The sequence below is a fragment of the Azorhizobium sp. AG788 genome, from assembly GCF_004364705.1.
GTDB lineage: Bacteria > Pseudomonadota > Alphaproteobacteria > Rhizobiales > Xanthobacteraceae > Azorhizobium > Azorhizobium caulinodans.
Map to the genome: position 1 here is coordinate 1 of NZ_SOBM01000001.1, position 54305 is coordinate 54305.

Genomic DNA, 54305 nt, shown 5'->3' on the forward strand with positions numbered 1-54305 from the left:
GCCGTTAAACTCCTCTGCGCCAATGGTACTTCGTCTCAAGACGCGGGAGAGTAGGTCGCTGCCAGGCCTGCAAAGCACAAATTACGCCCAGATCCAACAAAACACACAAAGCCCCCGCATCCCAAAAAGTGCGGGGGCTTCGTGCGTTCTAAGAACAGAAGCAAAGGGCCGAGCTCCTCGCAGAACCAGCAAAGCGCACCGCGCAAGCAACACGCGCCCTCACAATGCGCCCCGCCGGAGGCCGTCAGATCCGATCGCGCTCGCCTGTCACCGCGCCGGGACACACGATGTCAGCCTGGAGGTAGCCAGCGCCTTGCGCTGGCGGCCGATCCTGCCATGCTTCCTCCAACTGACGTTGAGGGATGGGTGGCATGGGCACGTCGTGGCTTGCGAAACATTGGGTGGCCGGCGCTGCCTTCATGGCTGGCGCGCTGCTCCTGGTCCTGCCGGGCATCGTCCCTGATCCCGCCCTGCGGCTCGTCTATCTCGCTTCGCCGCTCTATATGCTCCACCAGATCGAGGAGCATGCCGGCGATCGTTTCCGCACCTATGTCAACGACGTTGTGTTCGGCGGCGTTCAGGCGCTGAGCGTTGCCGACGTGCTCGTCATCAACCTGCCGGGCGTATGGGGCATCAATCTTCTCGCCTTTTATGCCGCGCTGGCCTTCGGGCCGGGCTGGGGCCTCGCGGCGGCCTATCTCATCCTCGTCAACGGCATTGCCCATGTGGGCATGGCGGTTCGGTTCCGAGGGTATAATCCCGGCCTCGTCACGGGCGCGCTCGCCTTCATTCCCTTCGGCGTCCTGAGCCTGCTGCTCATTCCCGCGCGGCCGGTGGAGCATGTGGTGGGGCTCGTGATCTCGCTGGTGATCCACGCGGCGATCATCGTCCGGGTCAAAGCCAATACGCAGCAGGCGGTGCCGCGCTGATTCCAGCGGCGCCGTCTTTCCTCCCTCCCGAGCCGCGCTCTAGACTGTCCCGAAGACAACATCGGGAGGATCACCGTGAGCCGGGCCATTGTCATCACGGGCGGCAGCCGGGGGATTGGGCGCGCTGCGGCGCTTCAGGCGGGGGCGCGCGGCTGGTCCGTGGCGGTGAATTATGTGCGCGATGCCGCCGCCGCCGAGGAGGTGGTTACCGGGATCGCGAAGGCCGGCGGCAAGGCGATCGCCGTTCAGGGCGATGTGGCGGAAGAGGCAGACGTGCTGCGCCTGTTCGATGCCGCCGAGACGGCCTTCGGCCCGCTCTCCGGCGTGGTGGTCAATTCCGGCGTCGTCGCGCCGCCGTCCCGGCTGGCGGACATGGATCTCGCCCGTCTGCGGCGCATGTTCGACATCAATCTGCTCGGCGCCATGCTCACGGCCCGCGAGGGTGCCCGCCGGCTGACGCAAGGCGGGTCGATCGTGCTCGTTTCCTCGGCCGCGGCGCGGCTGGGCGGCCCGAACGAATATGTCGACTACGCCGCCTCCAAGGGCGCGCTCGATACGTTGGCCATTGGCCTGTCGAAGGAGCTGGGGCCGCAGGGCATCCGGGTAAATTCCATCCGCCCCGGCCTGATCGAGACCGACATCCACGCATCGGGCGGCCAGCCGGATCGGGCGCAGCGTCTCGGCACGTCGGCGCCGCTCGGTCGCCCCGGGCGCGCGGATGAAGTGGGCGAAGCCATCGTCTGGCTTCTGAGCGATGCTGCGTCCTATGTCACCGGCAGCATCATGGATGTCACGGGCGGGCGATAGGTCCGCGTGAGACCTCGCCGGACGGTCGTATCGTTGAGGCGATTGGTGCGGGTGGTCGGACTCGAACCGACACTCTGTCACCAGAAACGGATTTTGAGTCCGTCGCGTCTACCAGTTCCGCCACACCCGCATGGAGCCGGCGCAACGCCAGCTCTCCTGTCCTATAAGGCAGACCCGCTGCAAGTTCCAGAGCCCCTCCGGTCGGCGGGAGGCACGCGGGGCGGCTGCCCACATCTTCCCGAAGCTGAGGGCCCTGAAGCACGCGCCGATCAGATGGCATCGCAATCTGATCCGAGCACGCGTTCTCTTTCTTGAGGTCAGAGGGCGATTTGCCGCCCAGATCGATTCAATCCGCTCGGGTTGCGCCCTAAGGTGCAAACATGCTCGGCTTGTCCAGCACCGGCACCTTGGGCGTCTGCGCCTCGCACGCGGCCAGCGTCTTGCCGATCTGAACCGCGGTGTAGATCTTGCCCGCAGCCGGCACGCAGATCCATTCGGCGACGCCGTCCGGCAGGCAGTGGATCAGGCGCTCGCGCCCGTCCGGAAACCGCGTGAAGAGGGCGGCGCGGTTGCGGCGCCAGTCGGGCACGACCTGCTCATAAGTCTTGTGGCAGTCGGCCGCGGAGGCGATCGATTTTTCATAGAAGGTCAGGTCGCCGGCCTGCGCTCCGAGCGGCACAAGACACAGCAGGGCGACGAAGCGGCGCATGGGTCGGTCTCTCCCGATATGGCGCTGACATCCGAGCATAAGCCGGCTCGCGGAGGGAAAATGACACCCAAATGTTCCGGAGCGGGTCTCATGCGTGTGCGCGGCCGTTTATAAGAAGGCATGTCCGCGCCCCTCATCGCCCACATCATACCCTGGACGAATCTGGCTGGCACCGAGCTCGCCACCCTGCGCCTTGCGGAGGCGGCCCGGCGCCTCGGCTATGGGAACGTGCTGTATCTGCCGGAAGGCGACGCGGCCGCACAGCTTGAGGCTCTCTGCCGGGATCACCGGTTTGAAACCGCCCGTTTCGCCCAGCCCGAGGTGAGCCTGCGCCGGCCGTGGCCCTATCTTGCAGCCAGCCTTGCCGTGCGGGCGGATTTCCGGCGGCGGGGGGTGCGCATCGTCCATGCGGGCGAACTCCTGGGGGCATATTTCACCGCTTTCGCCGGTCGCCTTGCCGGTGCGCGGGTGATCAGCCATGTCCGCGCCGACCATCCGCAGATGAACGATCTGGATCGCCTGCTGCTGCGGCCGGTGCAGCATTTCCTCTATGTGTCGAAGAGCGCCATGGGGCGGCAGGATTTTCCGTTGCCGCCGGGGCGCGGTACGGTGCTCTATGATGCGGCGCCGCCCGCGCCGCCGCGGGTGGACCGGGGCGCCGCGCGCGCGCATTACGGCCTGCCGGCGGAGGCGGTCGTCTTCGGCATGCCGGCCCGCGTCAGTCCGCAGAAGGATCATGCGACGCTCATCCGGGCCATGGCGCAGGTGCGCGCCGCCGGGGGCAATGTGCACGTGCTCATCGTGGGGGACACGGACACCGATGCCGGCCATCGGGCGCAGTTCGCCGTGCTGTCCGAGCTGATGCAGGAAACGGGAACCGGGGGCGTCGTCCACTTCGCCGGCTTCGAGGGCGAGATGGCCCGCTTCTACGGTGCCATCGACGGCCTCGTGCTCTCCACCCATACGGAGGGCTTCCCGCTGGTGCTGCTGGAGGCCATGAGCGCCGCTTTGCCGGTGATCGCGACGAACGTGGGCGGCATTCCGGAGGCGGTCGCCGACCGAGAGACCGGGCTCCTCGTGCCACATGAGGATGCGCCGGCACTCGCCGGGGCGCTGCTGCGGCTTGCCGGCGATGCGCCCCTGCGCTCGGCCTTGGGCGAAGCGGGGCGGCAGCGGGCGGAGAGCCGCTTCGGAGCCTCCCGCTTCGAGCGCGAGCTCGCCTCCATCTATGCGAGGCTTCTGGAGCCTGCCCGGCCGTAAGGCTTCGGCCGTCGCGGGCCGGAGATGGAATCGGGTGCCTTCAGCGTCCGTCGCCCGGCCGCAGCGCGCCGTCAGGGGTGAGATAGTCCAGCAGCTTCAGCGTCCGGTCGCCGGTCGCGACCAGTTGCGAGACGATGGTGCGGAAGCGGTGGAAGTCTTCCGCCGAAAGACACTCGAACAGCGTGTCGTTCACCGGCCGCTGCACGGTGGTGAGGTCATCCAGCAGTTGGCCGGCCTTGGGCGTGATGGTGAGCAGCACGCGCCGCCGGTCCTCCGGATTGACCTCCTTCACCACCAGTTCGGCCGCCACCAGCTTGTTCACCTCGATCGTGACGAACGCGCCCGAGAGATGCAGGTGCTCCGCGAGCAGGTTCACGCCTACGCCCCCCTCCCGCCCCTGTAGATGGGCGATAGCGACGAGGATGGTGTATTGCGCGCCCGAGAGCCCGATGAGCGCGCCGAGGCGGCTGCGCACCTCCTGGATGCGCGCGGCGAAGGCCAGCGTGTCATGCACGAGCTGGCGGAAGGCGCGGTCCGAGCCGTCCATCAGCAGCTCCGGCCGCGAGACCGTGAGCTGGCCCCGCTCGCCGCGCTGCTCGGGGGGCGGGGCGTCGCCTCGCGTCTGGTCGGCCATGGCCGGTGCACCGGCTGCCATGGCGCGACGACGCCGGCCCGGCGCCTTTGAGCCCGGGGCCTCACCCGCCTGTTTCCCCTGCCCCCTGCCTGTCTTGCCCGATCCGTCCACGAAAACCGCCTTGACGTCAGTTTCATAAAAATATTAGCTTTGATTCAAAGGTAAATGGTCGCGATACCGATGGCGGTCACCGTCTGAACCATCTGCCGAAGGCCTTCCGGAATGGACGAAAAGTCTCCTGCATTCGATGCGCGCGCGTTCCGCCGGGCTCTCGGCCATTTCGCCACGGGCGTTGCGGTCGTCACCGCCCGCGCCGGTGAAACGGACGAGGTCGTGGGCATGACCATGAGTTCGTTCAACTCCGTATCGCTCGATCCTCCGCTGGTGCTCTTCAGCGTGGCGCGCTCCGCGCACAGCCTTCCCGCCATGCTGGCGGCGCGCGGCTATGGCGTCAACGTGCTGGCGCGCGATCAGGAGCATCTGTCCAACCGCTTCGCGCGGGCGCTCGAGGACAAGTGGGCAGGCGTCGCCCATACGGCCGGTGTCGAGGACGCACCACTGCTGTCCGGCGCCATCGCCCACTTTGAATGCGTGCCCTACGCCCATCATGATGGCGGGGACCATGTGATCTTTCTCGCCCGCGTCGTGCGCTTTGCCCACAGCGAGGAGGCCGAGCCGCTCGTCTTCTTCCGCGGCGCCTATCACGGCGTCGTCGCCAGCTGATTTGCCCAAGAGGACCTTCCATGATCAAGACCGGCCAACAGCATATCGAGAGCCTGCGGGACGGGCGCCAGATCTTCCTGGATGGCGCTCTGGTGGGCGATGCCACCAGCCATCCGGCCTATCGGGGGGCCGTTGCCTCCGTGGGCCGGATGTTCGACTTCCAGAGCGCGCCCGAGAACCGCGAACTCATGACGTTCGAGACGGATACGGGCACGCGGGCCAACAAGATCTGGCAATTGCCGAAATCTTATGAGGAACTGAAGGCCCGCCGTGCCGGTCTCGTGGCCTGGACCGAGCTGCATGCCGGCTTCCTCGGCCGCGCGCCGGACCACGTGGCCTCCTGCATCGCCGGCATGGCCATGGGCCTTGAGGTGTTCGAGGCCTATGACCCTGCCCGTGCCAAGGCGCTGGTGGATTATTATCGCTACGCCCGCGACAACGACCTCTATCTCACCTACGTGATCATCAATCCGCAGGCGGACCGCTCCAAGAGCGCGGCGCAGCAGCAGGATCCCTTCCTCTCCGCCGGCATCGTGGACCGGGACGCGGAAGGCATCACGGTGCGCGGGGCCAAGATGCTGGCGACCGGCGGCATCATGGCCAACGAGGTGTTCGTCACCTGCATCCAGCCGCTCCAGCCGGGCGACGAGAAGTATGCCCTCTCGTTTGCCATCCCGATGAACACGAAGGGTCTCAAGATCCTCTCGCGCAAGTCGTACGAGGCCGCGAACCCCAGCGTCTTCGACAATCCTTTGTCGAGCCGCTTCGACGAGAACGACGCGGTGCTCTATTTCGACGATGTGAAGGTGCCGTGGGACCGGGTCTTCATCGTCGACAGCATCGAGATGGTGGCCAAGCAGTTCCACGCGACGCCGGCCCACGTCTATCAGAACTACCAGGCGCAGATCCGTCTGGCGGTGAAGCTCAAGTTCCTGCTCGGGGTCGCCCGCCGCATCACCGAGGTGAACGGCACGACCAACTTTCCGCAGGTGCGCGAGACGCTCGGCCAGCTCTCCGCCGAGGCGGCGATGATCGACGCCTTCGTCACCGCCATGGAGGCCAAGGGTGTGCAGCGCGGGCCCTATTTCGTGCCCGACCGCCACACCCTCTATGCGGCGCAGACGCTGAGCCAGCAGCTCTATGGCAAGGTGCTGAACACCCTGCGCGAGCTGGCCGGCGGCGGCATGATCATGCTGCCGTCCTCCGTGCAGGACTTCGCCAATCCCGAACTCGCCAACCTCATCGGCAAGACCCAGCAGTCGCCGGCCGCCGACGCCGAGGAGAAGGTGAAGTTCTACAAGCTCGCGTGGGACGCCGTGGGCTCCGAGTTCGCCTCGCGCCATGCCCAGTACGAGATGTTCTATGCCGGCGCCGGCTTCGTGGTGAAGGGCCACGCCTTCCGCACCTATGACTGGGACGGGGCCAAGGCGCTGCTCGACCGCATGCTCGGTTCCTATGCCCTCGCCGACGAGGTCCCTCCGCCCGCGGCGCGCGCCGCCGAATGAGCTCCTGCAACAATCCGTTCTGACCGCCCGAAGGAAGAGCCCACCCCATGGCCATCAACAAAGCCCATGACGAGTTCTATACGCTGGACCTGACCAGCGGCTGGGAAGTGCCGCCAGGTTATCCGGCCGGCATCCAGCAGAAGATCATTTCCGGTGCGCTGGACGAGACAAACAAGCGCGGCTCGCGTACGCGCCTGCTGCGCTTCGATCCCGGCGTCTTCACCACCGCGCCCTTCGTGCACGACTATTGGGAAGAGGTTTTCCTCGTCACCGGCGACCTCACCGTCGGCAATGACGAGAAGGGCGAAGGCGGCGAGTCGTTCCCGCCCTTCACCTATGCCTGCCGCCCGCCGGGCGCCTTCCACGGCCCCTTCAAGTCCGAGAAGGGCTGCATCCTCATGGAGATCCATTACTTCGATCCCGCATGAGCATGTCGGCCTGACGCTTTCGACATATCGCCCTCGCCCGTTCGACGGGGGAGGGCGTTTGGCATTTTGGGCCCGGTCTCCCCGCAGGCCCCGTTTCGCGATACACACCCGCCCGACGCACCCCGCCTTCCATCCCGGAAATCTCCCATGACCGCTCCGACCCTTGCCAGCCTTGCCGCCGATCTTGCCGCCGGCCGCACCACCTCCCGCGCGCTCGTGGAGGCCTGCCTTGCGCGCATCTCGGACCCGGCGGGCGAGGGGACGCGCGCCTTCATCTCGGTTGCGGGCGAGCAGGCGCTGGCGGCGGCTGACGGGCAGGATGCCTTGCGCCGCGCGGGCGCTGCGCCCTCGCCCTTCGCGGGCATTCCGGTCGCCATCAAGGATCTGTTCGACGTGGCCGGTGAGGTCACCACCTCCGGCTCGAAGGTGCTCGCCTCCAATACACCGGCCACTGCGGATGCGACGGCTGTTGCGCGTTTGCGCAACGCTGGTTTCGTGGTGATCGGCCGCTCGAACATGGTGGAGTTCGCCTATTCGGGGCTCGGCCTCAACCCGCATTACGGCACGCCGAAGAGCCCCTGGAAGCGGGAGGAGGGCCGGGTGCCCGGCGGCTCCACCTCCGGCGGCGCGGTCGCGGTCGCCGACGGCTTCGCGCATCTGGCGCTCGGCACGGACACGGGCGGCTCCTGCCGCATTCCGGCGGCCTTCTGCGGCATCACCGGCTACAAGCCCACCGCCAGCCGCGTGCCGCAGGAGGGCTGCCTGCCCCTCTCCCAGAGCCTCGATTCCATCGGACCGCTCGGCCGCTCGGTGGCCTGCTGCGCGGCGGCCGACGCCATCCTGGCCGGCGCGCCGGTCACCGCTCTGGAACCTGCGGACCTGTCTGGCCTGCGTTTCCTCGTGCCCGCCACCGTGGCGCTCGATGCCCTCGATCCGGAAGTTGCGAGCGCCTTCGAGGCGGCGGTGGCCCGCATCTCCAAGGCCGGTGCCCGCGTGGTGACGGCGCCGGTGCCGGAGTTCGCCGAGATCGCCGGCATCAATGCCAAGGGCGGCTTCACCGCGGCGGAGAGCTATGCCTGGCACCGCGCTTTGCTGGCAGAGAAGGAGGCGGAGTATGATCCGCGCGTGTCCGTGCGCATCAAGCGCGGCAGCGAGCAGGAGGCGGCGGACTATATCGACATCCTCGCCGCCCGCCGCTCCCTCATCGCCCGCGCCAATGCGCGGGTCGCGCCGTTCGACGCGCTGCTGATGCCGACCGTCGCCATTCTGCCGCCGAAGATCGCCGATCTGGCGAGCGACGATGCCGCCTATGCCAAGGCCAATATCCTCTCGCTGCGCAACTGCACGCTGGTGAACATGATCGACGGCTGCGCCATTTCCCTGCCCATCCCGGCGCCGGGGGGTGCTCCCGTTGGTTTGATGGTGGCGTCGGCACGCGGCATGGATGCTCGCCTGTTCGCCATCGCGGCTGGAATTGAGGCCCAGTTTGGAGGCTGATCCTCCTAACGGACGCTTCCATTTCCGCACGCGCGGCCTATAGAGAGCGCCGTAAACCCGTTGGACATTTCGGGGAAGGATTCATCATGACGAAGCCCGCCGTCCGCGTTGCCGTCACCGGCGCCGCCGGTCAAATCTGCTACTCGCTGCTGTTCCGCATCGCCAATGGCGACGTGTACGGCAAGGATCAGCCGGTTATCCTCCAGTTGCTCGACCTGCCCCAGGCGCAGAACGCCGTGAAGGGCGTCGTCATGGAGCTCGAGGATTGCGCCTTCCCGCTGCTCGCGGGCGTGGTCATCACCGACGATCCGAAGGTGGCCTTCAAGGACGTGGACGCGGCCTTCCTCGTGGGCGCCCGCCCGCGCTCGAAGGGCATGGAGCGCGCCGACCTGCTGCTCGCCAATGCCGAGATCTTCAAGGTCCAGGGCGCGGCGCTGAACGAAGTCGCCAAGCGCGACGTGAAGGTGCTGGTGGTCGGCAACCCGGCCAACACCAATGCCTACATCACCGCCAAGTCCGCTCCGGACCTGCCGGCCGGCAACATCACCGCCATGCTGCGCCTCGACCACAACCGCGCGCTCTCGCAGTTCGCGGCCAAGATCGGCGCCAACAGCGCCGACATCGAGAAGCTGGTGGTGTGGGGCAATCACTCCCCGACCATGTTCGCCGACTACCGCTTCGCCACCGTGAAGGGCCAGCCCCTGCCGAAGCTCGTCAATGACGAGGACTGGTATCGCGGCACGCTGATCCCCACCGTCGGCAAGCGCGGCGCGGCCATCATCGAGGCCCGCGGCCTGTCGTCGGCGGCCTCTGCCGCCAACGCCGCCGTCGACCACATGCGCGACTGGATCCACGGCACCAACGGCGGCTGGGTCTCCATGGGCATCGCCTCGGACGGCTCCTACGGCATTCCGGAAGGCATCGTGTTCGGCTTCCCGGCGGTGTGCGCCAACGGCGCCTATGAAGTGGTGAAGGGTCTCGAGATCGACGCCTACGCGCAGTCGATGCTCGACATCACCCTCAAGGAACTGCTCGAGGAGCGCGCCGGCGTCGCCGCCATCGTCGGCTGAGCCGACGCCATCAGGCGCCGGCGTCGGTCGGCGTACATTTCGAGCCCCGCCAGTGATCTGGCGGGGTTTTTCTTTGCGCGGTCGGCGGAGGGGCTCAGGCTGCCGGGCGAGGAGCCTCCGGTGCCGCGTCGTTGGACGGGGCCGGCAAAGGATCGGTGGCGGCTGCGGCTTCAGCCTCCGCAGGCTCGGTATCGGCGCTGTGGCAGGCCGCGCGCACGTCCACCTCCAGGCCGAGGAACGCGCCCTCCGTGCCGCTGAAGCTGCCGCTGATCGGAATGGCCTGGCGCGGATCGCGCACCACGGCGACCCGCACCAGATGGTCCGTGCCGACCAGCGCATTGGTAGGATCGAAGTCGATCCAGCCGGCGCCCGGCAGATAGACCTCCGCCCAGGCGTGGGTCGCGCCCGCCCCCTGGAAGGCATCGCCTGCCAGCGGGTCCAGTTGCGGCGTATAGAGATAGCCGGTGACGAAGCGCGCGGCGAAGCCCAGCTCTCGCACCGTCTCCATGAATAGCAGCGCGAAGTCGCGGCACGTGCCGCTGCCGAGCCGCAGGGTGTCGGCGGGCGCCTGCGTGCCTTCTTCATAGCGGGCCTGATAGGCAAAGCGCTCCTTGATGGCGCCGTTGATGGCCATCAGGAGGTCCAGCGTGTCGCGGGTGCCGCTCTCGGGCAGGAAGGATCGGGCGAACGCTTCCACCGCGCCGTCGTCGGGATAATGACGCGCCGCCGGCAAGGCGATATCGAGCCGGTCGTCGCTGGAATAGACGAAGGGATAGGACGCCGCCTCGCGGGCGATCAGATCCTGAAGCGCCGGCACCGGATAGATTTCGAGTTCCAGCGTGCTTTCGATGCGCAGCTCCGCGCCCGGCTCCTGGAAATCGGCGAGGCCGATGGAATTGCCGAAGACGTCATAGACATATTTCACTTCCGCCGGGGGCGAGAGGGTCATCCGGGCATCGAGGAGGCGCAGGCCGTGGCTGTCGCGCGGGCGCAGCATCAGGCGATGCGTGCCGAAGCTGACCGGCTCCGCATAGCGGTAAAGAGTCTTGTGCTCGACCGTGAGACGGCGCATGGGAACTCCTTAGGGTTGTGGTTGGGGCCGGCTTCGTGCATGGGGCATGAAAAGAACGGCCCCGGCAAGCCGGGACCGTCTCAGGAGCCGGCGCGTGTGCCGGCCATATCGTCGGGCGTTACGGAGCCCGCTTAAAGTGTGCGGCTGCTGCCGCGGCGCAGGAAGCCCATCACCGCAGAGATGAGGAACAGCACGATCGCCACGTAGAAGATGATCTTGGCGATCTCGATGGCGGTACCGGCCACGGCGGTGAAGCCGAGGACGGCGGCGATGATGGCGACGACGAGGAACGTCAGAGCCCAGCTCAGCATGTTTCGATCTCCTGTTCGGCACGGACCCGCTCGCGCGGGGCGCGGCGGTTGAAGAAAGAACAGGTGCGCACCTCCTCACGGCGCGGCGCCATGCGGCACCGGGAGGGGGCGGCGGTGCCGTGTCCCTTCCCTCGCAACCTGTGCCGAAGGAACCATCGGACCGGGGATCGGGTTCCCCTCGCGACACTTGACCAAAGCTTGCAGAAGAAGGTTTGGACACGCGGAACAAAGTGCGAGGGGCCGCGTTTCACTACAACTGTATGGTAAAGGAGGTCGCCATGACCGCATCGCGCAGCACGGAACGGGACGGTCAGTCCCAGACGGGCGCCGCGACCCGCGATCAGGTCGCGTCCGCGCCGCGGGCTATCCCGCACGGATACGACCAGAGCGAATTCGCGCCGGAGCAGGCGGATCGCGACTTCGGTCGCGTGCGCCGCAGCCGGGAGGCGGACGAGGAGCGGCGTCACCTGCGCCTCGCCGATGCCGCCATTGGCGGACGGACCCGCCACGTGGAGCAGGGCGAGCAAAAGTGGGACACCGATGACGAACTGCGCGTTGACGGCGCGTCCCGTCTCTACAAGGATTGAGCAGATGGCCGGCACGCAGGAACGCGCTCCCTCTGGCGCTCGTTCTCAGGGCTGGGCCCGAGCGTTGGCGCGCGGGGCAGCGGCTCCGAGCCGCGATGCTGGAACAGGCGAGCAGTCATCATGCGCAGACAGCGCCCGGATCTTCCAATGACGCAGGATCACAATGAGGCAGGCCGCATGAAGGCCCCGAACCGGCGAGACATTTCCGCCCGGCAGGATCTGCTGGGGAAGGAACTGCGTGAACTCTTCGATGACTATACGCACGAAGACATGCCCGACGAGCTGCTGAAGCTCGCGGCCCAGCTTCAGGGCGCATTCGAGGCGGGCCGCAGGCCTGACGTGCCGGCGACCGCTCCAGCGGCGTCGCCGACGCCTTCGGACACGCCCCAAGCGCCCGTCTCTTCCGAAGACGCATCGAGCCGCTCCGACACCGTCTGAGCGCCTTCCCCTTTCCGACGTCGGAAAGCCGGCGACGCGATTGCGTCGGCCGGCTTTTGTGCGTCTTGCCGGTGGTGGCGCGGCCGGCAGAAGGGCGACGGCAATCTTTTCTTCGCCCGCTCTGTTTGCACATCGCCTGCCTCAATGCCCGCTCTAACTTCCTGCCTGGCAGGACCGGCCTGAAATTCTGATCAGGCAAAGAAAAAGCGGCCGCCCGATGGGGCGGCCGCTTTTTTCATCTTCAGGCTGCGGCTCAGCTGCGTGCGGCGGAGAGCGCCAACGCGTCGGTTTCCACCACGTCGGCGGTGGCGTCAGCGCCCATGAGCACCAGAAGCTTGGCGCGGGCGCGGTTGACTCGGCTCTTGATGGTGCCGAGGGCGCAGCCGCAGACTTCGGCGGCTTCCTCATAGGACAGGCCGGCGGCCCCGACCAGGATGAGCGCTTCGCGCTGGTCGCTCGGCAGTTCCTCCAGGGCCGACTTCAGGGTCTTGAGCGTGACCGCCCATTCCTGCGCCGGACCCATGTTGGTGTCCTGCTGCGCAAGCGTCGACATGCCGTCATTCTCGCGGCGGCGCTTGCGGATCTCGGTGTAATAGGTGTTGCGCAGGATGGTGAAGAGCCATGCCCGGAGGTTGGTGCCGGGGTCGAACTTGTCGATGTTCGACAAGGCCTTCAGCAGCGTCTCCTGCACGAGGTCGTCAGCCTCGGTGCGGTTCCGTGTCAGCGAGCGGGCGAAGGCGCGCAGGGCCGGCAGGAATTCGAGCACCTGCGTGCGCAGCTCGGCCGCTTCCGTCCCGTCGGTCTTCTGAGGCAAATCCATGGGGAGTCCGATGTCCGCTTCCTCTGGATGATACATGCCTGTCCCCAGCCGCAAACGCGGCCGTCCTTGGCTTCCGGGCGGAAGATGGTCCGCCGGATCGCGGCTGGGACAGCCACGTTATCCCTTCGTGAAAGGCCTAACGCCTGCGTCGCGGATCTGGTTCCATCGGGCGGTATGACTCCGCGTGCCTCAGGAGCGCTGCGGGTTGTTTCCGGAGTGGGACGCCTGTCCACCTTTCTGCCCGGCCTGCGATGCAAGCGAGCGGTCGCGCGAGAAACTGCGGTCCTCGTCCGCTACGCTCTGTCCGCCCTTGCGACCGGCAGAGGACGCCAGCTCGCGGTTCTGAGAAAAACTGCGCTTTTCGGCCGGAACGCTCTCGCCGCCCTTGCGCGCGATGGCCCTCTGCTTTTCGGCATCCATGGCCGCAAAGCCGCGCTTGGAACCTCCCTTGCGTGCGTCTCCCATCGTCCTGAACTCCTGGATCATGCCTCAAAGCCTGTGCGGCTCTGAGGGCACAACGGAGGATTGGCCCTCCGGTTCCGATGCGGGAGAGGCGGGGAAACGGCGCGTGATCAGGCAGATGGGGGCAGGGGCGCCGCGTGCGCCGCGGCAACGATCCAGCGGGCGAAGGCGGTGACGGCTCCACCCCCAGCCTTCGCCTCGGGATAGACGACGTAATAGGCCTTGTCGCTGCACATGGGCCGGTCGAACGGCAGGACCAGCCGGCCCTGCGCCACTTCCTCCTCCACGAAGAAGCGCGGCACCAGCCCGACGCCCAGCCCGGCTGCGGCCGCCTCCGCGATCATGGTGAACTGCTCGAAGCGCGGGCCGCGGAAAGGGGAGGGATGGCTCGCCCCCGCCAAGGCCAGCCATTCGTCCCACAGATGCGGCCGCGTGCTCTGTTGCAGGAGAACGACGCCCGCCAGCCGCTCCGGCCGGTCGAGCGCGTGGCTGTCCCGGAAGGCGGGGCTGCATACCGGCACCACTTCTTCGTCCATCAGATGCTCGCAGATGGCCCCGGGCCAGACCGGGTCGCCGTAATGGATGGCGGCATCGAGCGGCTCGGCGGCGAAGTCGAAGGGCGCGATGCGCGAGATGAAATTGATGGTGATGTCCGGGAAGCGGGCGAGAAAATCCGGCAGCCGCGGCATCAGCCAGCGGGTGGCGAAGGTGGGGAGCACCGCAAGCTGGATGCTGCCGGCGCCGCCCGCATAGGTCATGGCCCGCTGTGTGGCGTCCGAGAGCGCCTGGAGCAGCGGCCGGATCTCCGCGAGATAGAGGCGCCCTCCATCGGTGAGCACCACGCGCTGGCGTACGCGCTCGAACAGGTCGAGCCCGATCTGCTCCTCCAGATGGCGGATCTGCCGGCTCACCGCGCCCTGGGTCAGGTGCAGTTCGGCCGCCGCGCGGGAGAAGGACTGATGCCGCGCCGCCGCCTCGAAGGCCGTGAGGGTCGAAATGGACGGCAGGAAGCGATGGCGCACGCGATCATTCCGAAAGCTCATGATCTCCTGACAACTTATCGCTTGGCAACCCCGTGGTTCAAAGAAATTCTCGGCCCCGCCCGCGCGACCTTCATGCGCCGCCATGATATGGCGATGCCAACGACGGTTGCCGGCGCCGAAGGCGGCCCGACAGACCGTCACGGCCTGATCCTTTTCCGAACGGGAGCTTCCGCATGTCCACTTTTCCCCGCCCCGGCACCCTTGCCGCGGAAGCCCGCGCGCTGCTCGACCGCCTCGGCGTGCCCGCCGCCGCCCTCTCCGGTTCCCTGTCCGTCCGCTCGCCGCTGACCGGCGAGACCATTGCCTCCATCGCCGAGACCGATGCCGCCGGCGCCACCGCCGCCATCGGGCAGGCGCATGAGGCCTTCCTCGCCTGGCGCGCCATTCCCGGCCCGCGCCGCGGCGAGCTGGTGCGCCTGCTGGGCGAGGAACTGCGCGCGTCCAAGGCCGATATCGGCCGCCTCGTCACCATCGAGGCCGGCAAGATCACCTCCGAGGGCCTCGGCGAAGTGCAGGAGATGATCGACATCTGCGATTATGCGGTCGGCCTCTCCCGCCAGCTTCAGGGCCTCACCATCGCCACCGAGCGCCCGGACCATCGCATGATGGAGACGTGGCACCCCATCGGCGTCGTGGGCGTCATCTCCGCCTTCAACTTCCCCGTGGCCGTGTGGTCATGGAACGCCGCGCTCGCCTTCGTCTGCGGCGACAGCGTGGTGTGGAAGCCCTCCGAGAAGACCCCGCTCACGGCGCTGGCCGTGCAGGCCATCTTCGAGAAGGCGTGCGCCCGCTTCGGCGGCGTGCCGGCCGGTCTCTCCACTTTGCTCATCGGCGGCAAGGCGGTGGGTGAGGCGCTGGTGGACGACAAGCGGGTGCCCGTCGTCTCCGCCACAGGTTCCACCGCCATGGGCCGCGCCGTCGGCCCTCGGCTCGCGGCCCGTTTCGCGCGTCCGATCCTCGAACTCGGCGGCAACAATGCCGCCATCGTCTGCCCGAGCGCGGACCTGGATCTCGCGGTGCGCGCCATCGCCTTCGCCGCCATGGGCACCGCCGGCCAGCGCTGCACCACGCTGCGCCGCCTCATCGTGCATGAAAGCATCTATGACGCTCTGCTGGCGCGCCTGAAGCCGGCCTATGCCTCCGTGAAGGTGGGCGACCCCGGCGCCGAGGGCACGCTCATCGGCCCGCTGGTTGATGCCGCCGCCTTCGCCGGCATGCAGCGGGCGCTGGAGGCGGCCAAGGCGCAGGGCGGCACCGTCACAGGCGGCGCGCGCGTGACCGCCGAGGGCCTGCCGGAGGCCTATTATGTGCGTCCGGCGCTGGTGGAGATGCCCGGCCAGACCGAGGTGGTGAAGGAAGAGACCTTCGCCCCCATCCTCTATGTGATGCGCTACAGCGACTTCGATGCCGCGATCGCGCTCCAGAACGACGTGCCGCAGGGCCTTTCCTCGTCCATCTTCACCAACGACCTGCGCGAGGCCGAGCGTTTCGTCTCGGTCACCGGTTCGGACTGCGGCATCGCCAATGTGAACATCGGCCCCTCGGGCGCCGAGATCGGTGGCGCGTTCGGCGGCGAGAAGGAGACGGGCGGCGGTCGCGAGGCGGGCTCGGATTCCTGGAAGGCGTACATGCGCCGGGCCACCAACACCGTGAATTACGGCCGCACCCTGCCGCTGGCGCAGGGTGTGACCTTCGACGTGGGCTGAGGCCCCTTGGCCGGCGGGCCCCGTCTGCCGGCCCTTCCTGACACCCAGACCCTTCCCGACAGGACGTGACAACATGAGCGAGCCGAAGCCCCGCACCGGCGGCCAGCTGATCGTGGACCAGCTCAAGGCGCAGGGCGTCGAGCGCATCACCTGCGTGCCCGGCGAGAGCTATCTCGCGGTGCTGGACGCGCTGCATGATGCGGCCATCGACGTGCTGGTGTGCCGCAACGAGGGCGGCGCGGCCATGATGGCGGACGCCTATGGCAAGCTCACCGGCCGCCCCGGCATCTGCTTCGTCACACGCGGCCCCGGCGCCACCAACGCCTCCCACGGCCTGCATATCGCTGCGCAGGATTCCACGCCCCTCATCCTGTTCGTGGGGCAGGTGGAGCGCGGCATGCGCGAGCGTGAGGCGTTCCAGGAGCTGGATTATCGCGGCGCCTTCGGCTCCATCGCCAAATGGGCGGTGGAGATCGACGATCCCGCCCGCATCCCGGAGATCGTCGCCCGCGCCTTCCGCGTCGCCATGCAGGGCCGCCCGGGCCCGGTGGTCATCGCGCTGCCCGAGGACGTGCTGATTGAGACCGCCAGCGTGCCCGATGCGCCTTATGTGGCGCCCGCGGAGAGCTATCCGCATCCGGCCGACATGGCCCGCTTCGCCGAACTGCTGGAAGGCGCCGAACGCCCGCTCATGATCCTCGGCGGCAGCCGCTGGACCGACGAGGCGCAGGCCGGCCTCATCGCCTTCTCAGAGCGCTATAGCCTGCCGGTCGCCACCTCCTTCCGGCGCGGCCACCTCTTCCCCTCCGACCATCCCAATTATGCGGGCGACGTGGGCATCGGCCCCAATCCGAAGCTCGCCAAGCGCGTGAAGGAAGCGGACGTCCTCATCCTGCTCGGCGCCCGCATGTCGGAGATGCCGTCGTCCTCCTACACGCTCATCGACATTCCGGCGCCGCGCCAGCGGCTCGTACACATCCATCCGGGCGCGGAGGAACTGGGCAAGGTCTACCAGCCTGAGATCGCCATCGAGGCCTCGCCCGCCGGTTTCGCAAAGGCGCTGGCGGACCTTTCACCCGGCCAGACACCCCGCTGGGCGCAGGATACGGCGACCGCGCATTCCGATTATCTCGCCTGGACCGAGACGCCCGCCACGCTGCCCGGCGCCTTCCAGTATGGCGAAGCCATGCTCCATCTGCGCAACACGCTGCCGCCCGAGGCCATCGTGTGCAACGGTGCCGGCAATTACGCCACCTGGCTCCATCGCTACTATCGCCTGCGCAAGCGGGGCACCCAGCTCGCGCCGACCTCGGGCTCCATGGGCTATGGCGTGCCGGCCGCCATCATGGCCAAGCGCCACAAGCCGGACGTGCCGGTGGTCGCCTTCGCGGGCGATGGATGCTTCCTCATGAACGGTCAGGAGTTCGCCACCGCCGTCCAGTATGGCATCCCGCTCATCGTGGTGGTGGTGGACAATGGCATGTACGGCACCATCCGCATGCATCAGGAGCGCGAATATCCCGGCCGCATCTCGGCGACCAAGCTGAAGAATCCGGATTTCGCCGCTTACGCCCGCGCCTTCGGCGGCCATGGCGAGACGGTGGAGCGCACCGAGGATTTCGCCCCGGCCTTCGCCCGCGCGCAGGCGAGCGGCCTGCCGGCCATCCTGCATTGCAAGCTCGATCCTGAGGCGATCACCCCGGCCACCACGCTCACCGCCATCCGCACCGCGGCGCTGGAGCGGCAGGGGCAATAGGGCGCGCTTAGCGGAGGGGGCATTACCCCCCTCCCAACCCTCCCCCGCAAGGGGGGAGGGCTTTCCGCCGGACAAACAGGTGTAGCGCTCAGGGATGCGTGACCATTCTCCCTCCCCCTTGCGGAGGAGGGCCGGGGAAGGGGTACGACCCTCTCCAATCTTTCGACAGGCAAAACGCGATGGCTGACCTGAATTTCGATGTGGTGATCGTCGGCGGCGCGGCGGTGGGCTCGTCCGTCGCCTATCACCTCGCCGCCAATCCGGACTTTCAGGGCTCCGTGCTGGTGCTGGAGAAGGACCCCACCTACCAGCGCTGCGCTTCGGCTCTCTCGGCAGCCTCCATCCGTCAGCAGTATTCCACCGCCATCAATGTGGATATCTCGCTCTATGGCATCACCTTCCTGCGCGAGATCGGCGCGCGGCTGGAGGTGGATGGCGAGCGGCCGGACATCGGCCTTCATGAGGGCGGCTACCTTTTCCTCGCGACGCCTGAGGGGCGTCCGGCGCTGGAAGCCGGCCATGCCATTCAGCAGCGCCTCGGGGCGGACATCGCCTTCCTGGAGCCGGAGCCGCTGAAGGCGACCTTCCCCTGGCTCGCCACGGAGGATCTTGCCGCCGGCTGCTATGGCCGGTCGGGGGAAGGCTGGTTCGATGGCTATGGGCTCTTGCAGGCCTTCCGCCGCAAGGCGCGGTCGCTGGGCGTCACCTATATGGCGGCCGAAGCGGCGGGCGTTGAGCGCGAGGGCGATCGCGTCACCGCCGTCCTGCTTGCGGATGGCACCCGCATCGCCTGCGGCGCGATGGTGAATGCGGCGGGCGCCGGCGGGCCGGCGCTGGCCAGGGCGGCGGGCATCGAGATCCCGGTGCACAACAAGAAGCGGATGATCTTCACCTTCCGCTGCGCCGACCCGGTCGAGCGCTGCCCATTGGTGATCGATCCGACTGGCGTCTACTGGCGCCCGGAGGGCGAGGGCTTCCTGTGCGGCCTCGCGCCGCCGGACGAGGAAGATCCGGACAGCTTCGAATTCGAGGTGGAGCACGCTTTCTTCGAGGAGCGCATCTGGCCGGTGCTCGCCACCCGCGTGCCGGCCTTTGAGCGCATCCGTCCCGGCCGGGCCTGGGCGGGGCATTACGACATGAATGCCTTCGACCATAACGCCATCGTCGGGCCGGCGCCGGAACTCAGGAATTTCCACTTCGCCAACGGCTTCAGCGGCCACGGTCTGCAGCAGTCCCCCGCCATCGGGCGCGGCATCAGCGAACTGATCGCCTATGGCCGCTTCACGACGCTTGATCTGTCACCGCTTCGGTTTGCCCGCATGGCCGAACAGGACCCGGTGCTGGAACTGAAGGTCGTCTGAGCGGCGGGCCGAGCAGCCGTCCATAGAGGGCGGCGACATTGCGCTGGTAGGCCGTGTCGCTGAACAGGGCCTCCACCCGCGCGCGGCCCGCGCGGCCCATGCGCACGGCAGTCGCCGGATCATCGGCGAGGGTGAAGAGGGCATCCGCCAGCGGCTGGGGTTGCAGGCGCGGCACGAGGAAGCCGGTGGTGCCGTGCTCCACCACTTCCGGAATGCCGCTGACGGCGGTCGCGACCACCGGCCGGCCGGCGGCCATCGCTTCCATCAGCACCAGCGGCAGCCCCTCGAAATGGGTTGAGAGCACCTTCACGTCGATGGCGGCGTAGAAGCGCTCCATGTTCATCTCGAGGCCCGCGAAGGTGACGAGATGGCGGGTGCCGGTCAGGTGCAGGGCGGCCTCCAGCTGGGCCACATAGTCCCGCGCCGAAGGGGCATCGTGATTGCCCACCAGCAGCACGCGAAGATGGGGCGAGCGGGCGGCGAGCATCTGCACGGCCCGCACCAGCGTCTCGTGATCCTTCTGCACATGAAAGCGCGCGGCCATGCCGACGACGAAGGCGTCGTGGGGCAGGCCGTAATGGGCGCGGGCGGCGGCCCGATCAAGATCCGGGCGCGGCAGCGGCACGCCGTCATAGAGCACTTCGGCCTGATCGGGCTGATGGGCAATGGTGCCCGCATCCATGGTGTTGCGGGAGACGAACACATAGCGCTGCACGGGTTTCAGCAGCCAGCGCTCCTGCCGGCTCTGCTCCGGCTGGTCGCAGCGCACGTGGCTGACCACGCGCGCCCCGGCGAGGCGCCCGGCGAGAGCCGAGAAATAGGCTGCGGTGACGTCGCTGCAATGGACGAGGTCCACCCGCCGGCGCGCAAAGGACGCGGCAAGGGACAGCACATTGGCGCCATAGCGCCACGGCCGGCGCCGCTCGGGCGGAACCTGCGCATAGCGGATGATCGGGAAGCCATAAGATGAGGCGAACGCCTCGAAAGTATCCGTGCCCGGCCCGGACGGTACATAGATCACATTGGCATAGCCGGCTTCACGCGAGACTTCCGCCAGCCTCAGCGTGGCGATCTCCGTGCCTGCAATGTTGGCCCAAGGTAAGATATGGGCGATGACCGGCGTGCGCATTCTTCTAGGGTACGCCCAAGTCGCCGTCGCACAAGTCGTTCCTTGCGGCCTTTTTCGGCCGAGTTGTAACGCTCTTTTCTGACGTGTTTCCGAGTTTTTCTTATCTTGCGCGGGGCTTGCACGCTCGGCGGCCGGGCACCGCAATCGCGCGGCGCGGACGTCTCAAGCCCCGCGCCGCGCGTCAAGGAGAGGTCAGCCGCGGCCGACGAAGGGCATCTTGGTGGCCATCACGGTGATGAACTGCACATTGGCGTCGAGCGGGAGGCTCGCCATGTAGACCACCGCATCCGCCACGTGCTTCACGTCCATCACCGGCTCTGCGCGCATGGTGCCGTCGGCCTGAAGCACGCCGGTCTTCATGCGCTGGGCCATCTCCGTGTCGGCATTGCCGATGTCGATCTGGCCGCAGGCGATGTCGTAGGCCCGGCCGTCCAGCGAGGTGGAGCGGGTGAGGCCGGTGATGGCATGCTTGGTGGCGGTGTAGGGCGCCGAGAAGGGGCGCGGCGCCTCGGAAGAGACCGAGCCGTTGTTGATGATGCGTCCGCCGCGCGGGTCCTGGTCCTTCATGATGCGGAAGGCTTCCTGCGTGCAGAGGAAGGGGCCGGTCAGGTTGGTATCCACCACCTTCTTCCATTCCGCCACCGTGAGGTCTTCGAGCGGAATGGCGGGGGCGCCCGTGCCGGCATTGTTGAACAGCAGGTCGAGCCGCCCGAAGCGCTCGCGCACCTGCGCGAACAGGGCCGCGACCTCGTCGGGATTCGTGACGTCGGTCGGCACGGCGAGGGCTTCGCCGCCGATCTCCTTGGCCACTGCGTCAAGCGCATCGGCGCGGCGGCCGGCGAGCGCGACGGAATATCCGGCTTCCGCGAGCGCGAGGGCGACGGCCTTGCCGACACCGGAACCTGCACCGGTCACAAGGGCCACTTTGCGTGTCATGGGCTTCTCCTCCTAATCGATTTAAGGAGAAGGGATATCCGAGTTGCGCCCGCCTGCGAAGCTCTGGCCGGAGCAATTTTTAAGCGTGTCCGGACAGCAAAAGGCCCGCCGCGACGGAAGGTCGGGCGGGCCTTGAACTGCGTTTGCCGATGATCAGTCGGAGGCGCGGGCGGCGAGCGCGTCGAAGTCGATATAATGGCCTGCGCGGTCGCGCTTGGAGGCGAGATAGCGCACGTTCTCCGCGGTCGGCCGGCCGAGCACGCGGCGGTCCCCCGCCACCTCGATGCCGGCGGCCTTGAGCGCGGCAATCTTCTGCGGATTGTTGGTGAGGATCTCCACCGCCGTCACGCCCAGCTGGCGCAGCATCTCCGCCGCGAAGTCGAAGCGCCGCTGGTCGAGGTCGAAGCCGAGCGCGGCATCCGCCTCATAGGTGTCGAAGCCCTGGGACTGAAGGTGATAGGCCTTCATCTTGTTGGCGATCCCGTTGCCCCGGCCTTCCTGGTCCAGATAGAGCAGGATGCCGCCGCTGGAGCGCGCCATGCGTTGCACAGTGTCGCGCAACTGGTCGCCGCAATCGCACTTCAGGCTGCCGAAGAGATCGCCCGTGAGGCAGGCGGAATGCAGGCGCACCGGGACGGGGCCGGACAGGTCGGGCTTGCCGACCACGATGGCCACCTGATCGCGCAGGCCTTCGCCGCCGCGGAAGACGACGAATTCGGTATCGAGTGCGCCTTCGAGCGGCACGGGCGCGCGGCCCACCACACGCAGACTGCGGACCTGCGACGCGCGGAAATCGTCGATCTCGGTCTTGGTGACGCGCATCAGATGCGGCAATGCGCTGGCGGAGACCGGCGCCACGATGGCGGCCGGAAGCACAAGCGCGAAGCCGAGCAGATGCAGCACCGCGACGTCGAGGGTGGTGGCAAGAGCGACCGGGGCGTCGATGCGCCCGTCGATCCGCAGTGCCAGGGTTTCAATGCGGGCGAGGTCCACATCCGGCAGAGCGATCGTGCCGGCGGAGGACCGCGGCGCGCCGATGCGGGTGAGGCGCGGAGCCGGCAGAACGAGCCGTGTCAGGCCCTGCCCGATCGCCGCAAAGCCTTGGGCGATGCTGGCATCCAGTGCCTCTACGCCGATGGCGAGCAACTCCTGCCCCTGATCCTCAAGGACGACCGGGCGGCCGGAACGCAATTCCGCAATGGCGCGCTCGACTGCCGTCTGCGTGGCACCAAAGGAGAGACCGGGAATTTCCACAGTGGGAGACATGAGAGCCTCACGATACGCCGAATTGCAGAGCTTTGACAGAGGAACTGTCGATTTCACCTAAAAATTACGCCGCCGGTCAAAATTTACGATGGAATGACGTGTATTCCATCCGTGGTGACCACCGTTCCGTAACCTTGATAAGCGTGGCAGGTTCCGTTTCGCCGCGCACAGACCCTTTACGATGAGGCTCAGCTCATGGATGACAGCATCGAGGATTTGGGGACGCTGTTCGCGGAACTCAATGCCTCGCCCCAGTTTGTCATCGGACAATTGGGCCAGTCGCTGGACGGGCGCATCGCGCTGCCCTCGGGGGAATCCAAATATATCAACGGGGCCAGTGGCCTCGACCACATCCACCGCATCCGCGCGACGGTGGATGCGGTGCTGGTGGGCGTCGGCACGGTCATTGCCGACGATCCGCAGCTGAACGTACGCCGCGTGCCCGGACGCGATCCGGCACGCGTGGTCCTCGATCCCAACGGCCGCCTGCCGGCAAGCGCCCGCTGTCTGCAGAACGACGGCGCGCGGCGGCTGGTTGTGCGCCGCCCCTCGGCGGCGGGCGCGCTGCCGGACGGGGTCGAGCGGGTGGAAGTCGAGGGGACGGGGGCACTTGATCCGGCGGCGGTGGTTGCCGCCTTGCGGGCGCGGGGGCTGAAGCGCATCCTCGTGGAAGGCGGGCCGCGGACGCTGTCCGCCTTTCTGGATGGCGGGGCGATCGACCACTTTCACATCATCGTGTCCCCGGTCATTCTCGGCAGCGGGCGCACCGGGCTGGATCTGAAGCCCATAACGGGGCTCTCGGCGGCGCTGCGGCCGACGACCCGCGTGCATGTTTTCCCGGATGGAGATGTCCTGTTCGCCTGCGACCTGCGCCGGCGAGCGGGTGGGGAGGGGAGGCAGGACCATGCCCATCGAGACCTATGCCCGGCCGGCTAGGTGGATCCACTGGCTCACCGCGCTTGCGGTGCTGTTCGTCATCCCCGCCGGCTTCATCATGATGAACATGCCGTCTGGACCGGGGCAGGATCGCCTGTTCGACCTGCATCGCTCCGTGGGCACGCTCATTCTCGCGCTGGCGGTGCTGCGGGTGGCGGTGCGGATCGCCTTCGGCGCGCCGCCCCGTCCGCCGGGCCTTCCGGACTGGCAATGGCGGATCGCCAATTTCACTCACCATCTGCTCTATGCGCTGATCTTCGTGATGCCGCTGCTCGGCTGGGCAGCGTCATCCGCCTTCGGCGCCTCGGTGAGCGTGTTCGGCCTCTTCACGCTTCCGAACCTCGTGCCGAAGAACGAGGCCATGTCCGAGGTCTATGGGGGCGCCCACGAGACGCTCGCCTTCCTGATGTGCGCGCTCCTCGCCGCCCATATCGGCGCGGCCCTTTATCACGGTTTCGTGAAGCGTGATGGCGTGCTGGGCCGCATGGCGCCCTGGCTGGAGCGCTGAACGGGGTCAGCCCCGCGTGGCGAGAAGGTCCAGATGGCCGATCCGGCAGGATCGAGCTCCTCGGCGGGCCTGTGCCCAAGCGTCTGCGCCGTCGGGCGAGACCGTTCCGCTCTCCGCCGCTGCGCCTGCCGTGCCTGCTGCCAGTGCGGCGATGAGGGCGGCGTCGGCCGGTGAAGTCCCGTCCAGCAGCCAGGGGCTGGGCGCGCTGCGCGCCTGATAGCCGAGGCGGCCGAAGGCCTCCGCGAGGAGAGCCGTCGCATCATTGCCGGCGGCCGGGCCGAACCCCTTGTCCCGCGCCTGGTCGGCGTGGAAGCCGGCGGTGATGGCGGCGTCGTCCGGGTGCGGCGGCTGCCAGTCATCGGCACCGTCGCAGGTCAGCACGGTGAAGAAGTCCGCCCCTGTCTGCGCCACCACATCCGCAAAGCGGGGGATCCAGTCTGCCGAGACGAGATCGAAGAAGGCGGCGGCGGTGACGAGATGGGGCGTCTGCGCCCCGATCACCTCGGGCGCCTGCGCCAGATCCGCCTCGCGGAAACGGACATGCAGGGCGCGCCCGTCCTTCGTAAGCCACAGGCCGTCATCGGCCTCGCTTGCATCATCGGCCCATGCGCGGAGCTGCCGCCGCGCTTCCGCGAGCAGCGCCGGATCGTAATCGACGAGGGTCCAGTGCTGTTCGCGCCCCAGCAGCGGGGCGGTGGCGCGCAGGTTCGAGCCGGTGCCGGCGCCGATGTCCGTCACCCGCAGCGGGGTGGTCTGTCCGAAGCGGGCGGAGAGGGCGGCGGCGAGATCGCCATTGCGGGCGCGGTGATCCGCCGGCTCGCGCAGGGCGAGCCAGTCGGCGGAGAAGCCGGTCATGGCGTGGGGCTCCGGGAAGCTTGCTTGAGGGCCTGGGCGATGGTGCGGGCAGTGTCGTCCCAGCCGGGCAGGCGGGCGCCGGCCTCCGCTGCGGCGTCCGCGAGGCGCAGGCGGGCGGACCGGTCAGAGAGAAGCGCCCGCAGGGCAGCGGTGAGAGCTGATGTGTCGCCGGGCGGCACCTTCACGGCCGACCCGTCCGGGACCGTATCGCCCGCTGCGCCCCCGGTGCTGGCGATCATGGGCAGGCCGCGCCGCAGGGCATCCGCCAGCACCATGCCATAGCCCTCATAGAGCGCCGCATGGACGAAGAGATCGCAGCCGGCATAGGCCGCCTCCAGCGCCTCGGCCGGGACCGCGCCCGCAAGCCGGATGCGGGCGGCGAGGTCGTGCGCGGCGATGAGGCTGAGGACCTCCGCCACCGTCTGCGGCGCGAAATCGAGGGAGCCGATGAAGGTGGCGGTCCAGCCGAGATCGGCGACCCCCGCGAGGGCAGCGACCAGCCCCGCATAATTCTTGCGCGGGATCACCGAGCCGATGGCGAGGATATGCGGCGGCTCGCCCTGCGCCGCCGCGCGCGAAGCCAGCGCGACACCGGGCTCCGCAATGGTGAGGCGCTCGGGGGGAACGCCGTAATTGGCGACGAGATCGCGCCCCGTCGCCGCGCTGGTGGCGATGACACCGGCACAGATGGCCAGCGCCTCCCGCTCGCTTGCCTCCAGCGCCGCCTGCTGCTCCGGGCTCAGCCCCGCCTCGCGGGCGAGCGGGTGGTGGATCAGCGCGACAATGGTGCGGCCGGTGGCTCTAAGAAGAGAAGCGGGCAGCGCGCCGAGCCCGAGGCCGTCGATGAACAGGAGGGCATCCGCGGGCGTTTCGCCGAGAAGCCGGGCCGTCTCGGCAAGATCACTCGCCGCCGGAAAGGGGAAGGCGCGCGGCAGCGCGAGCGGCATCACATCGACGCCGTGGCGGGGCAGGGCGCGCAGCACCTGACGGTCATAGGCATAGCCGCCAGTGGGCGTGTCGAGATCGCCGGGAAAGGCGAGAACCGCCTTCATCAAGCGATGGGGCCCTCGAACCAGGCGCGGGCGGCGTGGGATTCGTGCAGCGTCACCCGCAGGCGGCAGAGCCTGTCGCCGCCGGTGCCGAGCGCACCGGTGCGGGCGGCCTCGGCCATGGCGTCGAAGATGTGCTTGGCGAGCACCTCGGTGGTGCTGTTGATGCCGGCGAAGGCGGGCACCTCGTCGAGATTGCGGTAGTTCAGCGGCCCGAGCACCGCTTTGAGGGCCTCCGTCGCGCGGCCGATGTCCACCACCACGCCTTCCTCGGTGAGCCGTTCGCTCATGAAGGCCACGTCTACCACGAAGGTCGCCCCATGGAGGGCTTGGGCGGGCCCGAAGAGATCCCCCTTGAAGCTGTGCGCGATCATGATGTGGTCACGTACTTCCACGGCGAACAGGGAGGCTGGGCTGGACACGGCGAACTCCTCGGGCGGTCAGGCGTAGCGGACGACGGTGGCGACGCCCTGCGGATCGTCTCCCAGAATACGCGCCAGAGCGCCGGGCAGATCGGCAAAGGCGACATCTTCGGTGATGAGCGCGTCGAGGCGCGGGTCCGCCAGAAGGTCCAGGGCCTTGGCGAGCCGCCGCTTGTGCGGCCAGCGGGGCGCGCGGGCGGCGGGAACGGCGCCCACCTGCGAGGAGATGAGCCGTAGGCGCTTGGCGTGGAAGCTGCCGCCGAGGCCGACGGTCACCGATTTGTCGCCATACCAGCTCACTTCCACGAGGCTCGCCTCCGTGGCGCAGCAGGAAAGAGCGGCGCAGAGCCCCTCCGAGCTGGCGCTGGTGTGGAACACCACGTCCGCCTCGCTCACCGCCTGCGTGCAGGCGGCGAAATGCGCGCCGAAGGAGCCAGCAATGGCGCCGCGCGCCGGGTCCGGGTCCACCGCCGTTACCTCCGCGCCGGGCAACTGCGCCGCGAGATAGGTGATGAGCAGGCCGACGAGACCGGCCCCCACCACGACGATGCGGTCGCCGGCGCCAGCGCCGCTGTCCCACAGGGCGTTGAGCGCGGTCTCCATGTTGGCGGCGAGCGTCGCCCGGCGGGGCGGAACGGCCTCCGGAATGGGGAGGACGTCGTCGGCCTGGACGATGAAGCGGTCCTGATGCGGGTGGAGCACGAAGACGTGACGGCCGAGGAAGCGCTGCGGTCCCTCCACGACACGGCCGACCGCGCAATAGCCGTACTTTACCGGGAAGGGGAATTCACCGTCCTGCATGGGGGCGCGCATGCGCTCGCTGTGGTCGGGTCCGACGAGCCCGGCGAACACCAGCCGCTCGGTGCCACGGCTCAGCGCGCTCCAGCGGGTTTCCACCAGCAGTTCGCCCTCGCCGCGCCGGGGCAGCGTCTCGGTCCGCACATCCGCACGCTGCGGGCCGACGTACCAGAGGGCAGTCGCCGTGGCGCCAACTTGAGCCGAGCTTTCACGGGTGGATTGTGCTTCCATCCGTCGGTCTTCTTGAGCATATCGCGTCACACCACACCCCACGACTGCGCAACGGAGCCACGATGCCCAACCGGCCAAACCCAAAGCGGGAGCCCGCGGTCCGAGCGTCCGATACTGCGCACGATGCACACCTGTTACGTCAAGAACGCGAAACCGTGCATCACGATCCCGTCTTTCGCATGCGCCCGCCCAATCTTCTCTGGCGGCGCCTGCTGGTGCTCGCGCTCAACCTCGCAACGGTTGTTGCCGTCGGTCTCTGGGCGGGGCACCTCGCCGGTCTCGCCGGCTGGCGGGTCGTGGATGTCGCGCTCCTCTGTTGCGTGCTGCTGGCAACGCCCTGGATCGCGATTGGTTTCTGGAACGCCAGCATCGGCCTGCTTCTGGCCCATGCGCTGCCCCGTGGCATCGAGGCGGCGGCCCCCTTTCTGAAGGGCGCCGCCGGGCAGGGGCGGCTCTCCAGCCGCACCGCCATCCTCATGACCCTGCGCAACGAGGATCCGGCCCGGGCGGTGCGCCGGCTGCGGGCGGTGAAGGCGGATCTCGATGCGACTTCCTTCGGCGGGCAATTCGACTATTTTCTCTTGAGCGACACCTCCCGGTCCGAGGTCGCCGCGGCCGAGGAAGCCGAGGTGGCCCGCTGGCAGGAGAGCGACGGCGTCCACCGCATCCATTATCGCCGCCGCACCGTCAACGAGGGTTTCAAGGCCGGCAATGTGCGCGACTTCTGCGCCCGCTGGGGCGCGGGCTATGACTATATGCTGCCGCTCGATGCCGACAGTGTGATGGGCGCGCAGGCGATCCTCTCCCTCGTGCGCATCCTCGATGCCCATCCGCGCATCGGCATCCTGCAGAGCCTCGTGGTGGGCATGCCCAGCGCCAGCGCCTTCGCCCGCATCTTCCAGTTCGGCATGCGCCACGGCATGCGCTGCTACACGCTGGGCGCCAGCTGGTGGACGGGGGACTGCGGCCCCTTCTGGGGGCACAATGCGCTCATCCGCATCGCGCCCTTCTATGCGCACTGCCATCTGCCGGTGCTGCCGGGTGCGCCGCCGCTCGGCGGGCCCATCCTTTCGCACGATCAGGTGGAAGCGGTGCTGATGCGCCGCGCCGGCTACGAGGTGCGCGTGCTCCCCGTGGAGAGCGAGAGCTATGAGGAGAACCCGCCGACCATCGCCGAATTCATCGCCCGCGACCTGCGCTGGTGCCTCGGCAACATGCAGTATCTGCGCCTTCAGGGGCTTCCCGGCCTGAAACCCGTGAGCCGGTTCCAACTGCTCTGGGCGGTGCTGATGTTCGCGAGCGTGCCGGCGGTGCCGCTGGCGCTGGTGCTGCTGCCCTTCGCGGCCTTCGGGCTCTCGGCGGAAGAGGCGGAGGCGATCGGTCCCGGCGCAGCGGCGCTCTATGGCAGCCTGCTGGTGCTCGGCCAGTTTCCCAAGCTCGCCGGCCTGCTGGACGTGGCGCTACGGCGGGGCGGGCTTGCCGCTTATGGCGGCGGTTTGCGCTTCTTCGCCTCGGCTGCGGTGGAGATCACCTTCTCCCTGCTGCTCGGCGCCATCAGCGCGCTGGCGACCACGCGCTTCTTGATCGGGCTTGCCTTCGGGTGGGCGGCTGTCGGCTGGAACGGGCAGGTGCGCGATGCCCATGCCCTGTCCTTCAGCGCGGCGGTGCGCGGGTTGTGGGGGCAGACGCTGTTCGGGCTTCTGGTGGGCGCGGCGCTCGCCCTCGCTGCTCCGGTGCTGCTGCTCTGGACGCTGCCCCTGCTGGCGGGCTGCTGGCTGGCGGTGCCGTTTGCTGTGCTCACCGCCGCGCCGTCCTTCGGGCAGAAGCTCGCGGCGGCGGGGCTGTGTGCCATACCGGAGGAGGGGGTGCTGCCGGCCATCCTTGCGCGGCTGGAGCCCGCGGCGGAGACGAGGCTCGAGCGGGCGGCGTGAGCCATCGCGACACGCAACGCAAAACGGGCGGCCGCTGGGCCGCCCGTCGTGTTTCTGGAACCGGTCCGAGGCTCAGCGGCGGAAGCCGCCACCGCCGTGGAACCCGCCGAAGCCACCGCCGCCGAAGCGGTCGCCGCCATAGGAATTGAAGCGCTGCGAGCTCCAGTCCCGGGCCTGGCGTTCGCTGTCCAGATAGTTGGTGTTGGCGTTGCGATCCACGGACTGCCAGCCGGAATTGGTGCGCTGGCTCCAGCCGGACTCATTGTGCTGGTACACGTTGCCGTCGTGGTCCGTGTAGATGTTGCCATTGTTCCAGGCCACCGAATTGCCGGTCTTCTGGTTGGTGGCGACACCCTTGCTGTCCACGTTCACCTGGCCGTTGTCCCGCGTGACCGTGGTCTGCGAGGCGTGCGCGGTGTCCGTGTTGGTGTTGTAGCCAGCGGACTGGCGGCCGGCGGCGGCATTGCCCGTATAGGCATTGCCCACCGCGCCCGAGCGCGAGGCGCTGGTCTGGCCCGTGGTGGGATTGGTGTGCACCTGCTCGCGGCCGGCGGCGTAATTGCCGGTGTAGGCATTGCCCTCGACGCCCGCCCGGCCGGCGCCCGCTGCGCCCGTATAGGGGTTGTAATAGCTGCCCTCGCGCCCGCCGGCATAATTGCCGGTGTAGGGGTTGAAGGCCGCCGCCGAGCGGCCCTGGAATTCGGTGCCACGCGCCGTGGTTCCGTAAGCATTGCGGCCGGCCCATTCGGTGCCATAGGGCGTCACGCCCCAGGCGCCATGCACCACCGCATTGCCGCCCCAGCGCCCGTAGACGTTGGCGGCATTCACGTTCACATAGCCCCAGTGGCCCCAGGCGGCGGGGCCATAATAGGGACCCCAATAGGGGGTGACGGCGGCGCCCCAGGCCCAGCCGGCAGCAAAGCCGAAGCCAAAGCCCACCGCCGTGCCCACGGAGAAGCCGGCGCCATAGCCATAGGTGGCCGGGCAGCCGTACCAGACCGAGCCCACATAGCCGTTGCAGGTGTAGCCGGTGCCATAGACCACCGTGCCGCCGGGCTGGACGATGACGCCCATGTAGCCGGGCGTATAGCCCACCACCACCACGTCCGGCTGGACGGAATAGATGCGGACATAGGTGACGTAATAGATCGGCGAGGTGATCGGGATGGTGTAGATCGCCTCCGGCACGAAGGTCGCGACCGTCCACGGGCCGGCCGGGCTCTTGGCAGTGAACCAGATGCCCTGCGAGACCATGTAATAGCTGGAGCGGTTCACCTCGATGACCGGCTGCGGCGTGTTCACCGCATACTTCAGCGTCGTGCCGGGAATGGCGACGAACTTCGGCTCGCCGTCATAGCTCACCTTGGCGGTGGTGGTGCGCTTCACGGTGGCGGTCTGCGGGATGGTGGCGGCGATGGCCGCTTCCTTCGCCTGCTGGGTGCCGGCCACCGAGACCAGCACGCTGGCCTTGGGATCTTCCGGCGAGATCTTGGCGAAGTCCGCCGGCAGGGCGTCGTTGGCCACATAGGTCCACTCGCCGTCGAGGCTCTTGCCCTTGAACCAGCGACCCGAGATCAGGACGTAATAGTCGTTGGAATTCGGGTCCATGAAGACCGCATGGTCGGCATTCTTCATGGTCATGAGCTGCGTACCGGCGACGGGCAGCAGTTCCGGCTGGCCGTCGGTCTGGATCAGTTCGGTCGGCTGCGTGGCCACCACGATGGCAGGCGGCGGGGTGACGGGCTTGCCGTCCTGCTTCAGCAGCGGGTCGGCCTTCTGGCTCTTCTGCGCGGCCTTGGCGGCAGCGGCGACGTCCTGCGGCACCTGCGGCGTGATCACCCACGGGCCGGTGAGGTTCGGCGATTCATACCAGGTGCCGGCGGCCCGAAGGTGGAAGGTGCCGGCGTCATCCTTCAGCAGCAGGGGCTGGGTGTTGATGACCCGCTGGAAGGTGCGCGCGCCGTCCACCGGCCGCAGCACCGGCTCGCCGGCGATGGGCACCAGAATGGTCATGGTGGAGGTGAAGATGATCTTGGGCGGCGTGTTCTGCACCGGCTGGGTGCGCAGATCGGCGATCTGCTTGTTGACCGCATAGCTCGCCTGCAACTGCACCAGCGGCACGGTGAGGCCCCCCTTGGGCAGGCGCTGTTCCACCGTCTTGCGCACGGCGGCGGCGGCATTGGGATCGCCCGCCACCTGCACCTGGTCGATCGCAAAGGAGGACAGGCTCACCAGCCCCGCGCCCTTGTCCACATTGGCCTGCGCGGTGAAGTGGATGAAGCCGTAGGCCGGCGCGCCGTTCACGGGGCCGATGGCGAGCGCGGCACGGCCGCCGATGCGGTCGCCGTCCCAGCTCTCGATCTGCGGCTGGTAGATCTGCAGGCGGTTGGTGCCGACATCGAAGTTGCGCGGCCAACCGAGGCCCGGCGTGCCGAGCGGCGCATTCTGCGACGGGGCCGCCGCAGGGGCCTGCTGTGCGAGAACGGGCGTCGTGTCCAGCAGCATGGGGGCGAGCGACGCCATGAGTGCCGCGGCCAGCGCCGTTCTGCTTGTGATGGTCGCCATGATTTTCGGCTCCTCCTTACCGCCCAGCGTGGGCAAGCTCTACCATGGGGAAGCAGGGTCGTCAGTGGGCGCGGGCCGCGTCAAAATTGGCCCGATCTGGCGCTCATCGACGTCTCTGCCTCGGTGCGTTTCCCGTAAGTCATTGAGACCTATCGGCTTCGGAGGCGGGCCCCTGGGCGGGCGGCGATCGGGCATGACCTGTGTCGCGGGGCCTGAGGCGGCTCCTGCCTCGGCCCCCGCGATTGGCATGTTGTATGCCATGCCTTCGGAGGATTGCTCCAAGCGGCAGGCAGATCGGCTGAAGCGTCAGCGCCGCCCGTGATGGCCGCCGCTGTGGTGGCTGCTCCGGTGATGCCCGCCGGAGCGATGCTTGTGGTGGTCGCCGTCCTTGTGGTCGCCCTCGTGGTGATCTCCATCCTTGTGATCGCCATCCCGGTGCTCGCCGTCCTTATGGTCTCCCTCATGATGATCGCCGTCGGTGCGGTGCTCACCGTCCCGGTGGTCCCCGCCGCGATCGTGATCGCCGCGCTGGGCATCGTCCGTCGCATGCGGACGGTCCTTCGAGGCGTCGTCGTCCCGCTTGGTGCCGTTTATCCGATCATCAGCGGGATTGCCGCCCGCGCCGCCGGCCCCTTTCCTGTCCTTGTCCGCCTTGCCGCCCGCGCTGTCGGGATGGGTGGTGATGCCGCTGCTGCTCGACGCCTTGTCAGCGTCCCCGCTCCGGCTGTCCTTGTTCTGGTCGGGCATGGTGGTGCCGTTGACGCGATCGGCGCTGTTGTCGCCGCCGCTCCGGCTGTCCCTGTTCTGGTCAGGCATTGTGGTGCCGTTGACGCGGTCGGCGCTGTTGTCGCCGCCGCTCCGGCTGTCCTTGTTCTGGTCGGGCATGGTGGTGCCGTTGATGCGGTCGGCACTCCTGTCGCCGCCGCTCCGGCTGTCCCTGTTCTGGTCAGGCATTGTGGTGCCGTTGACGCGGTCGGCGCTGCTGTTGCCGCCGCTCCGGCTGTCCTTGTTCTGGTCGGGCATGGTGGTGCCGTTGATGCGGTCGGCACTCCTGTCGCCACCGCTCCGGCTGTCCTTGTTCTGGTCAGGCATTGTGGTGCCGTTGACGCGATCGGCACTATTATCGCCGCCGCCTCGGCTGTCCTTGCCCTGATCGGGCATTGTGGTGCCGTTGACGCGGTCGGCACTGTTGTCGCCGCCGCCTCGGCTGTCCTTGCCTTGATCGGGCATGGTGGTGCCGTTCACATGGTCTGCGGGGTTGTCTCCACCGCCTTGATGCCCGCCCTTTCCATCGCCGTCCCGGCCGTCCTTCCCGCCTCCGTGGTCATCGTGCCCGGAGTCCGGGCTGTTGCCCGATCCCGAAGACGAATTCGACGAAGGGCCGGAAGAACCGGATGACCCCGAAGAGCCCGAGGAGCCGGACGCGCCCGAGGAACCGCCGGAGTTCGATGATCCGGATGAATTGGAAGACCCCGACGATCCCGATCCGTTTGACGTTCCCGACGAACCGGAAGACCCCGAGCCCGTGCCGTCCCTGTCCTGATGCCCGTCGCGGTCGCGACCCTCATGGCGGCCATCGCCCCCGTCGCGCCCGTCCTTGCCGTCGCGGCCGGTCCGGCCATGCCCGTGATCGTCATGGCCGGATGTGTTGTCCTTCCCGTCCGATCCCGATGAGGAACCGGACGTGGACGAACTGGACGAACCGGTCGTGCTCCCGGACGAGCCACCGGCGTTCGTGCTGCCCGAGGCCGCGCCCGTGGTCGTCGAAGTGCTGTTGGTCGTCGTGTTCGAGGTGTTCGTATTCGTGGTGTTGTTGATGGTCGTGGCGTTGGTCGTCACGTGGGAGTTGTACGTGTTCGACATGTAGTGGCCGCCGTAGGCGCTGAAGCCGCCTGCGCTGAAGCCGCCTGCGCCGAAGCCGGCGCCCACGCCCGCACCGAACCCTGCCCCGAATCCCGCGGCAAAGCCGCCGCCTGCGCCACCCGCGCCGAAACCGCCCCATGCGCCGTGCGACCAGACGCCCGTGCCCGCGCTTCCACCCCAGCCGGCGCCGACCGAAACCCCGCCGCCCCAGCGGCCGTAGATGTCGGCCCCCGCCGCATTGGCGAAGCCCCAGCCGCGGCCATAGGGTGTTGCGCCCGCATAAGGGCCCCAGTGCGGGCCGGCCCCGGCGCCCCACGACCAGCCCGGCGAGAAGCCGTAGCCGAAGCCCGATGTCCCGAGCGAAAAGCCCGCTCCGACCCCATAGGTGGAAGGCGCGGGCGTCCAGCGTGTGCCCACATAGCCGGAAGAGGCGACACCCGATCCATAGACCACCGTGCCGCCGCTCCCGAGCCCGACACCCATATAGGCCGGGGTGTAGCCGACGCTCACAGCGTCGTCGCCGGAGCCATAGATGCGCACGCCGGTCACGTAATGGACGGGGGAGGCTGGCGGGATGGCATAGATGGCCGGCGGAACGGCGTCCGCCACCGTCCACGGCCCGGACGGCGCCGGGGCGGCGAACCACACGCCCTTCGAGAGGAGATAGCTGGCGCCCGTGCCCGTCTGGATCACCGGCTCGGGGCTGTTCACCGCATAGCTGAGGCCCGTGCCGGGTATGGACGCGAACTGCGGCACCCCGTCATACGCGACCGTGGCGGTGGTGCTGCGCGGCACCTCCGCCACCTGCGGGATCGAGGCGGCAATGGCGGCCTCGCGCGCCTGCGGCGTGCCGGGCACGCTGATGAGCACGTTGGCCTTGGGGTCCGTCGGCGCGATGTGGGCGAAGGCGCGGGGCAGGGCGGTTCCGGCAATGCCGCGCCACGGGCCGGAGAGGGCGGGGGCGGCGAACCAGCGGCCGGCGAGCAGCACGTAATAGGTCTTGGTGTCCGGCGAGAGGAACACCGCCTGATCGGCGTTCCCGATGGTCTGCAACGCCGTACCGGAGACCGCCTCCCATCTGGCGGGACCGTCGGTCTGGATCACGTCGGTGGGGGTGGTGGCGACGAAAAGCGCAGGCGGCGGCGACAGGGGCTGCCCGTTGGGCGGCAGCAGCGGATCTGCGGGCTGCACCGCTTCGGCGGCCGCCGCGGCGGCGCTCACATCCGGCGGCACCTCCGGGGCGGGGGTCCACAGGCCGGTGAGGCTGGTGCCCTCGAACCACGTGCCCGCGGCGCGCAGATGGAAGGTGCCCGCCACATCCTGAAGGATCAGGGCCGGCGTGTTGATGATGCGCTGGAAGCCATCGGCGCCGGGCACCGGGCGTAGCACCGGCGCTCCGGTGATGGAGACGAGCGTCGTCAGGCGGTCGGTGAAGATGATGGCGGGCGGTGCGGTCACGCCCGGCAGCCGCTCCGGCGGATGGGCGGCGGCATCGAGCTCCGCCTGCACGAGCGCGAGCGGCAGGGTAATGTGCTGACCGGCGAGCTGGAGCGTCAGCTGAATGGCGAGATCGTCCGCCCGGCGCGGGGCGGCGGGAAACTCCACCCGCTCCACCGCAAGATCCCTGAGGCGCAGCGTGCCGGTCGCATAATCGGTGCGCGTGCGGGCGTAGAAAGCGACACGGCCGTAATGGGTTGTGCCATCCTTGATGGTGAGGGCGAAGGCGGCACGGGCGCGGACCGCGCCGTCGCGGCGGTGGACCACCTGCGGCGCGTAGAGCCTCAGCGTGGTGTCGTCCCAGCGGTAGACCCGGGGCCAAGCCGGCTGGACCGCCTGCGCCTGCGCGGCGGGCGCCGGGCTCTGGGCTTGAAGGTGGGCCGGGGACAGCAGGCTGGTGGCCGCGAGCAGCAGGGCGGGAAGGACGGATCGGCGCGCGTACATGGCTACCCTCATCGTATGAGGGACTTATAGAGCGCCTTGAGCTTGGCCGCGCGGGGAGAGATGGAGTGAGGCTGGCGGTGGTTAACGCCTCCGGCCGCAAACCGGAGGCGCTGGGGCCGCGGGGGCGGCCCATGGTCCGGCCGGTGCAAAGCCGGCGGACCGGTCCCGTCGTGCTGGGGGGAGACCACGACGGGACCGTAGATGAGGCGCGCTGCTTGCGCGGCCTTCGTTGGGGAACATGCCCTTCCATCGCGAGCGGTACAAATCAGTTTGCGCGCGAATTTGAATAAGATAAACTTATTGGATGCTCTCCACCCGTCAGCTTCGCTATTTCGAAGCCCTCTCCCGTCACCTCCATTTCGGCCGCGCGGCCGAGGAATGCGCCGTCACCCAGCCGGCGCTCTCCATGCAGATCCGCGACATGGAGGCTGACCTCGGCGTCGATCTCGTGGAGCGCGGGCGCGGCTCCGTCCGCCTCACCCCCATGGGGGAGGAAACGGCGGTACGGGCGCGGGAAATCCTCGCCAGCCTCACCGATCTGGAGCGCTCCATCCGGGCACAGGGCTCGCTGCTGGAGGGGCGGCTGCGGCTCGGCGTCATTCCCTCCGTCGCGCCCTATCTCCTGCCGCGCCTGCTGCCGGCGGTGGGGCAGGCCTATCCGCGGGTGGAACTGGCGCTGCGGGAGACGCAGACGGAGCAACTGGTCGCCGAACTCCTCAACGGCAGCCTCGACCTGCTCATCCTCAGCCTGCCGGTGGAGCATCCGGCGCTGGAGACGCGGGCGCTGTTCGATGACGCCTTTCTCCTCGCGCTGCCGGAAGGGGCCGAATTGCCCGAGGGCGATCTTGCAACGCCGGACCACCTAGCGCCGGACGACCTGCTGCTGCTGGAAGACGGCCACTGCTTCCGCGATCAGGCGCTTCAGGTCTGCGGCGCCATGGATCAGCGCCGCCTGCGCCGGTTCGGCGCCACCTCGCTGTCCACGCTGGTGCAACTGGTGGCCAACGGGCAGGGCGTGACCCTGCTGCCGGAAATGCTCGTTGCCTGCGAAGGTGGCCAGATTCCGCGCGTGCGCCTCGTGCGCTTCCCCGAGCCGGCGCCCCGGCGCAGCATCGGCATGGTCTGGCGCCGCAGCTCGCCCTTCGTGCGCGACATCGCCGCCTTCGCCCGGCTGGTGGAGGGCTGCCGTCCCACGGCCTGAGCCCGCCCGCGGCAGGCGTAGGCCTCCTGTGCGGCGCTGCGCCTTGCCTCGCGCGCGGTTCGCGGCTAAGCCGCGCGCTGGATCACGCAGGCGCGACCCGCCTGGAGCAGGATGCCGGAAGTGGAACGCGGGCTCGGCGGCACAGGCGCCACCGGTTTCACCACGGGCGCGAGGACGAAGATGGCGCAGGACGGTCTGAATTATCGTGACGCGGGGGTGGATATCGACGCCGGCAACCGGCTGGTCGATCTCATCAAGCCGCTGGTGAAGGCCACCCGCCGTCCCGGTGCCGATGCGGACATCGGCGGCTTCGGCGGCATCTTCGATCTGAAGCGCGCCGGCTTCTCCGATCCGCTGCTGGTGGCCGCCACCGACGGCGTGGGCACCAAGCTCAAGATCGCCATCGAGACCGGGCAGCACGGCACCATCGGCATCGACCTCGTCGCCATGTGCGTGAACGACCTCATCGTGCAGGGCGCCGAGCCGCTGTTCTTCCTCGATTATTTCGCGACCGGCCGGCTCTCGCCGGAAGTGGGCGCGCAGATCGTGGCGGGCGTGGCGCGCGGCTGCAAGGAATCGGGCTGCGCCCTCATCGGCGGCGAGACCGCCGAGATGCCCGGCATGTACAAGGACGGCGATTATGACCTCGCCGGCTTCTCTGTCGGCGCCGTGGAGCGCGATGCGCTGCTGCCGCGCCCCGACGTGGCGGCGGGCGACGTGATCCTGGGCCTTGCGTCTTCGGGGGTGCATTCCAACGGCTATTCGCTGGTGCGCCGCATCGTCGAGCGCTCCGGCCTTGCGTGGGACGCGCCCGCGCCCTTCGCCCCGGAGCGCAGCCTCGGCGCGGCGCTGCTGGAGCCGACCCGCCTTTATGTGCAGAGCGTGCTGAAGGTGCTGCGCGGCACCGGCGGCATCAAGGCGCTCGCTCACATCACCGGCGGCGGCATCACCGAGAACCTGCCCCGCGTGCTGCCCGCCGGCACCATCGCCCGTGTGGATCTTGCCAATCTCGTCGTGCCGCCGGTGTTCCGCTGGCTCGCCGCCACCGGCAACGTGGCGCCCGAAGAGATGCTGCGCGCCTTCAACTGCGGCATCGGCATGGCCGTGGTGGTCGCCGCCCCTGACGCGGAGAAGGTAGCGGACGCCTTCGCGGACGCCGGTGAGACGGTGGCCCGCCTCGGCGTCATCGAGCCCGGCACCGGCGCGGCGCATGTGGCCTATGACGGCCAGCTTCAGCTTGGTGTGGCATGAGCCAGCAGCGCAGGCGCACCGCCGTCTTCATCTCCGGGCGCGGCTCCAACATGGCCGCGCTGGTGAAGGCCGCGCAGGCGCCGGACTTTCCCGCTGAAATCTCGCTCGTCCTCTCCAACAAGGCGGATGCGGCGGGCCTTGAGTTCGCGCGCGAGCACGGCATCGAGACGCTGGTGCTGAGCCACCGGGACTATGCCGACCGCATCGCCTTCGACGCCGCGCTCGACGCGCACCTGCGCATCGCGGGCATCGAGATCGTGTGCCTCGCCGGCTTCATGCGCCTGCTCACGCCCTGGCTGGTGGAGCGCTGGCGCGACCGCATGATCAACGTGCATCCCTCGCTGCTGCCGAGCTTCAAGGGGCTCGACACCCATGCCCGCGCCATCGAGACCGGCGTGCGCCTGCACGGCTGCACGGTGCATTTCGTCCGCGCCGAGATGGACGAGGGGCCGATCATCCTTCAGGCCGCCGTGCCCGTGCATGCGGACGACACGCCCGACGTGCTCGCCCACCGCGTGCTGGAGCAGGAGCATGTGATCTATCCCAAGGGCCTCGCCCTTCTGGCCTCCGGCCGGCTGCGGGTGGAGAACGAGCGGACCATCGTCAGCGACGAGCGCCCGGTGCGGGACGTGCTGGTGGTGCCGCGGGTCTGACCGGGGACAGGCAGCCGATGGCGACACAGGCGGAGAGCGGCGCGGGGGCTGCGGAGAAGAGCCGTTCCGCCTGCCGGCATCCCCTTCTGTTCGCCGTCGTCATGACCGCCGTCGCCGGCTATGTGGATGCCGTCGGCTTCTCCCAGGCGGACAAGCTCTACCTTTCCTTCATGAGCGGGAATTCCACCCGCCTCGGCTCGGCGCTGGCGCAGGGGGATTTCTCCGTCCTGCTGCTCGCCGGGCTGGTGGTGCTGTGCTTCGTGGGCGGCGCCGCCCTCGGCACGCTCATCATGGAGACGGTCTCCCGGCACCGCATGGTCTGGGTGCTCGTGGCCGAGATCCTGCTGTTCGCGACAGCGCTGGCGCTCGTGTTCACGGGCTGGGGCCGGCTGCCATTGTTCCTCATCGCCGCCACCATGGGCATGCAGAACACCGCCCATCAGGTGGTCGACGGCGCCGATATCGGCAAGAGCTTCGTCACCGGCACGCTGTTCAGCTTCGGGCAGTCGCTGGTGCGCGCCCTGCTGGGCCGCGCCAGCGCGCGGGAATGCGCGGATTATGCGCTCTCCTGGGTCGCTTTCATCTGCGGCGTCGCGCTGGGGGCCGTGGTCGTCGGCGGCTTCGGGCTGGTGGAAGCCATCGCCGCGGTGCTCGCCGTGCTGACGCTCACCGCGGCCGGGCTCCGGGCTGGCTGGCTCTGAGACTCAGACCTTCACCACATCCACCCGGTTGTCGTGAAACGCCGCGCCGCCCGCCGGGGCGACGGGGTCGGCGCCGGTGAGGGTGTTGATGCCGCGCCCGCCCGCATGGGCGAAGTTGGGGTGGATCTGCTCGGCCACCACCACGCCCCGCCGCAGGCCGTCGAACAGCTTGGCCGTCAGCGCCACCGTGCCGCGTGTGTTGCGCACCTCCACCGTGTCGCCCTCGGCGATGCCACGCGCGGCCGCATCCTCGGGATGGATGAGGAGGCTCGGCCCGCCCTCGCGCTTCACCGAGGTGGGCGTTTCGTTGAAGGTGGAGTTGAGGAAGTTGCGCGCCGGGGCCGTCACGAGCCGGAAAGGGTGCTCGGCGGTGGGCTCCTCGATCACCGCCCAGTGGTCCGGGAATTCCGGCATCTGCTCCCATGGGCCGAACAGGCCGGGGGCGGGGATGGGCGGGCGCTTCCAGTCCGGCTTCAGGCGGTAGCGCCCGTCCTTGTGGCCGAAGCCGCTGAGGAAGTGGGCGCTCTCGAATTCCGGCTGGATGTCGATGAAGCGCTCCGCCTCCAGATGCTCCAGCGTGCCGCGCTGGGAGGCGTTCAGCGTCCAGTCGATGAGCTCGCGCGGGCTCATGGAAAAGCCGGCATGCTCCGCGCCCACGCGCCGGGCGATCTCGGTGATCACCTCATGATTGCTGCGGCACTCGCCGGGCGGGTCCACGAGCTTGGGGCCGAGCAGCAGATGCTGGTGGCCGCCGCCCTGATAGAGGTCGTCATGCTCGGTGAACATGGTGGCCGGCAGCACGATGTCCGCCTGACGGGCGGTCTCGGTGAGGAACTGCTCGTGCACGGCGACGAACAGGTCGTCGCGTGCAAAGCCCTGCTTCACCCGCTCCTGATCCGGAGCCACGCTCATCGGGTTGGTGTTCTGGATGAGCATGGCCGTGACCGGCGGGCCGCCGGACAGCACCTCCGGATCGCCGGTGAGGATGGCGCCGATGCGGGACTGGTCGAGCTGGCGCACCTTGGGGTCGAGAATGTCGAGCCCCTCGATCATGGTCTTGCGGGTGCGATAGATGCCGGAATTGGAGTGGAAGGCGCCGCCGCCCTCATGCTGCCAGGCCCCCGACACCACGGGGATGGACGTCACCGCGTGCATGTTCACCGCGCCGTTGCGGCTGCGCGAGAGGCCGTAGCCGATGCGGAAGAAGCTCCGGGGCGTCTCGCCCACGAGCTTGGCGAAGGCCTCGATCTCCGCCACCGGCAGCCCGGTGATGGCGCTCGCCCATTCCGGCGTGCGGGTGGAAAGGTGGGCCTCGAACTCGGCAGCGTCATTGGCATAGCGGGCGAGATAGGCGCGGTCCGCGCGGTTGTCGCGGAACAGTACATGCATGATGGCGCAGGCGAGCGCCCCGTCCGTGCCGGGGCGGATGAGGAGGGGGATATCCGCCTGCTCCATGGTGGGCGTGCGATAGACGTCCACCACCGCGATCTTGGCGCCGCGCTCTTTTCGCGCCTTCACCGCATGGGTCATCACATTGACCTGGGTGGCCACCGCATTGGTGCCCCAGATGATGACGAGGTCGGAGACGCCCATCTCGCGCGGGTCGGTGCCGCCGAGGCGGCCGGTGCCGGCGATGTAGCCGCTCCACGCCGGGTTCACGCAGATGCTGGAGAAGAAGCGGGAATATTTCTTGGCATGGGTCAGCCGGTTGATGCCGTCGCGCATCACGAGGCCCATGGTGCCCGCGTAATAATAGGGCCAGACGCTCTCAGCCCCATGCGCCTGCTCGGCCTTCAGCAGCCCTTCCGCCACGCGGTCCAGCGCCTCGTCCCAGGAGATGCGCTCGAACTGGGTGGAGCCCTTGGGGCCGACCCGACGCAGCGGGTGCATCAGGCGCTCTGGATGGTCCGTGCGCTCCGCATAGCGGGCGACCTTCGCGCAGATGACGCCGGCCGTGTAGCTGTTGTCCTTCGCCCCGCGCACGCGGCCGATCCGCTTCCTGTTCAGGACTTCCACCTCAAGGGCGCAGGTGGAGGGGCAATCGTGGGGACAGGCGGACGCCCGGATGACCGGGGCCGAGACGTGCTGGTTCATGAACAGGCTCCTTCCGGACTTTATAGGGCAAGCCCGGAAGGGTGACGAGATGCCGCGCGGCGCGGCCCGTGGATCAGGCCCCGTGCTCGGAGGCGGCCGGCCGCTTGCGCAGGACAAGGCCGATGGCGACCACCACCACGGCCCCCAGCGCGCCCGCCACATAATGGGGCAGGGCCGCCGGGCCGATGCCGCCGGGGGCTTCCAGATCCGGCTTCACGAAGGCCGGGTTGAAGCCCTTCAGCAGGTCGATGGAGATCACATCGCTCACCAGCATCTCGCCGGCGATGAAGCCGAGCAGCGCCGCGCCGGCCCACACGAGGATGGGCAGGCGCTGGAGCAGGGCCAGCACAAGCTGGGAGCCGGCGACGATCAGCGGAATGGTGAGCAGCAGTCCGAAGATGAAGAGCTCGGGATGACCGCGCGAGGCGGCAGCGATGGCCACCACATTGTCGAGGCTCATGACCGCATCGGCGATGGCAATCGTGCGCACCGCCCGCCACAGGCTGTCGGAGGCCTCAACCTCATGGGCCTCTTCCTCGCCGCTCAGCACGAGCTTGGCGGCGATCCACAGCAGCAGCACCGCGCCGGCGATCTTCAGGAACGGCACGCCCAGCAGATAGGAGATGGCCAGGGCGAAGATGATGCGCAGCCCGACCGCGGCGCCGGCGCCGAGGATGATGCCCCAGCGGCGCTGGCTCGGCGGCAGGGAGCGGCAGGCCAGCGCGATGACCACCGCATTGTCGCCCGACAGAAGCAGGTCGATCCAGACGATCTGGAGCAGCGAAAGCCAGAAGGTGGGGTTGCTGAGGTCCATTCCGCATCCTTGGGACGGGTGTTGCGCGCGTGGGCCTTACATGACCTTTGGGAAGGCGTTCAACCCCCGCCTGTCATCTGGCCCCGGTTTTCAGCCGGAATGCGCGTGTCGCACTACTCCGGTAGTCGGTCAGGCCGCGTTATCCGCTCGCGCCAGCCGCAACCGGCCCCAGATGAAGGCGGTGGCCACCACGAAGACCGCGCCTGCCGCGGCGGCGAGAAGAGACCAGTGCTCGGTGATCTCATGCCCGCCAAGGCGGTCCATGACGGCGGCGTCCGACAGCAGCATCTCGCCGGCGATCCAGCCCAGCAAGGCGGCACCCGCCCAGACGAGCAGCGGAAAGCGGTCGAGCATCGCCATCACCAACGAGGAACCGGCGACGATCAGCGGAATGGAGATGGCAAGGCCCAGCACCAGCAGCAGGAAATTGCCATTGGCGATGGCGGCCACCGCCACCACATTGTCGAGGCTCATGACGATGTCGGCGAGCGCGACCGTGCCGACCGCCCGCCACAGACTCTCGCTGGCCTTGACGCTCTCGGCTCCTTCGTCGTCGGGCAGGGCAAGGTCGATGGCGATGTAGAAGAGCGCAACGGCCCCGACCACCTTCAGCCAGGGCAAGGCCAGCAGGGTGGCGACGATACCGGTGAAGAGGATGCGCAGCCCCACCGCCACGCCCGAGCCGAGCACGATACCCCACTTGCGGGTGCGCTCCGGCAGGGAGCGGCAGGCCATGGCGATGACCACTGCATTGTCGCCGGACAACAGGACGTTGATCCAGACGAGCTGCAGGAAGGCGAGCCAGAATTCCGGCGAGGAGATGGACATGGGGAGCGGCTCACCTTGAGCGGCCGGCAAGGTCCGGCGGTGCCCGCTCCTCCTACGTCAGGGGCGCGCGGGTCTCAAGGCGAAACGGTGCAGGGCGGCCCTGCGGCCAGAGGCCGGCCCGCGCGGGAACCTGATCGGTGCCGCGCGGGCCGGAAAGAGATGTCAGCCGACGATCTCGTTCTGCGAGAAGAACTGGGCGATCTCGACGCCGGCGTTCTCGACGCTGTCCGAACCATGGGCGGAGTTCGCCTCGATGGACTCGGCAAAGAGCTTGCGGATGGTGCCCTCGGCCGCATTGGCCGGGTTGGTGGCGCCCATCACTTCGCGATACTTGGCGACCGCGTCTTCGCCTTCGAGCACCTGCACGACCACCGGACCGGAGGTCATGAAGGACACGAGGTCATTGAAGAAGGGGCGGGCGCTGTGGACCGCATAGAAGGCCTCGGCCTGAGCCTTGGTCATCTGGATGCGCTTCTGGGCGACAATGCGAAGGCCAGCCTTCTCGATGACCGCATTGATCGCGCCGGTGAGGTTGCGACGCGTCGCGTCGGGCTTGATGATCGAGAAAGTGCGCTCGATCGCCATGATGATCGTCCTGTCGTTCTGAAGCTGAAAGGGATCCGCGATCACGCGCGGTGGCGCCTCTTAGCAGTGAAGGCCGACTGCGGCAAGGGAAGTCGGTTGCATCCGGTGCCATCCCCACGCGCAGCTTCAGCCGGTCGGGTCGCCTTCTTCCGGCAGGAGGATCATGTCGAGGGCCGCCTCCACCACATCCGTCACGGCAAAGCTCGCGCCGCCGCCGAAGACGCGGGGCCAGAACAAGGTCTCCTTCACCATGCCGAGAAACTGCGCGGCGGCGAGCCCCGGATTGCCGGGCCGGCGCAAATGCCCGGCGCGGGCGAGGGCCTCGAAATAGGCGCCCAGACTCTCCGTCACTTGCTGCTTGCCGGCCTGCACATAGGCCGGGGCGAGTTCGGGGAAGCGCGGCGCCTCGGCGATGATGAGGCGCAGGAAGGGGATCACTTCCGGTTGATCCCAATGGGCGCGCAGGCGCTCCACATAGGCGGTCAGCACCACGCGGGGCGCCGCGGCGGAAGGATCGGGCAGGGGCGGGGCGTCGGTGAAGCGGCCCCACACCTCCGCGATCACCGCGCCGAACAGCTCGGCCTTGCCGGGATAATATTGATAGAGCGTGCGCTTGGAGACGGGGGCTGCCGCCGCCACCGCATCCATGCTGGTCGCGCCATAGCCGCGCTCCAGAAAGAGCGCACGGGCGGCGGTGCGGATGCGGGCGGCGGTGCCGCGCCGGTCAGCCTTGGGCGACGTCATGCTTGACAAAGTAAACGATCCGGTTTACCTGAGTTCCGTCTTCGCGGCGCAGGACCGCCGCCCTTTCTCTCACATCCCGACATATGAGGCGAACCATGGACCTCCGTCCGCTCGGTCGCACTGGCCTTTCCGTGTCCGCCATCGGCCTCGGCTGCATGGGCATGTCCGAATTCTACGGCGCCAGTGACGACACCCAGTCGCTCGCCACCCTCGACGCCGCGCTGGACGCCGGCATCACCTTCTTCGACACCGCCGACATGTATGGCGTCGGCCACAATGAGCGCCTCCTCGGCCAGTTCCTGAAGGGCAAGCGCGAGAAGGTCGTGCTCGCCACCAAGTTCGGCAATGTCCGCGGCCCCAATGGCGAGCGCCTTGGCATCAACGGCTCGCCCGCTTATGTGCGCGAGGCCTGCGAGGCGAGCCTGAAGCGGCTCGGCATCGAGACCATCGATCTCTATTACCAGCACCGCGTGGACCCCAAGACGCCCATCGAAGACACCGTGGGCGCCATGGCGCGGCTGGTGGAGGAGGGCAAGGTGCGCCACCTCGGCCTCTCGGAATGCTCGGTGGCCACCCTGAAGCGCGCCCATGGCGTGCATCCCATCACCGCCGTCCAGACCGAATATTCGCTCTGGACCCGCGATGCGGAGGCCGAGATGCTCGGCGTCTGCGCGGATCTCGGCATCAGCTTCGTGGCCTATAGCCCGCTGGGGCGCGCCTTCCTCACTGGCGCCATCACCAGCACGGACACGCTCGCGGAGAATGACTTCCGCCGCCACAACCCGCGCTTCCAGGGCGAGGCCTTCGCCCAGAACAAGCGCCTCACCGATGCGCTCGCCGCCTTCGCCGCGGCCCGCAAGGCGACGTCCGCGCAGATCGCGCTGGCCTGGATCCTCAACAAGCAGCCCCACGTGATCCCGATCCCGGGCACGCGGCGCATCAAGTATCTGCAGGAGAATGCGGCGGCGGTGGCGATCCGCCTCTCGCCGGCCGAGGTCGCGGAACTGGACGCCCTGTTCCCGCCTCAGGCGGTGGCCGGCACGCGCTATCCCGAGCCGGTGATGGCCAACCTCAATATCTGAGGGATGTCCGGGCGGCGCCACGGGAAGACGCTTCCTCTGCCATGGCGTCCTCTTCCGCTAAGTCATGGCCGGGCTTGTCCCGGCCATCCACGGGGCTTGGCTTAGCGCGGGCTTTCAGAAGGTCCGTAGACGGAGAGGCGTGGATGCGCGGGGCAAGCCCGCGCATGACGTCCGCTCGGAGTGAAGGGCTGCCTGATGTTCGTGCACCGCCGCGCCCTCAGAGCGTCCGTCGTTCCACGAAGACCACGCTCTCGAACTCCAGCACCAGATCGCCGTGCTGGTTGGTGCCGGTGTTGTGGGCGAAGAGCAGGCCCCATTGCGGGCGGCTCTTGCTGGTCTGCTTGTCCTTCACCTCGGTGGCGTAGGTGATGGTGTCGCCCACATAGACCGGCTTCAGCCAGTGCAGGTCCTTGAAGCCGGGGGACGGGCCGAGCTTCGCCACAGGCGCTCCGCCGGCGGAGGCTTCCGCCACATCGCGCTTCTGGCGGTCGATGAAGGCGCGCATCCATTGCGCGGCCGTATGCCAACCGGAGGCGCAGAGCGCACCGAAATGGCTGCGCTTGGCCGCCTCGTCATCGAGATGGAACGGCTGGGGGTCGTATTTCTGGGCGAAATCGACGATCGCCTCGCGGGTGAAGGTGTGGCTGCCCAGCACAAGCCGGCTGCCGATCTCGCAATCCTCGAAGAATTTCATGCCAGTCGCGCCCCCGGATTGCGCCGCGCGAACATGATGACCACGGTCTGGTCCACGGCGACGGTCTTCTTGTCCTTGAGAAGCTCGAACCGGAAGGTCACGAGCCCCATGTCCGGCCGGCTCTTGGAACTGCGGCTTTCCAGCACGGTGCGGCGGAGCGTCAGAACGTCGCCGGGGCGCACCGGCTCCAGCCATTTCGTTTCCTGCACGCCCGGCGAGCCCATGCCGGCGGACCGCAGCAGGAAGCCGTCGCAGATGAGGCGCATGATGATGGCGCAGGAATGCCAGCCGGAGGCGGCAAGGCCGCCCAGCATCGAGGCGGCGCCCGCCGCCGGATCGAGGTGCATAGGCTGGGGATCGAACTCGCTGGCGAAGGATGTGATCTCCTCCGCCGTCACCTCGTGCGAGCCGAACGTCTTCACGTCGCCCTGCACGAAGTCTTCCCAATAGATATCGGGCATTCCTTCCTCCAGCTTTCCCGCGATCTCAGACGCTGCCGGGCAGAAGGTCAAGCCGGGCCGGTGGATATCCGGCCCGGACAGAGCAGATACTCAGTTGGCGAAACGGAAGTGCAGCACGTCGCCGTCCTGCACCACATATTCCTTGCCTTCCAGGCGCAGGCGCCCGGCCTCGCGCGCGCCGCTCTCGCCCTTGTGCTGGATATAATCCGCATAAGCGATGGTTTCGGCGCGGATGAAGCCCTTCTCGAAGTCCGAGTGGATCACGCCCGCCGCCGCCGGGGCCTTGGTGCCCTTGGTGATGGTCCAGGCGCGGGCTTCCTTGGGGCCGACGGTGAAATAGGTCGCAAGATCGAGCAGGTCGTAGCCGGCGCGGATCACGCGGTTGAGGCCCGGCTCGTCGAGGTCGATGGCTTCCAGATACTCGCGCTGCTCCTCCTCGGGGAGGATGGCGATCTCGCTCTCGATCTTGGCGGAGACCACCACCGCCTTGGCGCCTTCCGCCTTGGCGCGCTCGAACACCTGCGCGGAGAGGGCGTTGCCGTCCTTGGCCGAGGCTTCCTCGACGTTGCAGACATAGAGCACGGGCTTGGCGGTCATCATGCCGAGCATGTCGAAGAGCTTGCGCTCCTCGGGCTTCACGTCCACGAGGCGGGCCGGCTTGCCGTCGCGCAGCAGCACGAGGGCGCGCTGCATCAGGTCCAGCGTGTCCTTGCCTTCCTTGTCGAGGGTGCGGGCCTTCTTCTCCAGCGCGGCGGCGCGCTTCTCGAGGCTTTCGAGGTCGGCGAGCATCAGCTCGGTCTCGATGGTCTCGATGTCGTCCACCGGAGAGACCTTGCCCTCCACATGGGTCACGTCGCCGTCCTCGAAGCAGCGCACCACATGGGCGATGGCGTCGCACTCGCGGATGTTGGCGAGGAACTGGTTGCCGAGGCCCTCGCCCTTGGAGGCGCCGCGCACGAGGCCGGCGATGTCCACGAAGGTGAGGCGGGTCGGGATGATCTGGCCCGAGCCGGCGATCTCGGCGAGCGCGGTGAGGCGCGGATCGGGCACGGCCACGTCGCCCACATTGGGCTCGATGGTGCAGAAGGGATAGTTGGCGGCCTGGGCCGCGGCGGTCTGGGTGAGGGCGTTGAAGAGGGTGGACTTGCCCACGTTGGGCAGGCCCACGATGCCGCATTTGAAGCCCATGGCTGCGCGATCGTCCTTGAGAAGCTTGAGGTCGTCGGGTGTTGGCGCGATCCATAAAGGCCGCGCGGGCGTTTGTTAAGCGCGGCCGGCGATTTCCTGCCCCGCGCGACGCCCTATCCGCGCTCCTTCAGCCCGGTGAACACCGTCTCGATGTCGGTGAGGAAGGGGTTCACCACCCGCGTGCGGTCCACCTCGCTGCCGTCCGGCAGGGCCTCGGTGACGAGAAGCCGGCAGTCGGAGCAGACGGCGGCGGCGGCCATCAGGCAGTCCCAGGGGGAGAGGCGGTAGCGGTCCTCCAGCCGCCAGGCGGTGGCGAGCAGTTCGCCCATGCCCTCCGAGCGGCAGGCGGGCAGGAGATCGCGCAGGAAGTCGCGCACCGTCTCGCGCGGCGTATAGGGAAAGCGCTCGGCGGCCAGCGCATAGAACTCGCTCACCACCTGCGGCGACACCACCAGCTCGCCGTTCCGGCGAATGGAGCGCAGGCTATGCTTCGTCAAGGCGCGCTTCTGCGCCTCGCTCCTGTCGTGCAGATGGATCAGCACGTTCGTATCCACGAAGCACCGCACGGTCATGGACGTCCTCGCGCATCGGCAGGGCGCCGTCCCGGGCGTCCCATCCGGGGGCCGCGAGCCAGCGGTCGAAGGGGATCAGCGGATCGACATGGCCGCCAAGGGCACGGCTGAGATGGTCGGCGATGAATTTGGACTGGCTCTTGCCCTCGCGCGCCGCGGCAAGGCGCACGCGCGCCAAGAGGTCGTCGGACAGCGTGATGGTCACGTTTTTCATGAAAGAGCCCCAGCCGCGCGGCTTCCGCAAAAGGCTGCCACGCGCGGCCATACCTTCCTTCATTGTGCGGTGCGGTCAAGGGGGAGAAAGGTCACGTGCTGCGTCGCGGCGCAGATCACGAGGCGCGGGCGCCCCCGAGCGGCTTCACATCGGTGAAGCCCTGCGCTTCCAGGAAGAGATGGGCGCGGTTCTGGAAATCCTCGGCCTTGCCGCCGATGAGGGCGGGGGCGAAATCGGCGCAGGCCGTGTTCACGGCCTCCACCCATTCCCGCTCGGCCTTGCCGAAATCGTTCAGCACGTAGGAATGGACCAGCGACTTGTCGCCGGGATGGCCGATGCCGAGGCGCACCCGCCAATAGTCGTTGCCGCATTGGGCGGTGATGGAGCGCAGGCCATTGTGGCCGGCATTGCCGCCGCCCTTCTTCACCCGGATCTTGGCCGGGGGCAGGTCGAGCTCGTCATGGAAGACGAAGATGTTCTCGAGCGGAATCTTGTAGAACTTGGCGGCTTCCGCGACGGCGCGGCCGCTCTCGTTCATGAAGGTCTCCGGCAGCAGAGCCAGCACCTTCTCGCCGGCGATCTCGCCTTCGCTCACGGCGCCCTGAAAGCGCCGGCGCCAGGGCGAAAGGCGGTGGCGGCGGACGATCGCGTCCACCGCCATGAAGCCGATATTGTGCCGGTTGCCGGCATATTTCGGGCCGGGGTTGCCGAGGCCTGCGAACAGGAACACGGATGACCCTCCGGCCCGAAGCGGCGTCAGGCCTTGGCGGCCGCAGCGGCGGCGGCAGCCGCCTCGTCAGCCTCGGCTTCCTTGAGGCCCGAGGGGGCCACGATGGTCGCCAGCGTGTCGTCGCCGGTCACGGCGGAGGAGACGCCGGCCGGCAGCTTCACCTTGGAGAGGTGCAGGCTGTCGCCGATCTCGAGGCCCGTCAGGTCGGCCACGACGTGATCCGGAATGGCCTCGGCCGGGCATTCGAGCGTCACCGCATGGGCGACGACGTTGAGGGTGCCGCCGCTCTTCAGGCCGGGCGCCTTGTCCTGGTTCTCGAAGTGCACCGGCACTTCGACGGTGACGCTGGCGCCCTGCGAAACGCGCAGGAAGTCCACGTGCAGCGGCAGATCCTTCACCGGGTCGAGCTGGTAGTCGCGCGGGATGACACGGTGCTTCACACCGTCCACGTCGATCTCGAACAGGGTGGTGAGGAAGTGGCCCGCATAGATGATGCGGGTGATTTCCTTGTGACCCAGCGAAATGGTCACAGGCTCCTGCTTCTCACCGTAGATCACGGCGGGCACGCGTCCGGCGCGGCGCTCTGCACGAGCGGCCCCCTTGCCGCCTCGCGCGCGCGCCACAGCCTTCAGTTCCTTGATGGCGGTCATGGCACTCGTCCTTGATTGAGACTGGTTCTAAAACAGCCAACGGCCGCTCGCGCGGCCGTCCGGCTTTCCTGTCCGGCACGCCTCCAGGGGGGCGCATGTCTGACGGGAAGGCGGGCTTATAGCCGCGTTGGGCCGGAAAGGCAACAAACAGAAGGACTGAGGGAGATCATGGGGGTGTTCTCGGGGGTGTTTTCAGGGCCGCTCCGCGTCCTGGGGCTGGCCGTCGCGCTGGCCGGTGCTGTCGCCGGATCGCGCGCGGAGGCGCAGGAAGGTCCGTCGTCGGCGGGCGAGAAGGTGCGTTTGTGGGACGTGCCGCAGGTGGATCGCCTGCCCGATGACGAGTTCGGCCGCCTCGTGCGCTATGGCCGCTCGGTTCTGGTTGCCACCCCCGCCCATATCGGGCCGGCGGCGCCCGATGCCGCCCAGCGCTATGCGGGCAATAATCTCGCTTGCGCCGACTGCCATCTCGACGCCGGCCTCAAGAAATTCGGCCTGCCACTGGTGGCGGCTTCGGCGGACTATCCGGCCTACAGCACCCGCAGCGGCGAGGTGGCGAGCCTTGTCGACCGTCTCAACAGCTGCATGACCCGCAGCATGAACGGCCGCCCGATGCCGGCGGACGCCCGGCCCATGCAGGCGCTGGTGGCCTATCTCACCGTGCTTGCCACCAACATCCCGCGCGACGCCAAGATTTCGGGTGGCGGCGCGGGGACAATGCCGGAGCTGCCGCGGGCGGCGGACCCGGCGCGGGGCATGGCCATCTATGCGCGCCAATGCGCCGAATGCCATCGGCCGGACGGTCTCGGCGTGCGGCACAATCCCGTCGATGCAAGCTTCGGCTATGCGGTGCCCCCGCTCTGGGGACCGGACAGCTTCAATGACGGCGCCGGCCTTGCCCGGCTCGGCAACATGGCGAACTTCGTCCACAACAACATGCCCAACGGCACGAGCTGGGTGATGCCGCAGCTGACGCCGGACGAGGCATGGGACGTGGGCGCCTTCGTGCTGTCCCAGCCGCGCCCGAAGCGGGCCGGGACCGCCAAGGACTTCCCGGATCTGCTGCTGAAGCCCATCGATGCCGCCTATGGCCCCTATGCGGACGGCTTCACCGAGGCGCAGCACAAATACGGGCCCTATGCCCCCATCCGCGCCGCCATCGCCAAGCTCAAGGCGGAGAAGGGCAGCGTGCCCAACCCCAACGACTGAGGCCGGGCTGCCGCCTACAGGGACATCACATGGCCTTGGGGCCGGCCGAGCAGGTTTTGGCCGGCCCGGTCTTCTGCCAGAAATAGTCGCCGCACTTGTCGCAGCCCGACACCGAAAGGCCGAGAGCCGCGATCACGGCCAGACGCATCATCACCCGCATGGAGCCCTCTTTTGCTCGCGTTCGGCGGGGACGCTAGCCAAGCTCACCGGCGGATGAAAGACCTGATTTTCCTCAACCTAGAGGAAGGTCATGGGGTCGACGTCGATGCTGACCTTGGTGTTGCCGGTCGGCCGCGGCGCCACTGCCCGCCAGCCGCGCAGATAGGCCGAGAGGTCGAAGGCGCGGGGCGCGCGCACCAGAAGGCGCCAGCGGTGGCGGCCACGCAGCACGGCAAGCGGGGCTTCCGCCGGGCCGAGCACCCGCACTCCTTCCACGCGCGGCGCGCTGGCGGCGAGCCGCCGGGCATGGGCTTCCGCCGCCGGCCCTTCATTTGCCGAGACGATGAGGCTCGCCATGCGGCCGAAGGGCGGCAGGTGGGCCTCCTCGCGGGCGGCGATCTCGGTTTCATAGAAGGCGGCGCGGTCGCCCTTCACCAGCGCCTGCATCACCGGATGATCGGGCATGTGGGTCTGGATGAAGCCACGCCCTTCCGTCGCCCCGCGTCCGGCGCGCCCGGCTACCTGATGCACCAGCTGGAAGGTGCGCTCGGCGGCGCGCGGGTCGCCATGGCCAAGGCCCACGTCCGCATCCACCACGCCCACCAGCGCAAGGCCGGGGAAATTGTGCCCCTTGGCCACAAGCTGGGTGCCCACCACCACATCCACCTCGCCGTTTGCCACCGCCTCCAGTTCCGCGCGCATGCGCTCGATGCCGCCGATGTCCGAGGAGAGCACAAGGCTGCGCGCCTCCGGGAACAGCGCCTGTACCTCTTCCTGGAGGCGTTCGACGCCGGGGCCGCAGGGGATCATCGCATCCTTGGCGCCGCAGGCCGGGCAGCATTCCGGCACCGGGGCCTGATAGCCGCAATGGTGGCAGGAGAGGCGGCGGCGGAAGCGGTGCTCCACCAGCCAGGCCGAGCAGGAGGGGCAGCGCATCCGGTGCCCGCACGAGCGGCACAGGGTCAGCGGGGCATAGCCGCGCCGGTTGAGGAACAGCAGCGCCTGCCCGCCATCCTCCAGCGTCTGGGCGATTTCCGATTGCAGGCGCGGCGCGATCCAGCGCCCGCGTGGCGGCATGTCCTTGCGCAGGTCGATGGGCGACAGCCCCGGCACCTTGGCGCCGCCGAAGCGCAGCGGCAGGGACAGGCGATTGTAGCGCCCGCGCCGGGCATTCACCTCGGTCTCGATGGAGGGCGTTGCCGAGGTGAGCACGATGGGCGAGCGGCAGAAGCGGGAACGCACCACCGCCATGTCGCGGGCGTGATAGGTGACGCCGTCCTCCTGCTTGTAGGCGGGATCATGCTCCTCATCGACGATGGTGAGTGCGAGATCCCGGAACGGCAGGAACAGCGCCGAGCGCGCACCGGCCACCACCTGAACGTCGCCATCCGCCACCCCGCGCAGGATGCGGCCCCGGCGCCGGGTGGAGACGCCCGAGTGCCATTCGGCCGGGGCGACGCCAAAGCGACGGGTGAAGCGGTCGATGAAGGCCTGGGTGAGGGCGATTTCAGGCAGGAGGATCAGTGCCTGCCGCCCTTCCCGCACCGCTTCCGCCACGGCCTCGAAATAGACCTCCGTCTTGCCCGAGCCGGTGACGCCGTCGAGCAGATGCACGGAGAAGGTCTTCGCCTGCACCGCCGCGATGATGGCATTGGCGGCTTCCGCCTGCGGTTCGCTCAAGGTGGGGGCGGCATGGTCCGGGTCAGGCGTCTCGGCGGCCGGGGCCGGGGGCAGGACAAGGGTTTCGAGCGCGCCTTCATCCACCAGCCCATCCACCACGGAGGGGGAGACGCCGGCCTCGCGGGCGGCATCGGTCTTGGCGCGGACAAAGCCGTCGGACATCGCTTCGATCAGGCGCTTGCGGGCGGCAGTGAGGCGCTCGGGCACATGGCCGGTGGCGCGCACGCCCACCCGCTCGCGGGCAGGGCTCGGGTTCTCCTCATGGCGCAGCGCCATGCGCAGCACCATGCCGCGCGGCGCCAGCGTATAATCGGCCATCCAGTCGATGAGCTGGAGCAGGTCCGGCGGCAGCGGGCGGTGATCCAGCTTCTTGCGCACCGCCTTCAGCTTGGAGGTGTCGACCGGGGCCGGCGCGTCTGCCGCGCGCGGCCACACGCAGCCGACCACCAGGCGCGAGCCGAGCGGCACGGCCACGAGATCGCCGGGCGCGAGCTCAAGGCCGTCCGGCACGAGATAGGAATAGGGGACGTCGAGCCCGAGCGGCAGCAGGACATCGACGGTGGCGGCAGTCATGTTCCTCTTTTGGTCCGGCCGCGCGCAAAGGTCAAAGGGGCGCCGCGACGCGGGTCGGATGCGGGGTCAGGAGGCCGCCGTGTTCAGAGCCTTGCTACTTGCTAACGGAGAACATCTGTTTCAGTTCTTCATCCGTGCGTGGGCGCTCGTCCTCGGGATCGGGGCCAATCAGCTCGCCGGTGGCATCGTCTACCCACCAGCTATCCTCGTCCTGATGCACGCCACCGGCGGCGATCAGGGCCCGCATCTCTTTGTTATAGGCCTCCCAGCGGCGCAGCATCTCAGCATCATCTTCGACGCTGTCTCCAAGATCCCTAGTCACGAAACTGGGCCATTTCCGATCAGTCATGGGCGACGCTCCTGTGCTTGAGCGCGCGGCGGGCCGATCATGCCTCAGAGCCATCGCAGCTGTCTCTCTGCCCAGCCGCGCCCATGCGTCATGCGCTGGCGGAAGGTTGAGCATTCCGAATGCCACCCTTGCTTTGCCGCACGCCTGCGTCTACGTCCTGCCCCATGAAATTCCTCGATCAGGCCAAGGTCTATGTGCGCTCCGGTGATGGCGGGGCGGGGTGCGTCTCGTTCCGGCGCGAGAAGTTCATCGAGTTCGGCGGTCCCGATGGCGGGAACGGCGGGCGCGGGGGCGACGTGTGGATCGAGTGCGTGGACGGCCTCAACAC

General features: G+C 68.4%; 54 protein-coding genes and 1 tRNA gene (1 of these 55 running past the window's edge). 23 read left to right on the forward strand and 32 right to left on the reverse strand.

Features of this window, described 5'->3' with window-relative positions; all coding sequences use genetic code 11:
- Positions 1 to 371 precede the first annotated feature (371 nt).
- Positions 372 to 929, forward strand: coding sequence for an HXXEE domain-containing protein (locus DFO45_RS00005; protein WP_133863290.1), 558 nt, complete (start codon positions 372 to 374; stop codon positions 927 to 929).
- A gap of 75 nt (positions 930 to 1004) precedes the next feature.
- The gene (locus DFO45_RS00010) at positions 1005 to 1736 is read left to right on the forward strand and encodes an SDR family oxidoreductase (protein ID WP_133863291.1); all 732 of its coding nucleotides are present in this window, start codon (positions 1005 to 1007) and stop codon (positions 1734 to 1736) included.
- Between the two features lie 43 nt (positions 1737 to 1779).
- Here DFO45_RS00010 and DFO45_RS00015 read toward each other — a convergent pair.
- Positions 1780 to 1866: transfer RNA gene (locus DFO45_RS00015), tRNA-Leu, on the reverse strand.
- Positions 1867 to 2103: 237 nt separating this feature from the next.
- Positions 2104 to 2445, reverse strand: coding sequence for a hypothetical protein (locus tag DFO45_RS00020; RefSeq protein ID WP_133863292.1), 342 nt, complete (start codon positions 2443 to 2445; stop codon positions 2104 to 2106).
- A 120-nt stretch (positions 2446 to 2565) separates the two neighbouring features.
- On the opposite strand from DFO45_RS00020, the gene DFO45_RS00025 reads away from it, so the two are divergent.
- The gene (locus tag DFO45_RS00025; RefSeq protein ID WP_133863293.1) at positions 2566 to 3705 is read left to right on the forward strand and encodes a glycosyltransferase; all 1140 of its coding nucleotides are present in this window, start codon (positions 2566 to 2568) and stop codon (positions 3703 to 3705) included.
- Positions 3706 to 3745: 40 nt separating this feature from the next.
- Here the strand turns inward: DFO45_RS00025 and DFO45_RS00030 are convergent, their stop codons facing one another.
- The gene (locus tag DFO45_RS00030) at positions 3746 to 4339 is read right to left on the reverse strand and encodes a MarR family winged helix-turn-helix transcriptional regulator (RefSeq protein WP_133863294.1); all 594 of its coding nucleotides are present in this window, start codon (positions 4337 to 4339) and stop codon (positions 3746 to 3748) included.
- A gap of 222 nt (positions 4340 to 4561) precedes the next feature.
- Here DFO45_RS00030 and DFO45_RS00035 point away from each other — a divergent pair, with 222 nt between their 5' ends.
- The 5 genes from DFO45_RS00035 (at position 4562) to DFO45_RS00055 (ending at position 9562) form a co-directional block, all read left to right on the forward strand.
- On the forward strand, positions 4562 to 5062 hold the full coding sequence (locus DFO45_RS00035; protein ID WP_012172710.1) for a flavin reductase family protein: 501 nt from the start codon (positions 4562 to 4564) through the stop codon (positions 5060 to 5062).
- 20 nt (positions 5063 to 5082) lie between these two features.
- Positions 5083 to 6567 (forward strand): 4-hydroxyphenylacetate 3-hydroxylase N-terminal domain-containing protein, encoded by a 1485-nt coding sequence (locus tag DFO45_RS00040; protein WP_133863295.1) that lies wholly within the window; start codon positions 5083 to 5085, stop codon positions 6565 to 6567.
- Between the two features lie 47 nt (positions 6568 to 6614).
- Positions 6615 to 6995 (forward strand): cupin, encoded by a 381-nt coding sequence (locus tag DFO45_RS00045; protein ID WP_133863296.1) that lies wholly within the window; start codon positions 6615 to 6617, stop codon positions 6993 to 6995.
- A 147-nt stretch (positions 6996 to 7142) separates the two neighbouring features.
- Positions 7143 to 8492 carry an amidase gene (locus DFO45_RS00050; RefSeq protein ID WP_133863297.1) on the forward strand — a complete coding sequence of 450 codons (1350 nt, stop codon included), beginning with the start codon at positions 7143 to 7145 and terminating at the stop codon, positions 8490 to 8492.
- Between the two features lie 86 nt (positions 8493 to 8578).
- Positions 8579 to 9562 carry a malate dehydrogenase gene (locus DFO45_RS00055; RefSeq protein ID WP_133863298.1) on the forward strand — a complete coding sequence of 328 codons (984 nt, stop codon included), beginning with the start codon at positions 8579 to 8581 and terminating at the stop codon, positions 9560 to 9562.
- Between the two features lie 94 nt (positions 9563 to 9656).
- Here DFO45_RS00055 and DFO45_RS00060 read toward each other — a convergent pair whose 3' ends face one another.
- Entirely contained in the window at positions 9657 to 10634 is a 978-nt protein-coding gene (locus DFO45_RS00060; protein WP_133863299.1) for a transglutaminase family protein, read from the reverse strand.
- Between the two features lie 131 nt (positions 10635 to 10765).
- Positions 10766 to 10945 (reverse strand): DUF1328 domain-containing protein, encoded by a 180-nt coding sequence (locus tag DFO45_RS00065; RefSeq protein ID WP_012172704.1) that lies wholly within the window; start codon positions 10943 to 10945, stop codon positions 10766 to 10768.
- A gap of 278 nt (positions 10946 to 11223) precedes the next feature.
- Between DFO45_RS00065 and DFO45_RS00070 the strand changes: the two genes are divergently transcribed.
- Complete coding sequence (locus DFO45_RS00070) at positions 11224 to 11532, forward strand: hypothetical protein (protein ID WP_133863300.1); 309 nt, start codon at positions 11224 to 11226, stop codon at positions 11530 to 11532.
- 147 nt (positions 11533 to 11679) lie between these two features.
- The gene (locus tag DFO45_RS00075) at positions 11680 to 11970 is read left to right on the forward strand and encodes a hypothetical protein (RefSeq protein WP_133863301.1); all 291 of its coding nucleotides are present in this window, start codon (positions 11680 to 11682) and stop codon (positions 11968 to 11970) included.
- A 253-nt stretch (positions 11971 to 12223) separates the two neighbouring features.
- On the opposite strand, the gene DFO45_RS00080 is transcribed toward DFO45_RS00075, so the two are convergent.
- The 3 genes from DFO45_RS00080 to DFO45_RS00090 all read right to left on the reverse strand — a co-directional run bounded on the left by DFO45_RS00080 (position 12224) and on the right by DFO45_RS00090 (position 14295).
- Positions 12224 to 12790 carry a sigma-70 family RNA polymerase sigma factor gene (locus tag DFO45_RS00080; RefSeq protein ID WP_043880604.1) on the reverse strand — a complete coding sequence of 189 codons (567 nt, stop codon included), beginning with the start codon at positions 12788 to 12790 and terminating at the stop codon, positions 12224 to 12226.
- Between the two features lie 189 nt (positions 12791 to 12979).
- Positions 12980 to 13276 carry a KGG domain-containing protein gene (locus tag DFO45_RS00085; protein WP_012172699.1) on the reverse strand — a complete coding sequence of 99 codons (297 nt, stop codon included), beginning with the start codon at positions 13274 to 13276 and terminating at the stop codon, positions 12980 to 12982.
- A gap of 86 nt (positions 13277 to 13362) precedes the next feature.
- Complete coding sequence (locus DFO45_RS00090; protein WP_133863302.1) at positions 13363 to 14295, reverse strand: LysR family transcriptional regulator; 933 nt, start codon at positions 14293 to 14295, stop codon at positions 13363 to 13365.
- A 173-nt stretch (positions 14296 to 14468) separates the two neighbouring features.
- Between DFO45_RS00090 and DFO45_RS00095 the strand changes: the two genes are divergently transcribed.
- The 3 genes from DFO45_RS00095 (at position 14469) to DFO45_RS00105 (ending at position 19118) form a co-directional block, all read left to right on the forward strand.
- Positions 14469 to 16001: an aldehyde dehydrogenase family protein gene (locus DFO45_RS00095; RefSeq protein ID WP_133863303.1), complete on the forward strand. Its 1533-nt coding sequence runs from the start codon at positions 14469 to 14471 to the stop codon at positions 15999 to 16001.
- 73 nt (positions 16002 to 16074) lie between these two features.
- Positions 16075 to 17757, forward strand: a complete 1683-nt coding sequence (locus tag DFO45_RS00100) for a thiamine pyrophosphate-binding protein (RefSeq protein WP_133863304.1) — start codon at positions 16075 to 16077, stop codon at positions 17755 to 17757.
- 179 nt (positions 17758 to 17936) lie between these two features.
- Entirely contained in the window at positions 17937 to 19118 is a 1182-nt protein-coding gene (locus DFO45_RS00105; RefSeq protein ID WP_133863305.1) for an FAD-binding oxidoreductase, read from the forward strand.
- Here the strand turns inward: DFO45_RS00105 and DFO45_RS00110 are convergent.
- The 3 genes from DFO45_RS00110 to ribA all read right to left on the reverse strand — a co-directional run bounded on the left by DFO45_RS00110 (position 19039) and on the right by ribA (position 22449).
- A complete protein-coding gene (locus tag DFO45_RS00110) occupies positions 19039 to 20247 on the reverse strand; it encodes a glycosyltransferase (protein WP_133863306.1) in 1209 nt (402 codons plus the stop codon). The genes DFO45_RS00105 and DFO45_RS00110 overlap by 80 nt on opposite strands.
- Positions 20248 to 20439: 192 nt before the next feature.
- Complete coding sequence (locus DFO45_RS00115) at positions 20440 to 21183, reverse strand: SDR family oxidoreductase (RefSeq protein ID WP_133863307.1); 744 nt, start codon at positions 21181 to 21183, stop codon at positions 20440 to 20442.
- A gap of 153 nt (positions 21184 to 21336) precedes the next feature.
- Positions 21337 to 22449 (reverse strand): GTP cyclohydrolase II RibA, encoded by a 1113-nt coding sequence (ribA, locus tag DFO45_RS00120; protein ID WP_133863308.1) that lies wholly within the window; start codon positions 22447 to 22449, stop codon positions 21337 to 21339.
- A 195-nt stretch (positions 22450 to 22644) separates the two neighbouring features.
- Here ribA and DFO45_RS00125 point away from each other — a divergent pair, with 195 nt between their 5' ends.
- Together DFO45_RS00125 and DFO45_RS00130 are read left to right on the forward strand one after the other, a co-directional pair.
- Positions 22645 to 23385, forward strand: a complete 741-nt coding sequence (locus tag DFO45_RS00125; RefSeq protein WP_133863309.1) for a RibD family protein — start codon at positions 22645 to 22647, stop codon at positions 23383 to 23385.
- Positions 23354 to 23893, forward strand: coding sequence for a cytochrome b (locus DFO45_RS00130; protein WP_043879695.1), 540 nt, complete (start codon positions 23354 to 23356; stop codon positions 23891 to 23893). Before DFO45_RS00125 ends, DFO45_RS00130 begins: the two co-directional genes overlap by 32 nt.
- A gap of 6 nt (positions 23894 to 23899) precedes the next feature.
- Here DFO45_RS00130 and DFO45_RS00135 read toward each other — a convergent pair whose 3' ends face one another.
- Genes DFO45_RS00135 through DFO45_RS00150 form a run of 4 tightly spaced genes read right to left on the reverse strand, consistent with a single transcriptional unit; the run spans position 23900 to position 27248 of the window.
- Positions 23900 to 24748 (reverse strand): class I SAM-dependent methyltransferase, encoded by an 849-nt coding sequence (locus tag DFO45_RS00135; RefSeq protein WP_133863310.1) that lies wholly within the window; start codon positions 24746 to 24748, stop codon positions 23900 to 23902.
- A complete protein-coding gene (locus DFO45_RS00140; RefSeq protein WP_133863311.1) occupies positions 24745 to 25800 on the reverse strand; it encodes a glycosyltransferase family 4 protein in 1056 nt (351 codons plus the stop codon). Before DFO45_RS00140 ends, DFO45_RS00135 begins: the two co-directional genes overlap by 4 nt.
- The gene (locus tag DFO45_RS00145; RefSeq protein WP_133863808.1) at positions 25800 to 26201 is read right to left on the reverse strand and encodes a 6-carboxytetrahydropterin synthase; all 402 of its coding nucleotides are present in this window, start codon (positions 26199 to 26201) and stop codon (positions 25800 to 25802) included. Before DFO45_RS00145 ends, DFO45_RS00140 begins: the two co-directional genes overlap by 1 nt.
- A 36-nt stretch (positions 26202 to 26237) precedes the next feature.
- Positions 26238 to 27248 carry a zinc-binding alcohol dehydrogenase gene (locus DFO45_RS00150; protein ID WP_245517908.1) on the reverse strand — a complete coding sequence of 337 codons (1011 nt, stop codon included), beginning with the start codon at positions 27246 to 27248 and terminating at the stop codon, positions 26238 to 26240.
- A gap of 62 nt (positions 27249 to 27310) precedes the next feature.
- Here DFO45_RS00150 and mdoH point away from each other — a divergent pair, with 62 nt between their 5' ends.
- Positions 27311 to 29179: a glucans biosynthesis glucosyltransferase MdoH gene (gene mdoH / locus DFO45_RS00155; RefSeq protein WP_133863312.1), complete on the forward strand. Its 1869-nt coding sequence runs from the start codon at positions 27311 to 27313 to the stop codon at positions 29177 to 29179.
- Between the two features lie 72 nt (positions 29180 to 29251).
- On the opposite strand, the gene DFO45_RS00160 is transcribed toward mdoH, so the two are convergent.
- Both DFO45_RS00160 and DFO45_RS00165 read right to left on the reverse strand, forming a co-directional pair.
- Complete coding sequence (locus DFO45_RS00160) at positions 29252 to 31744, reverse strand: carbohydrate-binding family V/XII (protein ID WP_133863313.1); 2493 nt, start codon at positions 31742 to 31744, stop codon at positions 29252 to 29254.
- A 306-nt stretch (positions 31745 to 32050) separates the two neighbouring features.
- Positions 32051 to 35548: a hypothetical protein gene (locus DFO45_RS00165; RefSeq protein WP_133863314.1), complete on the reverse strand. Its 3498-nt coding sequence runs from the start codon at positions 35546 to 35548 to the stop codon at positions 32051 to 32053.
- A 304-nt stretch (positions 35549 to 35852) separates the two neighbouring features.
- Between DFO45_RS00165 and DFO45_RS00170 the strand changes: the two genes are divergently transcribed.
- From DFO45_RS00170 to DFO45_RS00185, 4 genes are all read left to right on the forward strand, one after another.
- On the forward strand, positions 35853 to 36749 hold the full coding sequence (locus tag DFO45_RS00170; protein WP_012172682.1) for a hydrogen peroxide-inducible genes activator: 897 nt from the start codon (positions 35853 to 35855) through the stop codon (positions 36747 to 36749).
- A gap of 180 nt (positions 36750 to 36929) precedes the next feature.
- The gene (gene purM, locus DFO45_RS00175) at positions 36930 to 38000 is read left to right on the forward strand and encodes a phosphoribosylformylglycinamidine cyclo-ligase (RefSeq protein WP_133863810.1); all 1071 of its coding nucleotides are present in this window, start codon (positions 36930 to 36932) and stop codon (positions 37998 to 38000) included.
- Positions 37997 to 38653 (forward strand): phosphoribosylglycinamide formyltransferase, encoded by a 657-nt coding sequence (purN, locus tag DFO45_RS00180; RefSeq protein WP_133863315.1) that lies wholly within the window; start codon positions 37997 to 37999, stop codon positions 38651 to 38653. Before purM ends, purN begins: the two co-directional genes overlap by 4 nt.
- Positions 38654 to 38670: 17 nt before the next feature.
- On the forward strand, positions 38671 to 39354 hold the full coding sequence (locus DFO45_RS00185; RefSeq protein WP_133863316.1) for a YoaK family protein: 684 nt from the start codon (positions 38671 to 38673) through the stop codon (positions 39352 to 39354).
- A 3-nt stretch (positions 39355 to 39357) separates the two neighbouring features.
- Here the strand turns inward: DFO45_RS00185 and DFO45_RS00190 are convergent, their stop codons facing one another.
- The 5 genes from DFO45_RS00190 to DFO45_RS00210 all read right to left on the reverse strand — a co-directional run bounded on the left by DFO45_RS00190 (position 39358) and on the right by DFO45_RS00210 (position 44419).
- A complete protein-coding gene (locus tag DFO45_RS00190) occupies positions 39358 to 41448 on the reverse strand; it encodes a molybdopterin oxidoreductase family protein (protein ID WP_133863317.1) in 2091 nt (696 codons plus the stop codon).
- Positions 41449 to 41521: 73 nt separating this feature from the next.
- On the reverse strand, positions 41522 to 42262 hold the full coding sequence (locus tag DFO45_RS00195; RefSeq protein ID WP_012172677.1) for a TerC family protein: 741 nt from the start codon (positions 42260 to 42262) through the stop codon (positions 41522 to 41524).
- Positions 42263 to 42391: 129 nt separating this feature from the next.
- A complete protein-coding gene (locus tag DFO45_RS00200) occupies positions 42392 to 43090 on the reverse strand; it encodes a TerC family protein (protein WP_133863318.1) in 699 nt (232 codons plus the stop codon).
- A gap of 162 nt (positions 43091 to 43252) precedes the next feature.
- Positions 43253 to 43675 (reverse strand): nucleoside-diphosphate kinase, encoded by a 423-nt coding sequence (gene ndk, locus DFO45_RS00205; RefSeq protein WP_012172675.1) that lies wholly within the window; start codon positions 43673 to 43675, stop codon positions 43253 to 43255.
- A 126-nt stretch (positions 43676 to 43801) separates the two neighbouring features.
- The gene (locus DFO45_RS00210; RefSeq protein ID WP_245517941.1) at positions 43802 to 44419 is read right to left on the reverse strand and encodes a TetR/AcrR family transcriptional regulator; all 618 of its coding nucleotides are present in this window, start codon (positions 44417 to 44419) and stop codon (positions 43802 to 43804) included.
- Between the two features lie 95 nt (positions 44420 to 44514).
- Between DFO45_RS00210 and DFO45_RS00215 the strand changes: the two genes are divergently transcribed.
- Positions 44515 to 45501: an aldo/keto reductase gene (locus DFO45_RS00215; RefSeq protein ID WP_133863320.1), complete on the forward strand. Its 987-nt coding sequence runs from the start codon at positions 44515 to 44517 to the stop codon at positions 45499 to 45501.
- Between the two features lie 217 nt (positions 45502 to 45718).
- Here DFO45_RS00215 and DFO45_RS25150 read toward each other — a convergent pair whose 3' ends face one another.
- The 7 genes from DFO45_RS25150 to DFO45_RS00250 all read right to left on the reverse strand — a co-directional run bounded on the left by DFO45_RS25150 (position 45719) and on the right by DFO45_RS00250 (position 50010).
- A complete protein-coding gene (locus DFO45_RS25150) occupies positions 45719 to 46195 on the reverse strand; it encodes a MaoC family dehydratase (protein WP_133863321.1) in 477 nt (158 codons plus the stop codon).
- Positions 46192 to 46656, reverse strand: a complete 465-nt coding sequence (locus DFO45_RS25155) for a MaoC family dehydratase (protein WP_133863322.1) — start codon at positions 46654 to 46656, stop codon at positions 46192 to 46194. The genes DFO45_RS25150 and DFO45_RS25155 overlap by 4 nt, the downstream gene beginning before the upstream one ends.
- Before the next feature lie 90 nt (positions 46657 to 46746).
- The gene (ychF, locus tag DFO45_RS00230) at positions 46747 to 47844 is read right to left on the reverse strand and encodes a redox-regulated ATPase YchF (RefSeq protein WP_012172670.1); all 1098 of its coding nucleotides are present in this window, start codon (positions 47842 to 47844) and stop codon (positions 46747 to 46749) included.
- 113 nt (positions 47845 to 47957) lie between these two features.
- The gene (locus DFO45_RS00235; protein ID WP_348633834.1) at positions 47958 to 48341 is read right to left on the reverse strand and encodes a PIN domain-containing protein; all 384 of its coding nucleotides are present in this window, start codon (positions 48339 to 48341) and stop codon (positions 47958 to 47960) included.
- Positions 48328 to 48681, reverse strand: a complete 354-nt coding sequence (locus tag DFO45_RS00240; protein WP_166657013.1) for a ribbon-helix-helix protein, CopG family — start codon at positions 48679 to 48681, stop codon at positions 48328 to 48330. Before DFO45_RS00240 ends, DFO45_RS00235 begins: the two co-directional genes overlap by 14 nt.
- Positions 48682 to 48745: 64 nt before the next feature.
- Positions 48746 to 49360, reverse strand: coding sequence for an aminoacyl-tRNA hydrolase (gene pth, locus DFO45_RS00245; RefSeq protein WP_012172668.1), 615 nt, complete (start codon positions 49358 to 49360; stop codon positions 48746 to 48748).
- Positions 49361 to 49386: 26 nt separating this feature from the next.
- The gene (locus DFO45_RS00250; protein ID WP_133863325.1) at positions 49387 to 50010 is read right to left on the reverse strand and encodes a 50S ribosomal protein L25/general stress protein Ctc; all 624 of its coding nucleotides are present in this window, start codon (positions 50008 to 50010) and stop codon (positions 49387 to 49389) included.
- Positions 50011 to 50178: 168 nt separating this feature from the next.
- Between DFO45_RS00250 and DFO45_RS00255 the strand changes: the two genes are divergently transcribed.
- Positions 50179 to 51216: a c-type cytochrome gene (locus DFO45_RS00255; protein WP_133863326.1), complete on the forward strand. Its 1038-nt coding sequence runs from the start codon at positions 50179 to 50181 to the stop codon at positions 51214 to 51216.
- Positions 51217 to 51241: 25 nt separating this feature from the next.
- Here DFO45_RS00255 and DFO45_RS25380 read toward each other — a convergent pair whose 3' ends face one another.
- The 3 genes from DFO45_RS25380 to DFO45_RS00265 all read right to left on the reverse strand — a co-directional run bounded on the left by DFO45_RS25380 (position 51242) and on the right by DFO45_RS00265 (position 53977).
- Positions 51242 to 51376, reverse strand: a complete 135-nt coding sequence (locus DFO45_RS25380) for a hypothetical protein (RefSeq protein ID WP_012172665.1) — start codon at positions 51374 to 51376, stop codon at positions 51242 to 51244.
- Between the two features lie 77 nt (positions 51377 to 51453).
- On the reverse strand, positions 51454 to 53628 hold the full coding sequence (locus DFO45_RS00260; protein ID WP_133863327.1) for a primosomal protein N': 2175 nt from the start codon (positions 53626 to 53628) through the stop codon (positions 51454 to 51456).
- 94 nt (positions 53629 to 53722) lie between these two features.
- On the reverse strand, positions 53723 to 53977 hold the full coding sequence (locus DFO45_RS00265) for a hypothetical protein (RefSeq protein WP_208299714.1): 255 nt from the start codon (positions 53975 to 53977) through the stop codon (positions 53723 to 53725).
- A 164-nt stretch (positions 53978 to 54141) separates the two neighbouring features.
- Here DFO45_RS00265 and obgE point away from each other — a divergent pair, with 164 nt between their 5' ends.
- Positions 54142 to 54305, forward strand: partial view of a GTPase ObgE gene (gene obgE / locus DFO45_RS00270; protein WP_133863328.1) — the 5' portion only. It continues 874 nt past the right edge of the window; the window shows 164 of its 1038 coding nt (coding positions 1-164); it begins with the start codon at positions 54142 to 54144; the stop codon falls past the right edge of the window.

What these genes read in the sequence shown, in the direction of transcription:
- DFO45_RS00040 (WP_133863295.1), top strand. Translation starts at nt 5,083, where the DNA reads ATGATCAAGACCGGCCAACAGCATATCGAGAGCCTGCGGGACGGGCGC.
- ribA (WP_133863308.1), bottom strand. Translation starts at nt 22,449, where the DNA reads ATGTCTCCCACTGTGGAAATTCCCGGTCTCTCCTTTGGTGCCACGCAG.
- DFO45_RS00260 (WP_133863327.1), bottom strand. Translation starts at nt 53,628, where the DNA reads ATGACTGCCGCCACCGTCGATGTCCTGCTGCCGCTCGGGCTCGACGTC.
- DFO45_RS00190 (WP_133863317.1), bottom strand. Translation starts at nt 41,448, where the DNA reads ATGAACCAGCACGTCTCGGCCCCGGTCATCCGGGCGTCCGCCTGTCCC.
- DFO45_RS00060 (WP_133863299.1), bottom strand. Translation starts at nt 10,634, where the DNA reads ATGCGCCGTCTCACGGTCGAGCACAAGACTCTTTACCGCTATGCGGAG.
- DFO45_RS00045 (WP_133863296.1), top strand. Translation starts at nt 6,615, where the DNA reads ATGGCCATCAACAAAGCCCATGACGAGTTCTATACGCTGGACCTGACC.
- DFO45_RS00030 (WP_133863294.1), bottom strand. Translation starts at nt 4,339, where the DNA reads ATGGCCGACCAGACGCGAGGCGACGCCCCGCCCCCCGAGCAGCGCGGC.
- DFO45_RS00210 (WP_245517941.1), bottom strand. Translation starts at nt 44,419, where the DNA reads ATGACGTCGCCCAAGGCTGACCGGCGCGGCACCGCCGCCCGCATCCGC.
- DFO45_RS00100 (WP_133863304.1), top strand. Translation starts at nt 16,075, where the DNA reads ATGAGCGAGCCGAAGCCCCGCACCGGCGGCCAGCTGATCGTGGACCAG.
- DFO45_RS25150 (WP_133863321.1), bottom strand. Translation starts at nt 46,195, where the DNA reads ATGAAATTCTTCGAGGATTGCGAGATCGGCAGCCGGCTTGTGCTGGGC.
- DFO45_RS00085 (WP_012172699.1), bottom strand. Translation starts at nt 13,276, where the DNA reads ATGATCCAGGAGTTCAGGACGATGGGAGACGCACGCAAGGGAGGTTCC.
- DFO45_RS00265 (WP_208299714.1), bottom strand. Translation starts at nt 53,977, where the DNA reads ATGACTGATCGGAAATGGCCCAGTTTCGTGACTAGGGATCTTGGAGAC.
- DFO45_RS25380 (WP_012172665.1), bottom strand. Translation starts at nt 51,376, where the DNA reads ATGCGGGTGATGATGCGTCTGGCCGTGATCGCGGCTCTCGGCCTTTCG.
- DFO45_RS00185 (WP_133863316.1), top strand. Translation starts at nt 38,671, where the DNA reads ATGGCGACACAGGCGGAGAGCGGCGCGGGGGCTGCGGAGAAGAGCCGT.
- DFO45_RS00110 (WP_133863306.1), bottom strand. Translation starts at nt 20,247, where the DNA reads ATGCGCACGCCGGTCATCGCCCATATCTTACCTTGGGCCAACATTGCA.
- DFO45_RS00055 (WP_133863298.1), top strand. Translation starts at nt 8,579, where the DNA reads ATGACGAAGCCCGCCGTCCGCGTTGCCGTCACCGGCGCCGCCGGTCAA.
- DFO45_RS00025 (WP_133863293.1), top strand. Translation starts at nt 2,566, where the DNA reads ATGTCCGCGCCCCTCATCGCCCACATCATACCCTGGACGAATCTGGCT.
- DFO45_RS00195 (WP_012172677.1), bottom strand. Translation starts at nt 42,262, where the DNA reads ATGGACCTCAGCAACCCCACCTTCTGGCTTTCGCTGCTCCAGATCGTC.
- DFO45_RS00090 (WP_133863302.1), bottom strand. Translation starts at nt 14,295, where the DNA reads ATGAGCTTTCGGAATGATCGCGTGCGCCATCGCTTCCTGCCGTCCATT.
- DFO45_RS00240 (WP_166657013.1), bottom strand. Translation starts at nt 48,681, where the DNA reads ATGGCCGCGCGTGGCAGCCTTTTGCGGAAGCCGCGCGGCTGGGGCTCT.
- DFO45_RS00075 (WP_133863301.1), top strand. Translation starts at nt 11,680, where the DNA reads ATGACGCAGGATCACAATGAGGCAGGCCGCATGAAGGCCCCGAACCGG.
- DFO45_RS00105 (WP_133863305.1), top strand. Translation starts at nt 17,937, where the DNA reads ATGGCTGACCTGAATTTCGATGTGGTGATCGTCGGCGGCGCGGCGGTG.
- DFO45_RS00250 (WP_133863325.1), bottom strand. Translation starts at nt 50,010, where the DNA reads ATGACCGCCATCAAGGAACTGAAGGCTGTGGCGCGCGCGCGAGGCGGC.
- purN (WP_133863315.1), top strand. Translation starts at nt 37,997, where the DNA reads ATGAGCCAGCAGCGCAGGCGCACCGCCGTCTTCATCTCCGGGCGCGGC.
- DFO45_RS00070 (WP_133863300.1), top strand. Translation starts at nt 11,224, where the DNA reads ATGACCGCATCGCGCAGCACGGAACGGGACGGTCAGTCCCAGACGGGC.
- DFO45_RS00130 (WP_043879695.1), top strand. Translation starts at nt 23,354, where the DNA reads ATGCCCATCGAGACCTATGCCCGGCCGGCTAGGTGGATCCACTGGCTC.
- DFO45_RS00125 (WP_133863309.1), top strand. Translation starts at nt 22,645, where the DNA reads ATGGATGACAGCATCGAGGATTTGGGGACGCTGTTCGCGGAACTCAAT.
- DFO45_RS00095 (WP_133863303.1), top strand. Translation starts at nt 14,469, where the DNA reads ATGTCCACTTTTCCCCGCCCCGGCACCCTTGCCGCGGAAGCCCGCGCG.
- DFO45_RS00005 (WP_133863290.1), top strand. Translation starts at nt 372, where the DNA reads ATGGGCACGTCGTGGCTTGCGAAACATTGGGTGGCCGGCGCTGCCTTC.
- DFO45_RS00020 (WP_133863292.1), bottom strand. Translation starts at nt 2,445, where the DNA reads ATGCGCCGCTTCGTCGCCCTGCTGTGTCTTGTGCCGCTCGGAGCGCAG.
- ychF (WP_012172670.1), bottom strand. Translation starts at nt 47,844, where the DNA reads ATGGGCTTCAAATGCGGCATCGTGGGCCTGCCCAACGTGGGCAAGTCC.
- DFO45_RS00115 (WP_133863307.1), bottom strand. Translation starts at nt 21,183, where the DNA reads ATGACACGCAAAGTGGCCCTTGTGACCGGTGCAGGTTCCGGTGTCGGC.
- mdoH (WP_133863312.1), top strand. Translation starts at nt 27,311, where the DNA reads ATGCCCAACCGGCCAAACCCAAAGCGGGAGCCCGCGGTCCGAGCGTCC.
- DFO45_RS00050 (WP_133863297.1), top strand. Translation starts at nt 7,143, where the DNA reads ATGACCGCTCCGACCCTTGCCAGCCTTGCCGCCGATCTTGCCGCCGGC.
- DFO45_RS00150 (WP_245517908.1), bottom strand. Translation starts at nt 27,248, where the DNA reads ATGGAAGCACAATCCACCCGTGAAAGCTCGGCTCAAGTTGGCGCCACG.
- DFO45_RS00255 (WP_133863326.1), top strand. Translation starts at nt 50,179, where the DNA reads ATGGGGGTGTTCTCGGGGGTGTTTTCAGGGCCGCTCCGCGTCCTGGGG.
- DFO45_RS00035 (WP_012172710.1), top strand. Translation starts at nt 4,562, where the DNA reads ATGGACGAAAAGTCTCCTGCATTCGATGCGCGCGCGTTCCGCCGGGCT.
- DFO45_RS00215 (WP_133863320.1), top strand. Translation starts at nt 44,515, where the DNA reads ATGGACCTCCGTCCGCTCGGTCGCACTGGCCTTTCCGTGTCCGCCATC.
- purM (WP_133863810.1), top strand. Translation starts at nt 36,930, where the DNA reads ATGGCGCAGGACGGTCTGAATTATCGTGACGCGGGGGTGGATATCGAC.
- ndk (WP_012172675.1), bottom strand. Translation starts at nt 43,675, where the DNA reads ATGGCGATCGAGCGCACTTTCTCGATCATCAAGCCCGACGCGACGCGT.
- DFO45_RS00080 (WP_043880604.1), bottom strand. Translation starts at nt 12,790, where the DNA reads ATGGATTTGCCTCAGAAGACCGACGGGACGGAAGCGGCCGAGCTGCGC.
- DFO45_RS00200 (WP_133863318.1), bottom strand. Translation starts at nt 43,090, where the DNA reads ATGTCCATCTCCTCGCCGGAATTCTGGCTCGCCTTCCTGCAGCTCGTC.
- DFO45_RS00160 (WP_133863313.1), bottom strand. Translation starts at nt 31,744, where the DNA reads ATGGCGACCATCACAAGCAGAACGGCGCTGGCCGCGGCACTCATGGCG.
- DFO45_RS25155 (WP_133863322.1), bottom strand. Translation starts at nt 46,656, where the DNA reads ATGCCCGATATCTATTGGGAAGACTTCGTGCAGGGCGACGTGAAGACG.
- DFO45_RS00065 (WP_012172704.1), bottom strand. Translation starts at nt 10,945, where the DNA reads ATGCTGAGCTGGGCTCTGACGTTCCTCGTCGTCGCCATCATCGCCGCC.
- DFO45_RS00135 (WP_133863310.1), bottom strand. Translation starts at nt 24,748, where the DNA reads ATGACCGGCTTCTCCGCCGACTGGCTCGCCCTGCGCGAGCCGGCGGAT.
- DFO45_RS00165 (WP_133863314.1), bottom strand. Translation starts at nt 35,548, where the DNA reads ATGTACGCGCGCCGATCCGTCCTTCCCGCCCTGCTGCTCGCGGCCACC.
- DFO45_RS00170 (WP_012172682.1), top strand. Translation starts at nt 35,853, where the DNA reads ATGCTCTCCACCCGTCAGCTTCGCTATTTCGAAGCCCTCTCCCGTCAC.
- DFO45_RS00140 (WP_133863311.1), bottom strand. Translation starts at nt 25,800, where the DNA reads ATGAAGGCGGTTCTCGCCTTTCCCGGCGATCTCGACACGCCCACTGGC.